Raw genomic sequence first — 57,671 nt, 5'->3', positions numbered from 1 at the left:
AAACGCTTGGCGAGGGTGCCGTCGATGATCGACTGCAGACTGCCCGAGGTCTGCGCGAGCTGGTGCCCGAGCAGGCTCACTGCCTGGCCGGCGTCCCACTGGCGGAGACGGGCGATCGCCAGCGCGGCTCCGATACCGCCGCTGACGACGCTGTAGTTCCAGCCCCGACTGCCCTTGGGTCCGCCGGCCCGGCCGACCCGCATTGCGCCGTCGAGGCCCACGACCAGCGCGGTCAGGAACTCCTGGCCGCCGCAGTCGGGCCGATTTTCCTCCAGGTCCGCGAGCAGGGCCGGCAGGACCACGCTGGCAGCGTGCAGCGGCACCGCGTCGTCGGTGTCGTCGTAGTCGAGTGCGTGCAGGGCACCTCCGTTGGCCACGGCGGCGAATGGCGCCGGCGCGGTGTCCGCGGTGCCCCAGATGGTGGCGTTACCGGTGCCCCAGGCGGACAGCGCGGTGCGTGCCTGGGGAACACCGGGGGAGTGCAGCCCGCCGAGTGCACAGGCCAGTGTGTCGAAGAGGACCTCGAGCGCCGCCTCGATCGTGGCCGCATCCAAATTGGGGTAGCTCTGGCGCACGGCGTGCTCGGCCAGCGGCTCCGCCAAGTCGGCGGTTGTCTCGGTCATCGGGCCTCCTCGGACTCGTCGATCTCGAAGTCGAACAGCCGAACCGGTTTCGTCTCGCGGACCTTCATCCTCACGCGCAGGTCCGGGCGCAGGGCCTCCCACGGCGCGAGGATCCTGCTCAAGCAGCGCACTCCCTCGTCAAGATCGACCAGACACAGGACATACGGGACCTCGTCGGCGAAAGTCGCCGGGGCTGCGGAGACCTCGGTGTAGCTGTACAGGGTTCCCCGGCCGCTCAAATCCACCCAGTCCACCTCGGACTTCCAGCACTCCGGGCAGACGGGCTTGGGTGGGAAGGTCATGTGGGAGCACTCCCGGCACCTGGTGGTCCGAAGGACTCCGTCGTTCAGGCCCTGCCAGAACGGTTCGGTGAACGGGGTGACCCGCGGCGGATAGGCCAGCGTTGTCCCCGTCGTTTGGATGGGCATCATTTTCGCTCCGTTCACGCGCCGTGGCCAGCGAGGATGTGCATCATCGTGGCGTTGTAGTCGCCGAGTTCGCCGGTGACGGAGCCGATTCCGGCTCCAGCAACCTGACGCTCTCCTGCCTCTCCGCGCAACTGCTGCACCGTCTCGTAGACGTTGTAGAGCGGGGTCACGTGCGGGGGATGGCCGCGGCTGGCGCAGCCACCGGAGGGTGAGATCGGCACCTGGCCGCCGATGGTGGTCGCCCCGCTGGCCGCGGCGGCGCCGCCGGTGCCCTTGGGGAACAGTCCGATGGACTCGCTCAGGATCAGCTCGACGATGGAGCAGGGGGCGTAGACCTCGGCGAAGTCGATGTCGTTGACCGAGATGCCGGCCTCGTCGTATGCCTTCGCGGAGGCGATTTCGGCCGACTCGAACCATGTCAGTGGACGGGGCCGGCTCGACACCTGGTGGATGCCCTCGTGGTGGAAGCCACGCGAGACCACGTCGACGTAGCGGGTGCCCAGGGAGCGGGCAAAATCTGGATCTGCGATCACGATGGCCACCGCACCGTCGGACCGTGGCGGCACGTCCAGCAGACCGAGCGGCTTGACGATGTCCCGGGCGCCGATGACGTCTTCGACGGTGATCGGCTTGCGCATCTGCGCGAGCGGGTTCATCGAGGCGTGAAACCGATTCTTCACCGGGATCGACGCGAGTTCCTCACGGGTGAGCCCGTATTCGTGCATGTAGCGCACCGCGTTGAACGCATACCAGGCGATGGGGGTGACGCCGAACGGGACGTGGAAGTCCACGTCGCCGACGGCCCGCATCGACCAGGTCATGTGCTCACCGGTGGGGACGTGCAGTTCCTTGTTGACCCCGAGCGCGACAGCGACCTTGGCCTTGCCCGAGGCGACGCGCTCGAGTGCGACGTCGAAGGCGATGGATCCGGTCAGCCCGTTGCCGAGGACCTCCATCAGGATGTCGCCCACCGCCATCTCGAGGTATCCGGCCATGAATGTGCCGAAGTACCGCTGGTCCGCATAGGGGCGCGGAGTGGAGAAGATCAGCGCATCGATGTCTTTCTTGGTCAGGCCTGCATCGGCGATCGCTGCGACCAACGCCTGGGCCATCATTTCGTGCTCGAGTTTGTCGAGGTGCTTGCCGACCGGCAGGGCCCCGATTCCCACCACGGACGCGATCGGCTTCATGATTCCGTCACCGTTGCCCTTCATTTACAAGTAGGAATTTGACTGACATTTAGTTGTATGTCTGACATTAGAGCGGTCTGTGAGGATGGTGTCAAGGGTCACCGGCGTTCGAACGCGCGGAACAGGGTCGTCACCGCATCGAGTGACTCGAGTTCGGGCAGCCGCGCGAGCAGCGAAACGAGGGCACCTGCCTGGTCGGGATCGAGGGCACGCAGGGTCAGGGCCTCAAACTTGGCCCGTATCTCCCCATCGCTCATCGGGTTCGCCGGATGACCGCGAGGCACATCGGCGGCCGCCGACAACATCGAACCGTCCGCCATCGTCAGGGTGAGTTCGGTCGGGCAACTGTCCCGGGTCGCTCGATCCGTCAGATCGGGACGTTCGACCACGCTGATGTGGTCGATGATCGAGAAAAGCCCGGGATCGGTCAGCCGCTCGCTCGTGAACGCCTCGTCCGACAGTTCACCGTCGACGAAGGCGGCCGCCATCAGGTACGGCATGCTGTGGTCTGCGGTTTCTCGGGTCGGTGGACGCCACTTCTCCGCGGCGTCGCCTCGGCCGCCCCCGATCGAGCGCCACGCGTTCATGCAGGTCGCCACGTCGATCGCAACGATGTCGGAGAGGACGGCACGGTCGCGCAGCTCGAGAACCAAGTCGACGGGGACCTGACCCCAGTAGCAGGCCGGATGCCGTTTGAGGCTGGCCCGTTCGATGGCCGACGGGTCCGCTGGTGTCAGCGTGAGATCAAAGGTGGGCCAGATGCGTTCGAGCAGCCCATCCTTGCCCTCGAACGGTTCGGAAGGCCCGCTCATCCCGGCCGCGGCCAGGCGGACGGCGAATGTCGCTGTCATGGCGGCGTGGCCGGTGGCCGCGGCCTTCCACTCCGACAGCTCGCCGAACCTGGTCACCCGCAACGGGATGCTGGGGACGACGGCGAGGGCGAGGGCGTGTCCAATCTGCTCGCGCGGCAGCCGGAGGAGCTTGGCCTGACCGGCCGCGATGCCGAGCGAGCAATACACCCCTTGATCCCAGCCGCCGTCAGGAGGCACCGCCTCGGCCAGGCGGGTCGCGACTTCGTAGGCGAGGGAGATCGCGGTGACGGCGTCGGCCCCCGTCCCTCCCACCGCCTCGGTCATCGCGAGCAGGGCGGGGATCATGTCACTCGGGTGTCCGGAGACCCCGAAGTCGTTGAAGTCGAGGTAGCGGTCGGCTGTGGCGTTGGCGAAGGCGACCTGGTCGACGAGGCATTTCTCCGATTCGCCATAGACCGACGCCACGAGGGGCCCACCGATACCGCGGGCGACCTCGCGGGCCATGCCTGCGGGCGCACTCGAGTACCCCCCAGCGCCGCATCCGACGGTGTCGATCGTGTGGCGTACGACGGCGCGGACGGCGCCGGACGTCAGGGTGTCGAAGTCGGTTGCCTGGATGAAGTCGACCAGTGAGGTCAGCAACTTGTCCATCGCGATCAGCCGAGCTGTCGGGTGAGGGCCGCGATGTCGGCGACGGACTCGAGCTGGTCGATGGTGGTAACGAGCTGCTTGATCTCGGTGTCCTCGAAGGGACGGGCGGCGTGTCCGGCGCAGTCCTCGAACTTCGTCACCAGCTGTGACCAGTTCAGGGGGTTGTGGGCAGCGCCGGGAGTCTCGTCGTGCTTGGCCTCGCCGTAGAGCTCGCGGCCGTCCGCGAGGACGAGTCGAACAGCCCCCGCGGGGAGTTCCTTGCCCCAGTTGTACTTGGGATCGTCCACGAACACGACCTTCGACGCGACTTCGTAGACGAGCGGATCCGCGCGGCGCTCCGGTGAGAAGTCACCCACTCGCACCGTCCCGTTCAGCAATGCGAGCGAGACCGTGAAGGGGATGCTGAATTTGGCGTCGTTCGAGGTCGGGGGCCGTCGGCGGAACTCTGTCGGCTCACTCAGCTGTTTCGCGAAATCGCCGCCGAAGACCTCGATCGTCTCGATCTCGTCGGTGCGGCCGGGCCCGCCCATCAGCCGGAGCGCGGTGTCGATGTAGGCGTGCGTGACACCGCAGCTCGGCCACAGCTTGTAGAGGATGCTCGCGCCGTGGAAATCGCTGCCGAGGTCGGCGACCATCGCGTCCCGGTCCCACTCGCCGAAGTAGACCGGCAGAAAGGCGGCGTTACCCTCCAGCGGGGTCGAGGTGGCTTTGACACCCTTCTCGGCCAGCAGGGCCGAGAGCACCGCGGCCTTCGCGGCGAACCCGCCGTACATCCCCCGCAGGTCACCACCGGTGCCGTAGGCGGTCTGCATCGTGCTGGCGGCCTGCGTGCAGGCGATACCGATCGCGTCCGCGACCTGCTTGGCGTCCAGACCGAGCAGCTTGGCACACGCCGCCGCGGAGGCGAGCGTCCCCACGACCGGGGTCATGAACCAGTCCTGCTTCCAGGTGACGTTCTTGCGGAGCCGCGCAAAGAGATCCTGGCCGACCGCCAGGGCGGTGATGAAGTCCTCGCCCGTCACGCCGCCCTTGCGTTCCGCCACGGCGAGCAATGCCGGTAGCACCGTGACGCTCGGATGGTGACCTTCCGGCAGATGGTCGTCGTAATCGAGGCCATGGCCCATGGAGCCGTTGACGAAAGCGGCGGAAACGGCGGGGAGCTTTCCGCCGAACCCGAACAGTGTGCTTTCCGGCTTACCGCCCCAGTCTCTGGTGAGCTCGACGACGGCCGGCATGACGTCCATGAGACCGCTCGCGCCCAGGATCACACCCAGCGTGTCGAGTGTGCTGTACTTCGCGGCTCGGATCGCCTCCTCCGGGAGGGATTGAAACGTCGCCTCCGCGACGTACCGACCGAAGACCGTTGCGAGATCCTCCTGCGCCACCATGTGCCACACCACCACCATTCACTTGAGGTAGATCATTGCCATATCGCTAATAGTCTGACATTGACGTGTTGGGTGTCACAACCCCCGGGGCTGATGGATTGGGCGCGCTGCGAATTTCGCTCGCCCCCGTGTCAGGGGGGCTTCACGAAGTGCCGCCGCGGGAGGGGCGGCGCCGGGGGTGGATCCGGAATCGGGTGACCGAGTGTTCGGATTCTCATCGCGTGCGAACGGGCGGACGCCACGGTAACGGGCTGTTAAATGTTTGACCTTGCGCTGCATGGTTAATGTCATCTACAGTCGGCATGGGCGGAAGAAGTGGTCCCCGACACAGCGACGCTCCACCCTCGGGCGCATTGGCGGGGATGGATCGCCTCGCAGGCCGAGCCGGCTACCGGTGGCGTGCGAGGATTCGCCTCCATCGCCTGCCGCCTCACGGGTACCTGCGACTTCGCGGTCCGCCGCTGCCGAGGAATCCGGCGGCGGACCGCGACTTCAATCACAAACTGTACGAACGAGTTCCGAAGAATCGCTAGCCATTTCGGCTACGACACCAAGGAGACTGATTGTGAAGGTCGACGCCCGCTTGGATGTGGACGATGTCGAGGCAATGGCTCAGACCGCGCGGCGATTGGAGTTGGAAGGCTACGCGGGCATCTGGACGTCGGAAACGGCCCATGATCCGTTCCTCCCCCTGATGGTCGCCGCCCAGCACACCCAACGGGTCCAACTCGGATGTGCTATCGCCGTAGCGTTCGCGCGTAACCCCATGACGATTGCGAACGTTGCCCACGACCTGCAGGCGTACTCGCGCGGACGATTCGCTCTCGGCTTGGGAACTCAGGTGAAATCGCATATCGAACGCCGTTTCTCCATGCAATGGTCTAACCCGATGGCTCGGCTCGAGGAGTTCATCGACGCAGTGAAGGCGATCTTGACGGCATGGGAAACGGGGGATCGACTGCACTTCGAGGGTTCCTACTACCGCCACACCCTTATGACGCCGATGTTTCGGCCCGAGCCGCATGGTCATGGACTTCCGCCGATCATCATGGCCGGTGTCGGGGCAAGCATGTTAGAGGCCGCCGGCCGGAGCGCGGACGGCGTCCTGGTGCACGCGTTTTCTACCCCGGACTACCTCCGTGACGTCGTTCTACCCGCTGTCGAACGGGGTCTGTCTTCCCGTACCCGCGCGCGTGACGGCTTCGAGGTGAGCTGTCGTGGGTTTCTCGCAACGGGCCGGGACGAGAAAGAACTCGAACACGCAAAGCAAGCGATCCGGGCGCGCATTGCGTTCTACGCAAGCACGCCTTCATACATGCCCGTCCTCGAGCGTCACGGCTGGGATGCCCTCGGTAGGCAGCTCAATATTCTGTCGCGATCGGGAGACGACGACCGATGGACCAAGATGGCAAGCCTTATCGACGACGAAGTGCTCGAAACGTTCGCTATTGTCGCCGAACCTGATCGCGCTGGTGCCGAGATCGCGAGACGCTACTCCGGAATCGCAGATCGCTACTGGTTCTACACCCCCTATCCGACTTCTCCCGAACTACTCTCGTCGATTTCTCTTGCCATCAGTACTGAGCAGTCAATCGGGTAAGGGTGCGACCGCATGTCGGAGTAGGCCGACGAGTTCGGAGACTTTTATGCGTATCGGATTTTGCGGAGTGGTCCGGACAGACACGGCACCAGGCATCATCCGCAGCCAACACCGAGAATCTGCTCGAAATACCGCGGACCCACCGGTGCATATGGTCGACGCTCCTCGCGCGTAGATCGAGTCGAGCTGTCTTCAGGCGGCGGTCGCGGCTGGCTGTCGCGGTTGCGGCGACGCGGAGCGACGCTGTTGCGGAATGCGCCGACGTGACCGGTATCGGACAGGCGCGCCCCGCGGTCGTTCACGCACCGGCTACGAGCCCAGGTCATGCTGCATCGCAGCGCTCGGTTGGTCGGATTCGCGGGTGCGTAGCGGCAGATCGGCTCGCCAACTGTGCAGGCACCCAGGCTGATCGACGTCCCCGATCTGGCTTCGACGATCGCACCCCACCAGCCATCCGATGACGCGAATATGTTGCACCGCAGTGCTGCTGGGCGCTGCGGTGCTGAGCTCGTTGAGCAAGTCCTCGCTGAGGTCGCTGCCCATAACGTCGTTCTGGAACTTCAGCGCTGCCCTTCACGCGTCGTCGATCGCCGGGGTTGGTGGCCACGATGGGATGCTCAGCTGGAACGCCAGCGGGTAGATTGTCGGCTCCACGTCGCCCATGAAACGGCTGGGCGATCTTCGCGGCCGCGTCGGGGTTCGCATGGATGTCCCCCGGGCGTGGGCGGCCGTGAAGCATTCAGCATGCCTGGTCTCTGCGCGATCGTTCGTTCCGAGGCTATCGCTGGAGGTTGTTCGCGAGCGGAGTGTAGTCGCCATTGGCGAGGTTGAACGGGTAGGTGTCTGCACCTTGCCGGATCGCAATACTCGTGGGCGGGGAGATGGCGATCGCGTCGCCCGATTGCTGGCTCAAACTCTAGCGACACTGGCGAAGCCAACCCGCGGAAATGCTAAATGTTTGACCTTGCGCGCAGTGTTTATTGTCATCTATGGTTGGCACTGTTCCAGAACGCGTCGCGCCACACGGAACGTTGCGCTCGCGACGTAAGCGAGGCCCTGACAGCCCGGCACGGGCGTCACGACCCGGATACCGCCGGCTACCGCCTCGCGGGACGGCGTGACCGAAGCTGCCGATAAAGGGCGGCGGCGGCTTGCACTCCAACTAACCACTGTACGAACGAGTTCGAAGGACGCCGATGACCACAAACGTCCAGACCGAGGGGCCGTTGCACGGCCTACGCGTGGTCGATATGACCACGTCCTACGCTGGTCCCACCGCGGCGATGTATCTCGCCGATCTCGGTGCCACAGTCGTCAAAGTCGAGCGGCCGGGCTACGGCGACGATGCCCGCAGCTGGGGACCGCCGTTCGTCGACGGGACCTCGGCCTGGTTCGCCTCGGCCAACCGGAACAAGAAGTCAGTGGTCGTCGATCTGGGCTCGGTATGCGGGCGGCAGGTGCTGCTGCGGCTGCTCGACACCGCAGATGTCTTTCTCCAGAACACGAACCCGGCCAAGCTTGTTCGCTTGGGAATCGACGGCGAAACCCTCCGTCAGCGCAACCCGCGGCTGATCTACTGCGCATTGTCCGGCTTCGGCCTGGACGGCCCGGACAGCGACCTGCCGGGATATGACCTCGTGGCTCAAGCACGCTCGGGACTGATGTCGGTCACCGGAGAAAAGGGCGGCAGCCCCCAACGTGTCTCGACCGCGCTGTCCGACGTGGTCACCGGAATGTGCGCGGCGATCGCGATCAACGCGGCCGCGGTCCGCCAGGCCCGCACCGGGGAAGGCGAGATCATCGACGTCTCCCTGCTCGACACCGACCTCGCGCTCATGGCGCCCCGCATCGCGGCGTACCACGCCGGAGAGCCCGAACCGACCCCCAGCGGCGGCACCGACTCCGTCCTCGCGGTCTACCAACCTTTCGACACCGCCGACCGAACCATCGTCATCGCGGTCGGCAACGATGCGATGTGGCAACGCTTCTGCGCCGCCGTCGACCTCCCCGAACTCGCCGCCGACCCGGCCCTCGCCGACAACGCCGGCCGCCGCGAGCACCGAGCACGGATCACCGCAATCATCGCAAAGCGGCTCGCCACCCGGACAGCCACCGACTGGCTCCGCATCCTCGGTGAGGTCGACGTGCCCGCGGCCTTGGTCCAGACGCTGTCGGAGGTCGTGAAGGACCCCCAGGTCGTGGCGCGAGGTGCCCTGATGCCGGTACCGGGCTCGGCGGGCGAACTGGTCACGGTGCACAGCCCCTTCCGGCTCGCGTCCGGACCGCCGCGCAACGAACGCTTCCCCGATCTCGGCGCCGACACCCGCGAGGTCCTGCTCGAGCTCGGATACAGCCACGACGAAGTAGCCGGTTTGCTCCTCAGTGGCGCGGTCACCGAGCCGTCGACCGCTGTACTTGAGGAAGAAGCGGTCTCATGAGTGTGGTCACGGTAGAGCAGGCAGGCTCGGTCACGACAGTGACGATCAACAGGCCCGAAGCCTTCAACGCCCTCAACACCGACGTGATCGCCGCTCTCCTGGACGCCGTCGCCTACGCGGCCGCCGAACCTGCAGTGCGCGCGGTCGTGCTCACCGGCAGCGGGGAGAAGGCGTTCAGCGCGGGAGCGGACCTGAAGGAACTCGCGGGAATGGGCCCGGACAGGGCCAGGGAAGTCATGGCCGCGGGCCAGCACATCTTCCGCACCATAGAACAGGCGCCGATCCCGATCATCGCTGCCGTCAACGGACTCGCACTCGGCGGCGGCTTCGAGCTGATTCTCACCTCGACCTTCCCCGTGCTCTCGACGAAAGCGTCACTGGGGCTACCCGAATCCGGATTGGGACTGATCCCCGGCTACGGCGGTACCCAGCGGTTGCCTCGGGCGGTGGGGCAGCGGGTCGCCGCGCATCTGATGCTCACCGGCAGCCGACTCGACGCCGACCGCGCCTACGCGCTCGGACTGACCCCTATCCCGCCGGTCGAGCCCGATCAGTTATTGGCCACTGCGACAGCCCTCGCCGAGAAGATCGCAGCACAGGGCCCGTTGGCGGTCCGCGCCATCCTCCATGCGCTCGAGGTCGGCCGCGACGCCCCCCTCGACGCCGGGCTCGGCGTCGAGACCGGACTGGCGGCACTGGCCGTCGCAGGTGACGAATCCACCGAGGGCATCGGCGCGTTCCTCGAGCGCCGGCCCGCGAAATTCGCGAACCCGGAGGCACACCGATGACTGTCGAGCCCCTCGAAATCGATACCGACCCGAAGGCATACCTGGCACTGCACGAGCTGCTCGACGAGCCGGCATCGGACGCAGCGCTCACCGACCGCGAACTGCAGGTGCGTGCACAGACCCGCGACATCGTGGCCCGCGAGGTCGCGCCCCGGGCGGCGCACCTCGACGCCACCCACGACTTCGCCCACGAGAGCGTCCAGGCGTTGGCCGCGGCGGGACTGTGTGGACTGATCTTCCCCGAACACGTCGGTGGCACAGCCGACACCAACATCGCCTACGCCGTGGCGATGGAGGAAATCACCGCCGGCTGCGCGGCAACAAGCCTGGTCTTCATGACGCAGATGCACGCGGCCTACCCGATCCTGCTCACCGGCACCGACGAGCTGCAGCGCCGCTACATTCCCGGCCTGCTCGACGGGTCACTCTACGGTTCGCTCGGGATCACCGAACCGGACGCCGGGTCGGACGTGTCGAGCCTGACGACCACCGCGACACCCACCGACGAGGGGTGGTCGCTCAGTGGTCAGAAGACCTTCATCACCACCGGTGACCGCGCCGACGTCATCATCTGCTTCGCCACCGTGGACCGCACCCGTGGCCGCGACGGAATCACCGCATTCGTCGTCGACGGCAGCTGGGACGGGGTCGGCCACGGCCAGCCGTTCCACAAGATGGGCATGCACGGCTCCAGCACCGCAGAACTCTTCTTCGACCACGTCGCGATCCCGCGAGCGAACCTTCTCGGTGAGCAGGGCCGGGGTTGGTCGGTCGTGATGAGTTCGGTGGTCAAGTCCCGCATCAGCGCCGCCGCACAGGGCGTCGGGCTCGCGCGCGCGGCGTACGCCCGCACGTTGGCCGCGCTGACCCGGCTGCACGGCAGCCGCCTCTCCGACGAGCACACCTTCGCCCTCGCCGACCTGCGCGGCCGGATCCTCCAAGGCAGGCTGCTGCTCCAAGCGGTCGCCCGTCAGGCCGACACCGATCCACACATCACCCCCGGCCAGATCGGGGTGATGAAGCAGACCTGCACCGACCTGGGCTTTTCGGCCTCGATCGAGGCCGCCCGCATCCTCGGGCCCTACGGCGACCTCGCCGATATCGGTGTCGAGCGGTGCCTGCGCGACGCCAAGGTCACGCAGATCTACGACGGCACCAACGAAATTCAGCGGCTGCTCATCGGCCGCGAGACCACCCGCGCAATGAAGGAACTGGCATGACATCACTGGAAGGCAAGGTCGCGATCGTCACCGGCGCCGGCCGTGGGCTGGGCCGATCGATGGCGCACGCGTTGGTCGAGGCCGGTGCTGCGGTCACCGTGGCCGCCCGCACGTCCACCGAACTCGACAGCTTCGTCGAGGAGGTGAAGGCGGCCGGTGGCCAGGCGTTGGCGTGTCCGACCGACATCACCGACGAGGCGTCGGTGGAGCGGATGGTCGAGGCCACCGTCGAGACCTTCGGCCGGGTGGACGTGCTGGTCAACAACTCCGGGATCGTCGCGTCCACCCCGCTCGTCGAGCAGTCCGCCGAGGAATGGGACCGGGTCGTCGCCACCAACCTGCGCGGCACCTATCTCGCAACCAAAGCTGTCGGGCGGCACCTGCTTGCGCAGAAATCGGGCAAGGTCGTCAACATCGCTTCCAACTTCGCCCTGCAGGGTGTTGCGAACCACGCGGCCTATTCCGCCTCCAAGGCCGGGGTCATCGCCTTCACGCGCTCGATGGCGATCGAGTGGGCGCGGTACGGCATCCAGGTCAATGCCATCGCACCCGGGTACTTCGCCACAGCCCTCAACGCCGAGATGCGTGAGGACGCCGACGCCTTGGCCAGCGTGGTGCGGGCCATCCCCGCGCGCCGGCTGGGTGAACCCGACGAACTCAAACCGTGGTTGCTGCTGCTTGCCGGTGGCGACTCGAACTTCATGACTGGCGAGGTCATCGTCATCGATGGCGGCCAGAGCGTCCGCTGAAACCGACCGGAGGACAACTAGTGAGTAACGACAGCAAGACCGTCGCCGTCCTCGGCGCCGGCACGATGGGCTCCGGGATCGCGACCGTGATGGCCCGGGCCGGCCACCAGACGATCCTCTTCGACATCAACGACACCAATCTGCAACGCGGTATCGACACCGTGCACGGCTTCTTCGACAAGAGCGTCAAGCTCGGCAAGCTCGACGCCGAGGCCGGCCGGTCCGCCAAGAACAGCCTGGTCGGCACCACCGACCTCACCGACCTCGCACCGTGCGACGTGATCGTCGAGGCCGTCTTCGAGGACCTCGCATTGAAGAAGGACACCTTCGGCCGGCTCGACGAGATCGTCTCGGAATCGACTCTGTTCCACACCAACACCTCGACGCTGTCGGTCACCGGCATCGCCTCCGGTTCCCGGCTGCCCGAGCGGGTCGTGGGTACCCACTACTGCAACCCGGCGCCCTTGATGAAGCTCGTCGAGGTCGCCGACGGTCGGCACACCGCCGACTGGGCCCACAAGGCGACCATCGAATTCCTCGGCTCGCTGGGCAAGACCAGCGTGGTCACCAAGGACCGGCCCGGGTTCATCGTCAACCGGTTCCTCATCCCGTGGGAGAACTCCTGCATCCGCGCCCTCGAGGCCGGCGTGGGCACCAAGGAGTCGATCGACGCAGCCGTGCTGGGTTCCCTCGGCCACCCGATGGGACCATTCCGGCTCCTCGACATCGTCGGCATGGACATTCACCAGCAGGTCGCCACCCGCCTCTACGAGCAATTGCGCGACCCGAAGTTCTTCCCGCCACCGATGGTCGAGCGAATGGTCGCCGCGGGCGATCTGGGCCGCAAGACCGGCCGCGGTTTCTACGACTACGACGACACCCGACTCTTCGGGTCCTGAGGAGTAACCATGAGCGAGTCCACCACCGACTTCTCGACGATCGGTCTGCTCGGGTTCGGCACCATGGGCGCCGGCATCGCCCACGTGCTGGCCACCTCCGGGCGCAAGGTGATCGTCCTCGACACAGACCAGGACCGTCTGGAAGCGGGCTGTGCCTCTGTCGCCGCGTTCCTCGACGACAGCATCGCCCGCGGCACCGTCACCGACGAGAACAAGACCGCGGTTCTGACCCGCATCATCACCACCACGCACGTGGCCGACCTCGCCGGTGTCGACGCCGTGATCGAGTCGGTTACCGAGAACGCAGAGGTGAAGACGGTCCTGTTGCGCGAAGTGGCCGCCGTGGTGGGGGAGCAAGTTCCCCTCCTGACCAACACTTCTGCGCTCTCGGTCACCGATCTCGCTGCCGCGCTGCCCAACCCGGCGCGTGTGGCCGGGTTGCACTTCTTCAACCCAGCACCGGTACAGCGCACCGTCGAGGTGGTGCCCGCTCTGCAGACCGACGGGGACCTGATCGAGCGGCTCGTCGCGCTTGTCGACACCCTCGCCGAGAAAGTCGCGGTCGTGGTCAAGGATCTGCCCGGGTTCCTGGTCAATTCCCTACTGCTGCCCTATCTCAACGACGTCGTCGCAGAGTACGACGACGGTCTGGCCACCGCGGAGGACATCGACGTCGCCCTCGAGCTCGGCCTCGGCTACAAGACCGGGCCCCTGAAGATGCTCGACAGGATCGGCCTCGACGCCCACCTCCACGCGTCCGACGCGGCATACGCCGCCACGCTGGACTCGCGGTACGCGCCGCCACCCCTGCTGCGTCGGATGGTCGCCGCCGGCCGGCTCGGCGACAAGAACGGCCACGGATTTCGCACCGGACAGCCCACCGAGGAGAACAACTGACATGGCATACGACGACATCCTGACCAGCATCGACGGCCCGGTCCTCACCATCACGATCAACCGGCCCGATGCAGGAAACAAGTTCCGCTACCAGAGCTGCCTGGAACTGTTCGACGCGCTGCAGAAGTTCCGGCTCGACCCGCAGCTGCGTGCCGCGGTGCTGACCGGTGCCGGTGAGAAGTTCTTCTGCATCGGCGGCGAGCACGATCCGGTCACCTCCCTCGACCAGTCCCAGGTGCTGCCGATCATCGACGTCTACCAGGCGATCGACACCATCGCGAAGCCGATCATCGCCGCCGTCAACGGCTTCGCGGTCGGCGGCGGCAACGTGCTGCACACTGTCTGCGACCTGACCATCGCCTCGGAGAACGCGGTCTTCCGGCAGGTCGGCCCGATGGTGGGCAGCTTCGACGCCGGATACGGCAGCTGGTACCTCGAGGACACGATCGGCCGTAAGCGCGCCAAGGAGATGTGGTACCTCAACAAGAAATACACCGCCGAGCAGGCCCGCGAGATGGGCCTGGTCAACGAGGTCGTCGCCTTCTCCGAACTCCAGGCTCGCGCCGCCGAGGTGGCCCGTGAGATCACGACCCGAAGCCCGCTGGCGATCGGCGGGATGAAGGGCGCCTTCTCCGCCCGCCACAACGGTGTCTCCGGCCAGGCACGGATGGCCCACGACCAGCAGCTGACTCTCTACCTCCAGACCAAGGAGGCGCACGAAGTCAGTGCGGCGTTCGGCGAGCGCCGTCAGCCCAAGACCGAGAGCTTCTGGTCGTGAGCTGGTCATCGGGGTGGTGGGGTCCCGCCCTCACCAGTGATCAGAGTGATCTGCGCGCCATGCTGGACGCGTTTTACGCCGCGCACGACCCTGTGCTCGACGACGACCCGGATGCAGTGGCCGCACTGGTCACCGAACTAGCCGAGCTCGGGGTCTGGACCCTCGGCACAGCCGAATCCGCGGGTGGAGGGGGCGCGGAGCGGGAACTGACCGCGCTCGCCCTCGAACGGCTCGGCCGTGCCTGGCCCGCGCTCGGCTGGGCTGCCGCGCAGGCACACGCCGCCATCGACGTCCTCGCCGGCGACAACCGATTCACCGACCTCGTCGCCCAGATCCATACCGGGCAGGCGTCCGTCGCGGTCGTCGACACCGTCTCGGCGCACGTCCGGCTAACATTCACCGGCAACGCGCTCACCGGCTCGATCGACCGAGTCGACGCCGCCGCTCTGAGGCCACACCTGCTGGTGCTCGACGGTAGCGACAGAGCACTGTTGGTGTCCTCCGCCGCGGTCACGTTCACCGCGCTGCGCCGCACCGGGCTCGGCGGCGCACTCACCCGAGCCGCGGATGTCGAGGCCACCACCGACACAATCGACGAACTGACCGGAATCGACGCCACCTCCGCCCGAAACCGACTGCGGCTCGGCGCGGCCGCTGTGGCGGCCGGTATCGCCGGTGCCGCTGCCGACGCGGCCGCGGACTACGCCGCCGACCGCCACCAGTTCGGCGACACCCTCACCGCAATTCCCACGGTGCGCCAGTCCCTGCTCGGTCAAGCCGCCCGCTCGATTACCATCCTGGGCGCCGCTCTGACCGCCGAGAACCCGGTGCAGGCGCTCGCCGCCGCGCAGCAGGCCTGCGACAGCGCGATCCAGGTCGCCGCCGACGCCCTGCAATCGCACGGCGGCTACGGCTACCTCACGGAATACAGCGCCGAATGTCGACTGCGCGACGCGGTGTCACTCCGCGCCGCGGTCGACACCCAAGGTGCCGCGATCGCCACCGCCCGCGCTCTCGTGAGCCTTCCGCCCGCGCCCACCGCCCTCTGGAAGGACGCGTCATGACCTCGACCTACCGGCCACTGGCCGACGTCCTCGACGGCCAGGCCACACCGATCGACGACGAGACCGCCGCCGCCTGGCGAGCCGAGGGCTGGTGGGAGAACCGGTCGATCCGGTCGCTGCTGACTGACATCGCCGAGACCGACCCAGACCGAGTCGCTCTGATCGGCCGGCGCAGCGAGGGTGACCGGATCACCCGTACCTACCGGCAGTTCGACCAGAACGCGCACCACGCCGCCAGCGTCTTCGCCTCGCTCGGGGTCGGTGTCGGTGACGCGGTCGTGCTGATGCTGCCGAACTGGGTGGAATACCCCGAGATGGTGTTCGGGATCAACGAGATCGGCGCGATCTACGCCGGCATCCCGGTCGCCTACGGTGAGAAGCAGGCTGCGGCGATCCTGCGGCGGAGCAAGGCCAAGGTACTCGTCATCCCGCGCCGCTGGCGCAGCAACGACCACCTCGAACTCTCCCGCACGCTCCGTGCACAAATTCCCACCCTCGAGCACGTGATCGTCATCGACGAGGACGATTCAGACCTGCTGGACGGCGAGTCGCTGTGGTCCAGCCATGCCGCCGTGCCCACCCGCCAGTTCCCGGACCCGGAGCCCAGCCGGGTCTGCTACCTCGGCTTCACCTCCGGCACCACCGGCGAGCCGAAGGGGGCGATGCACAGCCACAACACTCTGATCTACTCGGCCCGGCAACAGGCGACACACGTGGGTCCGACCGCCTACGGGGATCCGATGGTCCAACTGGTGGCATCCCCGGTCGGCCACCACACGGGCTTCGTATGGGGCATCCTCTTCACGGTCGTGCTGGGCGCAACAGGCGTGCACGTCGATCGCTGGGACCCCGAGTGGGGTATCGAAGTGATCCGCCAGGAAGGGGTGACCACGTTCTTCGGAGCCCCCGCCTTCCTGCAAGACATGGTTCGCACCGACCTGGCCGGGGACCCGTCCTGCCCTTTGAAATGCCTTGTCATCGCGGGTTCGTCAGTGCCGCGGGGCCTGCCGGCGCAGGCGCAAGAGGCACTCGGCGCCTACATCTGCCCGGCCTGGGGCATGACCGAGTGCAGCATCATCGTCTCGTGTACACCGAAGGAACCCAACACCATCCAGAGCACCGACGGCTCGGTCTTCGCCGGCTCGGAGGCGCGGGTCGTCGACGAGAACGGCGAGGACGTCGCGGTGGGCGAGGTCGGTGATCTACTCGTCCGCGGTCCGTCGGTGATCTACGGATACTACGATCGGCCGGACGCGACCGCCGATGCCTTCGCACCAGGTTTGTGGTTCAAGACCGGCGATCGGGCCAGCCTCGACGACCACGGCTGGCTGTCCCTGCGGGGACGAACCAAAGACATCATCATCCGCGGTGGCGAGAACATCCCGGTCACCGACGTCGAGTCGATCATCTTCGACCATCCCGACGTGCTGAACGCCGCCGTCGTCGGCATGCCCGACGACCGGCTCGGTGAGCGGGTGTGCGCCGTCCTCGTCGTCAAGGCCGGCAGCCCCGAGCCGACCGTGGCAACACTGGGGGATTACCTACTGTCCCAAGGCCTCTCCAAGCACTACCTACCGGAGCGGGTCGTCGCACTCCCGGAGCTGCCGATGACTCCCAGTGGCAAGATCCAGAAGTTCAAGCTCCGGGAGATGATCGTGTGAGCGCGAGGGTAGCCGCCGCCGAAGCCGAGGTGGACCACGCTGAACCGCCCCGCCCGCGGAATCGATGCACACTGCAAGGCTGATTAATACCGAGCCGACAGCTCGTCTTCGACCCGGGCCCAGGGCCGGGAACTTCGAGGAATCTGCCCAACGCCACCGGGCCTCCGGCTCGCGGTTGTACCCGAGTTCGGTGATGGAGCCGTTCCGCCCCAAGTCAGCCTCGGCTTCCGCGCGATGAACGCCAGCGCACCCCGTCTCATCCACTGCTAACTCACCCCGAAAGGAGCCCGCCATGCGTGCGGCACTAGTCACTGAGTTCGGACCTCCGTCCAGCCTGGTGATCGAGGATGTCCCCGATCTAGTTCCCGGCCCCGGCGAGGTGGTAATCGAGGTCGGTGCGGTCAGCATCAACTTCCCCGACATCCTCGTCGTCGAAGGCACCTATCAAACCCTCCCACCGCGGCCGTTCGTCCCCGGAAAGGAGGCCGCGGGCCGCGTCATCGCGGTCGGTGAGGACGTTGACCGCATCACCGTCGGGCAGCGAGTCCTGACACTGGTCGAGCTCGGCGGCTACGCCGAGCAAGTCGTGGTGCCCGAGGCGTTGGCGGTCGAACTCCCGGACAGCATGAGCTACGAGGAGGCCGCGGCCTTCGGGCTCGTAGCGTCTACTGCGCATCTCGGCCTGTTCCGCCGAGCCCACGTGCAACCGGGCGAGACGGTCCTCGTCACCGGCGCGGGCGGCGGAGTCGGCTCGGCCGCAGTGCAGTTGGCGAAGGCACGCGGTGCGCGTGTCATCGCTCTCGCCCAAGACGGCATCAAGGGTGAGCTCGCACGGCGGCAGGGCGCCGACCTCGTGCTCACCTCCACTGCGGAGACACTGCGCGATGACCTCCTCGCCGCCACCGACGGCAACGGCGTCGACGTCGTACTCGACATGCTCGGCGGCGACTTCCTGACCCAGATCATCCGCGCGACCGCCTGGGAAGGCCGAATCGTGATCGTAGGGTTCGCCTCCGGCAGTCAAAGCCCCATCAAACCCGGCCATCTCCTGGTGAAGAACATCAGCGTGGTGGGTCTTCAGAGCAGTGACTACCACGACCGCAACCCCGAATTGATGCGGTCGACACTCGCCGAGATCTTCGGGCTGTTCGACCAAGGAAGAATCAATGCCGCCGTAGACACCACGTTTCCACTCGACAAGGTGGCCGACGCCCTGCAATACGTCAAAGACGGCAAGGTCAAAGGCAAGGTAGTCGTCACCACCGGACTCGGCTGATGCCCACATTGCTCGACGCCCCACCAGGCGACGTTCAGAGAGCTCTCCGTCGCACGCGGCCACCGAGGGCGCTGGGCTCGCCGGCGCCCCCGCCTCGTTGCACGCCGCAGAACATCCCAAACCGTCTCGGACCGGTACGCACATTACCCACCCGCCCGATCGACCCAACCTTTACGTATAACTCGCTGTCTCCGCGAGTGGCCGAACTCGATAACTCGATGATCGCGTACCTCGGCATCCGGGACCGGCATTTCTCGAATCCGAACCATACGATCCCGGTGGACGACCAGGGCGGCGAAATGCAGCCTCCGGTAACAGCCGCAATGCGATGCAGCGCAGTCCAATTCCACCATCCGATATCGAATGCCCACGTCACCGCACCCCAGCGGGGCGTGGGATACCAACCCGTCGCAAAGGAAATTCAATGACCGGGGCATACCTCTTCGCCGCCGCCCGCACTCCATTCGGGCGTTTCGGTGGAGCACTGGCCGATACCCGTCCCGACGATCTGGCAGCGGCGGTCATGTCAGGGGTGCTGTCGAAAACGCCCACCTTGGATCCGTCAGAGATCGGCGACATCGTCTGGGGCAACGCCAACGGTGCCGGTGAAGAGAACCGCAACGTCGGCCGAATGGCGGCGTTGCTCGCCGGATTGCCGACCAGTGTGCCGGCGACCACGGTGAACCGGTTGTGCGGGTCGTCACTGGACGCAGCGATGATCGCGTCACGCACGGTCGAATCAGGGGACGCGGACATCGTGCTGGCCGGCGGCGTCGAGTCGATGACTCGGGCCCCGTGGGTGATGCCGAAGCCATCTCGTGCCTTCCCCGCCGGTGACACCGCCGCGGTCTCGACCACCCTCGGATGGCGCCTGGTCAACCCGAAGATGCCGGCCGAATGGACGGTGTCATTGGGGGAATGCAACGAGCAGCTAGCCGACAAATTCGCGATTTCCCGGAACCGGCAGGACGAGTTCGCAGTCCGTTCACACATTCTCGCCGACACTGCCTGGAAATCGGGGTGGTACGACGACCTCGTAGTCGCTGTTCCGGGCGTCCACCTGGCCCAAGACGAGAGCATCCGGCCGGACTCCACCCCGGAGAAACTGGCGGGACTGAAGCCGTCATTCCGGCAAGCCGGAACGATCACAGCGGGCAACGCAAGCCCGCTCAACGACGGCGCATCCGCGTTATTGGTGGGATCGGCCGAGGCATCCGATCGGATCGGGTCGGCACCGCTAGCCCGGATCGCCGGGCGGGGAGCATACGCGCTCGATCCGCAGAACTTCGGATTCGCGCCGGTCGAGGCCGCCAACCTGGCCCTTACCCGGGCCGGAATTTCCTGGGATGAGGTGGGGGCCGTCGAACTCAACGAGGCCTTCGCAGTGCAATCGCTGGCCTGCATCGACGCATGGAAGATCGACCCCGCGATCGTCAATACCTGGGGTGGAGCGATCGCCATCGGCCACCCGCTGGGTGCCTCCGGTGCCCGAATCCTCGGCACTCTGACTCACCGCCTGGTCCGGGACCGGCAGAGGTGGGGAGTGGCGGCCATCTGTATCGGCGTCGGCCAAGCATTGGCTGTTGTCCTTGAAAACGTTTCGTCCGGATCGGAGAACTAATGAGTTTGCCAACGAATGTCGGTGTGTACGGCGGAGGCCGAATGGGAGCGGGTATCGCGCATGCATTCCTGTCGGCCGGCGCCTCGGTGACGGTGATCGAGGCTGACGACACGGCTGTCTCAGCTGCCGAAGAACGAATCGGCGCCAACCTGGCGAAAGCGGCCGAGCGAGGCGCACTCGCAGAATCGGTCGATCAAGTGCGAAGCCGGTTGACGGTCGCGCCAGACCCGGTGGCACTGGCTGGATGCGGGTTGGTGGTAGAAGCGGTGCCGGAGGTCGTCGAACTCAAGACCCGGGTGCTGACCCGGATCGAGGAGTTCGCCTCAGAGGCGGTGCTGGCCACCAACACCAGTTCCTTGTCGGTCGATCAGCTGGCGACCGGGTTGGCTCGACCCGAGCGGTTCCTGGGACTGCACTTCTTCAACCCGGTACCCGCAAGCGAGTTGGTGGAGATCGTGGTGGGTGCGAAGACCGCCGCAGACTTGGTGACCGAAGCACAGGGATGGGTTGCCGCACTGAGCAAGACCGCCATCACCGTCACAGACTCTCCCGGGTTCGCGTCGTCGCGGCTAGGTGTGGCGATCGCGCTCGAGGCGATGCGGATGCTCGAGGACGGAGTGGCGTCGGCAGAGGACATCGACACCGCGATGACATTGGGTTACAAGCACCCCATGGGCCCTCTGCGGACCACGGACGTCGTAGGCCTGGACGTGCGGTTAGCAATCGCCGAACACCTCTCCCGCGAAGTCGGTGCGCGATTCGAGCCGCCCGCGATTCTGCGGGAGAAGATTGCTGCCGGACACCTCGGCCGCAAGACGGGTCAGGGCTTCTACACCTGGTGAGCCACCCGGCGAGCACAGTTCGGTGATGAGAACAGCCGTGTGGCGCGAGAATTCGTGCAAGTCGTCGACGTCGGCGGCGAGATTCGAACACGTCCCGGGGAAGCGCCAAGAAGATGTTGGTCCAGCCCGCCTAGCAGGCGCGACAGGTCAGCACTCCTGAGGTTTCTGAGCACTGAGCTGTGTTGACCATCATCGCGACCGAAGTGGTAGGTGGTCGGCAAGGACTGCCCCCACTTCGGTTGAGGCGTGAGGTTAAGTGGTTGGGCCCGCGATCGGGCTTATCGGGGTAGAGCGTTTGCGCGGCCGATTCGCGCCGGTTCGGCGCCAGCCAGTGAACGGGGTGTCCCCTGCAAGCACTGAGTTGCACTCCTCGATGAGGCGAGTTCGAGGCAGCGGAGTACGCCGACGGCGTCCACGTCTCGATGCCCCAGCAGTGCATCGGCTTCGAATAGAAAGGGGTGACTCCGACAGCGCTGCACTGAGTTGCGGTTACCGTTGATCCGGAGTCCCGCCGACTGATTTCCTGCTTCAGTCGGGTGTCACGCACATCGTTGACGTCCTGGGTCTTGGTGTTGAAGACGCTGCAGGAGTTCGCTTCTTATGCGAATGATGGGTCGGTCCTCCACGAGACGGCATATCCGCTGCGACATCGGATCAAACCTTGAGACGGCCATCAAGGCCCTCGTCGTCCCCGTCGCGTCTTCGCGTGGAAAGTCCGCCAACGACCGGTGCCATCTGCTTGTCGAGAAGCCGGGGCAGCACCTGGTGGCCGAGCAGTTCCAGGGATTCATGGACGAAGGGCTCAGGGGTGCCGGGCAGGCCGACCTGGAAGATGATCTCGTTGAAGCCAAGCCGCTGGTACTCCGCGATTTGCTTCATAACAGTCTCGGGGCTGCCCACGATGGCACGTCCGGGAGGGAGTGGACTGTCCGAGTTTTGGATCGAGTGACGTTCTCCTACGACTTCTTTGAAGATTCCCCAGTCGCCCAATGCCCGATAGTAGGCCTCGAAGGCGTTGACGAACCTCTCCGTGGCCAACTCGTCGGTCTCTGCGACCATGCAGTGCCTCAACAGGGGGCGGCGTTGGATAACCCGGCCCTCTGCGGCCAAAGCTTCGTCGAAGCGCGCCGAGAATGATGCCAAGTCTTCAATCGGCGTGTGGCTACTTCCCAACCATGCGTCGCCGAGCTGCGCCGCGCGCCGTACGCCTACCAAGGAGCTGGCCCCTATCCAAATGGGGATTCCCCCCGGACGCTCAGACTGAGAAACCATCTTGACTTGGTCAAATGAGTAATACTTCCCGTTGAAGTTCAGCGGCTGGTCACTGGACCACAGATGCCGCATCACCGTGATGATTTCTTCAAACCGTTTTGCTCGTTCACGGATTGGGACACCGATGGCAGCGAACTCGCGCGGAGCCCAGCCCAACGCGGCGCACAGGTTGAGCCTGCCACCGGAGATGTTGTCCAGACTCATCAACGACTCTGCCAGACGGATAGGATGCGCGAGGGGCAACAGGTAAACGCCGCCGATCTCCAGCGTCTCTGTGGCCCCCGAAATTCGGCCCAGGAACACACTCGTGTCGAGAACCGGCCAAGGATCACCGAGCAGGTGCTGGCCCACCCAGACGGACATGAAACCTGCCTGCTCGGCTGCCACGATGCGTCCCAGCAGAGTGTCGGTCAAAGCCTTGGTGCTGGGCGCTCCCGGGTCGAGCCACCCCGATAGAAACAGTCCCATGCGGAACGCTGGACCCTCCAAATTGAATGCCGCCGTAGTCCGTGACTCGGTCACTCGCAACCTCCTCGTGTTTGCGTCCCGACCGCGACCGATGACGCTGCAGGCGCGTGACACGGACGGAGATACTTACAACCAGATATTTATCTGACAATACCCTTTTGGGAGCGTTAAGACATGGAAGTTGACAGAACGCTTCGCGTGCATCACTGGGTAGTGTGATAAATGTTTGACCGAATATGGATCCGGCGCGGTTCGGTGCGTTCAATGGCAAGCGTTAAGACTGAGGACTCCGTCCTGCGGGCGGGCTTGGCTGATGTTTCCGCGAAATCGGATGTGTCCGTCCGGTATCGGGCGGACGACGGTGGATACGTCGATACGACGTTGCCGCGTCTGCCGGTGGCGGATCACCTTCAACCCGAGAATCTGGCGGTCGAACAGGTCCTGCGCGACGGTCAGCTGGGCACGAACCCACCGGCAGGTCAACGGTTCCATCGCGAAAACATACAGATCCTGGGTATCGAGGAGACGTACTCGCCCGGCCGTGTAGCACGTAACCGCCCGTGAACACCCTTCGGGCCCGCCGCGATCGACCGTCGTGCCTTCGCCGAACCGCTCACCGCGTTCGTGCCCTTCGTCAGCTCCGCCAACCGGCGGTAGGCGGTGGCCTGCGACCCCGGGCAGCTCCTGAATCGCCCGATAACCGGGATGGGCACGCAACTCGGTGGCGATCTAGTCTCAGTCGGCGTTACGTAGATCGGGTCCTACGACGCTTATGGGGCCGGTGCGGTGCGGTGCGGTGTGCTCGTACTCGGTAGCGAATGGGTCCGGCAGGTAGCAGCAGGGAAGAGCTCGCCGGTGTGCCAGGCGCCGGCTACCTTGTTGACCGCAAGGCGGACTACTCCTGTCCCCACCGGCCCGGGGTGGTGATCCGAACTCCGTGTTCCGCGCTATCTGTGCCTGCCGCGAGCAACGTTGAAGTCAGCGGCCGATCCCGTTGCGGACGAGGTCTTGCGCGTTTCGGATCACGGCCTGGAGGTTCTGTCGTTCGGGGTCCCACCATTCGTTGGCCCAGCTCAGTGCTCCGATGATCAGTCCTTGTGCCGCATACAGATTCAGGTCGGGTTGGAGCTGTCCGGCTTCGGCCGCCTCGGTAAGGTGTTGTCGCCAGATCGCGCCGTATTCTCGGCGCAGCTCTTGCTGGCGTTCCCGGATATCGTCGGGCATTTGGCTCATGTTGCGGGTCGAGGCGGCCGCGTAGTGCGAGATCGTCAGGGCTACTTCCAGGTGTCCCGCGACGGCCGCGAGGATCCGATCGAGCGGTGTCGCGGTGGGTGGTAGGGCGTCGATGACAGAGGTCACGTGTTCGATGAATCGTCGGTGTCCGACGGTCATCACCTCGTCGACGAGGTCGTCTCGGGAGGGGAAGTGCCGGTAGATTGCGGGTGCTCGGATTCCGGCGATCTCGGCGATGTCGGCGAGCTTGGTTCCCGCGTATCCGTCCCGGAACATGACCTCTGCGGCGGCATCGAGGATCAGCTGGCGGGTGTGTTTGCCGCTGCGCGTGGCGGCGGCGCCGCGCTGTCTTGTGCTCGAAGCGTCCTTTGTCACCGTTCTACGGTAATGGACCGGAGGCATCACGCCGTCACCGCGGTTGCGGGTGATCACCGCTCGCGTACCTCGTCGAGGCATCGCGCGATGGCCTCGGGGAGGCGTCCCTGCGAGGCGGGTTCCGCGACGGCGAAGGTGAGTGGGCACGAAGCGTGAACAGCGGCGAGAGCCTCGATGATCTCGCTGTCGGGCCGCGCCGACATTGCTCTGATCGGACCACCCAGCGACTTGGGGAATGCGAACCCTTCGGTCATGGCCACATCGATGTCGGATGCGCGCTCGGCGATTCCGGACTCCACCAGGACTGCGGCGGCGCACAGCATCGCCGCGAGTACCCTGTCCCGGATTTCCGAATCGTCGATGTGGCGGGGCTCGACTCCTGTGATCGCACGTTCGGCCGCGATGATCGCCTCGACCTCGGGATCGGGTTCTCCGCGTCGCGAACCGTCGGGGTAGGTGAACCACCCCGCGCCGGTCTTTTGCCCGAGTCGGCCTGCCTCGCACAACCGGTCCGCGATTGCGACATAGCGTTGCCGTGAATCACGCGTGGCTGCCAGCCGCTTGCGGCGCGCCCAGGCGATGACCAGACCGGACATGTCGGCGACAGCGAAGGGGCCGATCGGCATGCCGAGTCCGCGCATCGCACGGTCGACGTCCGACGGTGAGGCGCCTTCCTCGACCAGGAATTCGACCTGCGTGCGGTAATCGGCGTAGACGCGGTTGGCGACGAACCCCTCACCGAGTCCGGCGGGAACACCGACCTTGTCCATGGTGGAGACGATCCGGGACAGGGTGGCGGCGGTTACATCGTCGGTAGCCGGAGTGCGGATCACCTCGACGAGGGGGTTGCGATGTGGCGGGTTGAAGAAGTGCAGCCCCGCGAATCGGTTGCGGTACTCGAGCGCACGCGACATCTCAGAGAGATCGAGATAGGAGGTGTTGCTCGCGATGACCGCGTCGCCTCGAAGTACGGGTTCGAGGTTTTCGAGCAGGTCGGTCTTGACTCCCATGTCCTCGAACACGGCGTCGATGACGAGATCGGAGTCGGCCAGACCGGTGATGTCGGTGGCAATACGGATCCCGTTGACCTGCGCGGCGAGACGTTCCACCGTGGCCGGATCCCGGTCGTAGACGATGACCGCGAACCCGTGATCGGTGAAGGTGCGGGCGAGGGAGGCACCCATTGTTCCCGCGCCGGCGATGCCCACCGTGCGGACCGGCAGTGGGTTTGCAGGTGAGCGCAGCGCTTTCGCGGCCGCACGGCGCGCGAAGAACAGGTAGCGCAGGTTGCTCGCCTCGCCGGAAAGCCTGAGCCGGTTGAACACCTTCCGTTCGGCATCGAGGGCCTCATTAACGTCGATGTCGCCGTCGCCCGCGCGGCGAACCAGGTCGATCGCCTCGAGGACGTTGGGGCGAGCCCGCCGGCTCACCCGCGTGACCGCCGCTTCGATGTCTTCCTCGGGAGCGGGCGGCACCTGCCGGTCGATCAGTCGGGACTTGCCGCTGGCGGACCTCGCGAGCTCGACCGCGCGATCGACGAGTTCGTCGGCCGGAACGATGTCGTCGAGAATCCCGACGCGGAGTGCCTCGTCGGCACCGATTCGCCGCGCGGACGCCACCAGGTCGATGGCGGTGGGGACACCGGTGAGGCGGGGCGTGCGGACCGTTCCTCCGGCACCGGGCACCATCCCGAGCGTCACCTCGGGGAATCCGACTTGGACCGTGGGATCTCCGATCCGACGGTCGCAGCCGAGAGCGAATTCGAGACCGCCGCCCAGGGCGAGCCCGGTGAGGGCGGCGACCACGGGCACGTCCAGCTGTTCGACGGCGGCGATGACGGAGGGCAATTGCGGTTCCCGAAGCTCACCAGCGAACTCGGTAAGGTCCGAGCCGGCGTAGAAGTGCGTCAGCGCGGAGGCGATCACCACCCCCTCGACCGAAGGGTCCGTCGCAAGGTTCCGCAGGGACCGGGCGAGGTCGGCACGCAGGGTCGCGTTGCCCATGTTCACCGGGGGATTGTTCAGGAGGAGTACGGCGATCGTTCCGCGAAGGCTGGTGGTGACCGTGGACATGATGAGGCCTTTCTTCGTCGCACATCGTGATCGTTCGGAAATTGGGTGTCGCCGAGTGGAGGACGGGGAGTCGCCCACAGCGTGGAGACCGGCGCAGGCGGTGAGCCTGCGCCGGTCTCCACGCGGGATGCCGAGACTATTTCTCGATGCGTTCGGCGGTGGGGGCGACGAACTCGGCGTTGGAATTCTCGTTGACGCCCTTGAACCCGAACCACGCGACGATTGCCGCGATGGCGGAGATGAGGGACAGGTAGTACCCGGGCGCCAGCTCGACGTCGGTGTTCCCCAGCCAGGTGGCCACATAGGGTGCGGTGCCACCGAAGACGGCGATGGAGATCTGATAGGGCACGGCGCCGGCGGAGAAGCGGATGCGGGCGGGGAAGAGGTCGACCATGGAGACGGCCACGATGGAGGTTACACCGGCGGCGAAGAACCCGATCCCCATCAAGGCGAGCAGCGATGCGGCGAACGTCTGCTTGTGGAGCAGGGAGAACGCCAGCGGCGCGAACACGGCCATACCCAGTGCCGCGAACACCGCGACCTGGCGGCGGCCGATCTTGTCCACGCACAGCCCGTAGACGGGGGACACGGCGGTGTAGAAGAGCAGCGCGATGGCCAGTGCGCTGAGCGACGCGGTGTAGCTGAGCGCGGCCACCTTCATCATGTAGGCCACCGTGAAGCCGGTGAGCATGTAGAAGGCGACACCGTTGAGCATGTTCCACCCGAAGACGGTGGCCATCGACTTCTTCGCCACACGGATGCCCTCGGCGAGCGGCGCCGACTCGACTTGGCCGGACTCGCGCACCGCCTTGAATTCCGGTGTCTCCTCGATACGCATCCGCAGGAAGATGGCGACGATGCCCATCGGCCCGGCCAGCAGGAACGGGATCCGCCAGCCCCACGAGGTGAGGTCGGCCTCGGAGACCGACGAGGTCACGATGAGGGAGACGAGCGCTGCGGTGGCGGTTCCGATGCCGACCGCGGCGGGAGAGAGCGAACCGTATCGCCCGCGCCATCCCCGGGGCGCGTGCTCGACCACGTAGATCGTGGCGCCGGCATACTCGCCGCCGGCCGAGAGCCCCTGGAACACCCGCAGGACGACGAGCAGGACGGTGGCCCAGACGCCGAGGCCCGCGTGCGTCGGCAACACGCCGAGCAGGACGGTCGACAGGCTCATGAGGATCACGGCGGTCAGGAGGGCGGCCCGACGGCCGATGCGGTCACCGATCCAACCGAACACGAAGGCGCCGAGGGGGCGGACGAAGAATCCCAGCGCGAACACCGCGAAGGTGGACAGGAGCGCAGCGCTCGGGTCGGACGAGGGGAAGAACAGCGCCGAGATGGTGACTGCGAAGAAGCCGTAGAGGCCGAAGTCGTACCACTCGATGAAGTTGCCGATGGCGCCGGCGTAGATGGCGCGGCGGCGCGCCGCGGATTCGGTGACTTGTCTCGGTGGCGAGGACACGTGGGATGCGGACATGGCAATCCTTCCGGAGGGCCGGGGAGGGGAGAACTGTGGTGGGGGAGAGCGGATCCGGTCGGGGATGGTTCAGACGAGGGCGAGGGCGTCGGCGAGCGCGATGACGCCCTCCGCGGTCTTGGCGTGGGCGAGGTCGATGTGCTGACCCTCGAAGTCGACTGCACCATGTCCCTGGGCTTCGGCGTCGCGGAAGGCCTGGACCATGCGTCGGTAGAAGTCGACCTTGTCGGGGGAGGGGGTGAAGACCTCGTTGGCGATCTCGACGTGGGAGGGGTGGATGAGGGTCATGCCCCGGTACCCGAGGCGGCGGTTGTCCTCACAGAAGGTGCGGAATCCGTCCAGGTCTGCGATGTCCTGCCACACGCCGCCGATCGGGTGGTGCAGCCCGTTGGCCCGGGACGCGAGCACGATGCGGCTGCGCAGGTACAGGGTTTCGAGACCCTCCGGGGTAAATTCGAATCCGAGTTCCCGCCCGACATCGGCGTTGGGTCCCGTGGCGCCGAGGAGGGCCGCAACCCGCGGGGTGGCCGCGGCCATCGCCTCGCAGTTCGCCATCGACGACGCTGTTTCGAGGCTCAGCAGGAAACCGATCTCACCGGCCGGGAGACCCCGGGTCTCCTCGAGATGGGAAACGACCGCGTCGATCTGAATAATCTCTCTGGCGTCGAAGGTCTTCGGGAGGAGCAGTCCCGCGACGCCGGGTACGACGACGGCGTCGAGATCGGCGCCCATGAGTCCGGTGTCGCGGCTGTTGGGCCGAACCCACACATCCGCGCGGATTCCCTGATCGCGCAGGCGGCCGATGGTGGCGACGACGGTGTCGCGCGCCGCTACCTTGTCCGCGGCGGGAACGGAATCCTCCAGGTCGAGAATGATCGCGTCGGTGCCCGACGCCACGGCCTTGTCGGCCCACGCGCCCTTGTGTCCCGGCACGAAGAGCATGGACCGATACGGTCGAATTGTGGTCATGGAGGATGTCTCCTTCGAGGTGATGGTCGTTTCGAGTTCGATCGACGGCGCTGGCCCGGGGCAGGCGGTCACTGGAATCAGGTTCCACAACAAGGGAATTGGAGTGACGTGCAGTGGCCGGCATGGATGGGACAGCCGGTTCCGCAGCGCCCCGGTGTGTGAATCGATCGTAGATTAACGTGATGTGGATGACAATAGCCCGGACCCGGGTCGCGCTGTGGGGTCGTGGCGGCCGTGGCACCGTCCACCGTCGGCAGGTGCGCCCGGCGCCCTGGTTCGCGCAGGTAGGGCCTGCTTTTCTTAGGAGCGGGGCTCGAGGAACAGCGGTGAGGCCGCGTGCGGGGAGCGGTTCTCCAGTCCGCGGCGAACAATGGTTTGCGCGGTCGCGATCACGGTTTCCACCGGGACCCTGTCCTGGCGCCACCATTCCACAGCCCAGTTCAAGGCGCCCATGATCAGCATGCGCGTGAGGTAGGGGTCGGCGTCGGGTCTGATCCGGCCGGCCGTGTGGGCGGCATTCATCAGGTCACGCCAGACGGTGCCGTATTCCTCCTCGGCGACGCGGATCGCGTCGCGCATGGACTCGGGGAGCTGGCGAGAGTTGCGGACCGCGGCAATGGTGTAGTCCGACATCCCGAGCGTCACGCGCAGATGGGCCTCGACGGCGACCGCGATGCGCTCCAGCGGGTCCGTGTCCGGCGGCAAGTCCGCCAGAGCATGCCGAACATGGGTGTTGACCTGCGTCGTTCCCTCCCGGATGACCGCTTCGATGAGCTCTTCCAGGGAGGCGAAATGGTAGTAGATCGTCGCAGTTTGAAGACCCGCCTCCGCGGCGACCTGGAACAGTCGAGTGCCGGCGTAGCCGCGTCGTCCGACCACCCGGGCAGTCGCATCCATGATGCGCTGACGGGTTCGCGCGGCTTTGGTTCCGGCGGGCGAGTTCGACTCGGTTCCGCGTCTCGTGTTCGTCATCGACTGCAAATTAGCACAGAAGGTGTTGTTGACTCCTACGTTAATCGACAGTAGATTAACGTGCCAGATGGGGCGCACACCCCATGTCACCGACTCCGATCCCGCACTGCGCGGACGTGAGGTCACTTCCTATTCCTGGCCGATCTGCCAGGCGTTCGTCACGCGACACACAAGTGAAAGGCAGGGCGCCGATATGCCCGGTTTGTATTTCGAGGAGTTCGAATCCGGTCTCGTGATCGACCATCCCACGAGGCGGACGGTCTCCGAGTACGACAACGTACTGTTCAGTTCGCTGACGCTGAACCTCGCGCCGCTGCACCTGGATGCGGAGTACAGCAAGAACACCGAGTTCGGTCAGCGTCTGGTCAACAGCCTCTACATCCTCGGGCTGGTCTGCGGTGTCCCCGTGCCCGAGACCACCCTCGGCACGACGGTCGCCAATCTCGGGTTCGAGGAGATCACCTTCCCCAAGCCCGTGTTCCACGGCGACACCATCCATGTCCGCACCGAGATCATCGGCAAGCGAGAGTCCAAGAGCCGCAACGACGCCGGGATCGTCTTCTTCCGCCACCTCGGCCTCAACCAGCGTGACGAGGTGGTGTGCAACGCGCGCCGCAACGGGCTCATGCTCAAGCGCCCGAGCTGACCGCCACCCGATCACACAAGAAGGACGTGCACATGTTGGGGCAATGCGTCTTCGGAACCTCCTCCTCGCCCGCCTGGATCCCGACCGGGGAAATCATTTCCCGGAACCGGCTGCTCGCGGCGATGAAGCGGTGGGGATACGAGTCGGTCGAGGAACTACACGCAGCATCGATCAACGATCCCGAGTGGTTCTGGCGGGCGGTGATCGACGACCTCGACATCGAGTTCACCCGGCCGTTCACCGCGGTGCTCGACGACTCGGCCGGCAAGCCGCTGCCGAAGTGGTTCGTCGGAGGGGGGATCAATCTGGCGCACCTGTGTTCGCACCGCCACGCGTCGGGGGATCTCGCCGACCGTGACGCCATCGTCTACGAGGCCGACAACGGCGCCCGCCGGGCGCTGACCTTCGCCGAACTCGACCTGCAGGTGCGCCGCTTCGCGGCGAACCTGCATGGCCTCGGGGTCGGCAAGGGCGACCGGATCGTGCTGTTCACCCCGGTGGTCCCCGAGACCGCGGTGGCGTTCCTGGCCGCCGCCATGATCGGCGCGGTCGTGGTCCCGGCGTTCTCCGGCTACGGCGCCGAGGCCGTTGCCTCGCGCATCCGCAGCTCAGACGCGGTCGTGCTGATCACGGCGGACGCGACGACGCGCCGCGGCAAGCGGGTTCCCCTCAAGGAGACCGCGGACGAGGCACTCGCGGAGACGACCTCGATCCGCACGGTCATCGTCGTGCGCAACCTCGGCGACGGGGCTCCGATGACCGACGGCCGCGACGTCTACTGGGACGAACTCGAGGCCGACCCCGCGCCGGCCCCGACCGTGGACACCGACCCCAACGACCCGGTGGTCATCGCCTACACCTCCGGTACCACCGGCGCACCGAAGGGCATCGTCCACTCGCACGGCGGTCTGGCCGTCAAGTGCGGTGTCGACGCGGCATACGGTTTCGACGTCCACCGGGGTGATGTCGTCGCCTGGATCGCCGACATCGGCTGGATGCTGTACGGCGTTCTGCTCATTGGAGTTCTCCAGCACGGCGCCACCCTGGTGCTGACGGAAGGCGTGCCGACGTACCCGAGCCGGAACCGGCTGTGGGAGATCGTCGAACGCAACGGTGTCACCCTGCAGGGCATTGCCCCGACGGCGGCGCGGGCCGTCATGGCGGCCACACAGGACGAGGAGATCGCACAGGACCTGTCGACCCTCGTTTCCTTCGCCTCCACCGGTGAGGCATGGGACGAGCCCACCTGGCGATGGTTGTTCGACCACGTCGGCACGGGCACCCGCCCCGTCATCAACTACAGCGGCGGAACCGAGGTTCCCGGCGGAATCATCGTCTGCTATCCGTTCCTCGCCGCGGACGCGGCGTCGTTCAACGGCCCCATGCTGGGTATGGACGCCGCCGTCCTCGACGCAGCGGGCACGCCGGTCTTCGACGAGATCGGGGAACTGGCCGTGATGAACACCTGGCCCGGAATGACCCACTCGTTCTGGCGCGACACCGACCGCTACCTGAAGACCTACTGGGACACCTGGCCCGACGTCTGGGTTCACGGTGACCTGGCAAGCGTGTCACCGTCCGGGAGCTGGAAGATCCACGGCCGGTCGGACGACACGATGAAGGTCTCCGGCCGACGAATCGGGCCCGCGGAGCTCGAGGCCGCGCTGCTCAAGGATCCTCGTATCGTCGAGGTCGCGGTGATCGGGGTGCCCGACGAACAACGCGGCCAGAAGGTCGTCGCCTTCGTCGTTGTGCGGGACGAGTGGATCGACGAGGACGACCTCGTCGCCACGGCCGTCCACAACGTCGGACGGTCATTCGCCCCCCACGTCCACCTCGTGTCGGCTCTGCCGAAGACCAAGAACGGCAAGATCATGCGCCGCGTCATCCGCGCACAGCATCTCGGAGAACCAACGGGGGATCTCGCCGCACTCGACTCCGTCGACAGTCTCGCCGCCATTCCCTCTCTGCAGAATTAGGAGAAACACCATGACCATCACCACCGAGGAGACCACAGTCGACGTCGTCAGAAAGGCGACACGCGAACTGGCCCGCAGCTTCGATCTCGAATACTGGCGGCAGAAGGACAAGAAGGCCGAATATCCGCGCGAGTTCGTCCAGGCCTTCGCCGACGGCGGCTGGCTGGGCCTGATCATCCCCGAGGAGTACGGCGGACTCGGGCTCGGGATGACCGAGGCGGCGGTGATGCTCTACGAGATCTCCGCCTCCGGTGCCGCGAACAGTGGTTCCTCGGCTATCCACTTCTCGATCTTCCCCCCGGCGCCGATCATCAACTTCGGCTCCGAGGAAATGAAGAAGCAGTGGCTGCCGAAGATCGCCAGCGGCGAAATCCTCATGTGCTTCGGCGTCACCGAACCGACCGCCGGCGTCGACACCTCCCGCATCCGCACCATGGCCAAGAAGGTCGACGGAGGCTGGGTCGTCAACGGTCAGAAGGTCTGGATCAGTAACGCCCAGAACGCCGACAAGATCCTGCTGCTCGCCCGTACCTCACCGCGTGATGACGCCAACCCGCTCGACGGCATGACGATCTTCTTCACCGATCTCAACCGCGACCACGTCACCATCCGGGAGATCGAGAAGTGCGGCCGCTCGGCACTCGACTCGAACGAGCTGTTCATCGACGACCTCCCGGTCCGCGACGACGAGGTCGTCGGCGAGGTCGGCAAGGGGTTTCAATACCTCATCGACGGACTCAACCCCGAGCGCATCGTCGTCGCCATGGAACAGATCGGAATCGGCCGTGCCGCAATGGATATCGCGGTTCAGTACGCCAAGGACCGGGTCGTGTTCGATCGTCCCATCGGCAAGAACCAGGCCGTTGCTCATCCTTTGGCCGACTCGTGGATCCGCCTCGAGTCAGCCGAGCGGATGGCCATGCATGCGGCGAACCTGTTCGACACGGGGCAGAAATGCGGCAAGGAAGCCGCCGCAGCGAAGTTCCTCGGCGCCGAGGCCGGGTTCGAAGCCTGCAACCGCGCGATGTCGACCCTGGGCGGCTACGCGTACTCGAAGGAATACCACGTGGAGCGTCTGTGGCGGGAATGCCGCCTCCAGTTGAACGCGCCGTTCTCGCAGGAGATGGTGCTCAACTTCGTCTCGCACAACGTCCTCAAGATGCCGAGGTCGTACTGATGTCCGCGCGGAGCGGTGCCCTCACCGGAACACGAGTTGTCGTTCTGGAGGGACTCGGGCCCACCCCGTTCATCTCGATGCTGCTCTCCGACATGGGAGCCGACGTCGTCCGCGTCGCGCGCCCGCGGCACCGCTCCGCGCGCGAGATCGGACAGACCAAGGGACTCGCCCCGGACCGGGACGTGGTCAACCGGGGGACCACCTCGGTGGAGGTCGACCTCAAGGATCCCGCGGGAATCGAATCCGTACTCGCACTGATCGACTCGGCGGACATCTTCATCGAGGGCTACCGTCCCGGCGTCGTCGAGCGGCTCGGTCTCGGCCCGGACGTCGTCCTCGACCGTAACCCGGCGATCGTGTTCGCACGGATCACCGGCTACGGCCAGACCGGCCGGCTGGCGAAGTCCGTCGGACACGACATCAACTACGTCGCCCAGTCCGGAGTCCTGCACACCCTCGGGCATCCCGGGCAGCGCCCGCGTCCGGCGGTGAACTACCTCGGCGACTACGCCGGTGGAGGGGCTTTGGGAGCCTACGGAATCGTCTGTGCCCTCTACGAATCCGCCCGGTCGGGCCAGGGGCAGGTCGTCGACGTGTCCATGGTCGACGGAGCGGCCGTGCTCACCGCACGAATGCAGGGCCTGCGCGCCGCCGGACTGTTTGCCGACGAACCCGGAACCAACCACGTCGACAACGGGGCACCGTTCTACGACACCTACCGCTGCGCCGACGGCCGGTACGTGGCCGTGGGCGCCCTCGAAGAGGACTTCTACCGGTCCTTCCTCGCCGGCCTGGGCTCCGGCACCGACGCGTGGCCGGACCGGGACGACGAAATGAACTGGCCGACGCTGCGGACCCTGATCGCGGACCGGATCGGTACCAGACCGATGACCGAGTGGGCCGACATCTACGCCGGCACCGATGCCTGTGTCACGCCGGTACTGAACTTCCCCGAGGCGGCACGCGACCCGCACAACGCCGAACGCGCCGTGTTCGTGGACGTCGACGGCGTCCTGCACCCGGCACCGTCCCCCCGCCTCGACCGCACTCCCGCACGCCACCCCGGGCCCTCCGCTCGGGAAGGCGCGGACATCGGCGACGTCATCGCCGACTGGGCTGCGGGCTACGTCCGAGTCCACTCGATCCACTGACCCCCCGAAGGGACAAACCCACAGTGTCCACGTATGAGCAGTTCTCCAGCCTGAAGTTCGAGACCAACCACCCCGGCGTGCTCGAGCTCGTCTTCGACGGGCCCAATCTCAACGCCGTGACCGAAGACCAGCACCGCGAACTGGCGCTCATCTGGCAGGTCATCGACCGGGACCCGGCCGTCCGGGTGGTCCTCGTCCGCGGCGTCGGCAGAGCGTTCTCCGCCGGCGGCAGCTTCGACATGGTGGAGGCCCAGATCGCCGACCACCGGGTCAACATGCGCGTCATGCAGGAGGCCCGAGACCTCTACTACAACATCGTCGGCTGCTCGAAGCCCATCGTCTCGGCCATCCACGGACCCGCCGTCGGAGCCGGGCTCGTCATCGCGCTGATGGCCGACATCTCGGTCGCCGCCAAAGACGCCCGCATCATCGACGGCCACACCCGACTCGGTGTCGCCGCCGGTGACCACGCCGCCGCCGTCTGGCCGCTCCTGTGCGGCATCGCGAAATCGAAGTACCTCCTGATGACCTGCCGGGAAGTCTCCGGCGAAGACGCCGAACGCGCGGGACTGGTCTCCCTCACCGTCGACAAAGAGGAGCTGCTCGACACCGCCACGGCCATCGCCAAAGACCTCGCGGACGGTGCGCAGGACGCCATCCGATGGACCAAACAGGCGATCAACGGCTGGTACCGCCAGGCCGGCCCGATCTTCGACGCCTCCCTCGGCCTCGAGTTCCTCGCCTTCAACGGCCCCGACGTCGCCGAAGGCGTTGCCTCCCATCGCGAACGCCGTGCGCCGAACTTCACCCCGAATGCATCCCATGAACTCGCCTGAGGCGGTATTGCCCGACGTCCTGACCGCCGTCGTCGGCGGAAAGTGGACGGCGGCGGCAGCCGACGCGACGATCCACGACGTACACGACCCGGCCACCGAACAGGTCATCGCACGGTTCGCGCAGACCACGCCGGATCAGGTCGACGAGGCCGTCCGCAACGCCCACGACGCGTGGCGAGGCTGGGCCGCGACCGCGCCCGTCGAACGTGGACGCGTGCTCGCTCGACTCGCCGAAACCGTCCGCGCCCATGCGGACACGCTGGCCACCCTCGAATCCGCCGACACCGGAAAGCCCATCTCCCAGGCGCGCGGCGACATCGCCGTCACCGCGCGCTACCTCGAGTACTACGCCGGCGCCTGTGACAAATTCGGCGGCGACACCATCCCGCAGGCGACGGACACCTTCGCCTACACCGTCCGCGAGCCGTACGGCGTCGTCGCGCACATCACCCCCTGGAACGCCCCGCTCAGTCAGATGATGCGCGGTGTCGCACCGTGCCTGGCCGCCGGAAACACGGTGGTCGTCAAGCCGTCCGAGCTGACACCGCTGACGACCGGTCTCGTCGCGATCCTCATGGTCGCGGCGGGTCTTCCGGCCGGGGTGTGCAACATCGTCCTCGGCGACGGACCCACCGTCGGCGGCGCCCTGGTCGGACACGAACTGGTCCGGCACATCGCGTTCACCGGATCGGTGGCATCGGGGCAGAGCGTGGGACGTGTGGCGGCCGAACGAATCGTCGGCGCTCACCTCGAACTCGGTGGAAAATCGCCGACGATCGTCTGCGCCGATGCCGACCTCGGACGTGCGGCGCAGGCCGGAGCCCTTGCCGTCATTCGGAACTCGGGCCAATCCTGTTTCGCCACCACCCGGCTGTTCGTCCATCGCACGGTCCACGACGAGTTCGTCGAACGGGTCGCCGCGAAGATGCACGGGTTGTCCGTCGGCCGAGGTGCCGACGACCCGGATCTCGGACCGCTCGTGTCGGCCGCGCAACGCGACAGGGTTATCGGGATGGTCGAACAGGCGCGGGCGGACGGCGCGCAGGTAATTACCGGCGGCCACCCTCCCGCCGACCGGGACACGGGATTCTTCGTGATGCCGACCCTCGTCGCGTCCGTGACGAACGACATGGCCATCGCCCGGCAGGAAGTGTTCGGCCCGGTGCAGTCCGTCATCGCGTTCGACGATCTCGACGAGGCGATCGCGCAGGCGAACGACACACCGTACGGCCTGTCGGCGGGTGTCTTCACGTCCGACATCGGCCGGGCACATCGAGTGGCCCGGGAACTGCAGGCCGGCCAGGTGCAGATCAACCGCTATGCCGGGGCGGGCGTCGAGATCCCGTTCGGCGGATACAAAGCCAGCGGCATCGGCCGGGAGAAGGGCGCCGAGGCACTGCTCGGCTACACGCAGGTCAAGAGCGTGATCGTCGCGCTCGACTGAGCGGCGAGACGCGACGAAAAGATCGTAGGAAGGAAAACCCACATGAGCAGCAAGCGCACTCTCGGATTCGTCGGACTCGGCGTCATGGGAGGCCCGATGAGCATCAACTTGGTGACCCGATCAGGCCACGAGATGATCGCCTTCGATCTGAGCACCGAGTCGCTGGACCGAGTGGTCGACGCCGGCGCCAAGCGGGGTGCGAGCGTGGTCGACGTCGCGGAACAGGCCGACGTCGTCTTCCTCTCGCTCCCCAGCATCGTCCAGGTGGAGGCGGTCGCGGCAGAGCTCGTGTCCGCGACCAACCCGCCGAAGATCATCGTCGACATGAGCACGAGCGATGTGACCCGGACGCGTGCGCTCGGGGCGCTTCTGGCCAAGAACGGTGTCGAACTGGTCGACGCGCCGGTGGCGCGGTTGCGGCAGGCCGCCAAGGACGGCACCCTGCTCATCACCGTCGGTGCCACACCCGAGCGGTTCACCGACCTGCAACCGTTGTTGTCCTGCATGGGATCCGACATCGTCCACGCGGGCGCGCTCGGTAGCGGTCAGGTCATCAAGATCCTCAACAACATGGTGGTCTTCCAGACCATCAACGCGCTGGCGGAGGCCCGTGCCATCGGCACCGCGGCGGGAGTGGACCCGAAGTTGCTGTTCGAGACCCTCACCCTCGGATCCGCGGACAGCTTCGTCCTGCGCAAGTCGGCACTTGCGACGCTCGCCGTCGACGAATTCCCGGTCAAGACGTTCCCGACCGTGTACGCCATCAAGGACTTGAATCTGGCGCTCCAGCTCGCCCGCGACGAGGGCGTCCCCACCGCGTCGGCGGATCAGACCATGACACTGCTCGAGGCCACCCGCGACGCCGGCTACAGCGACGAGTACTACCCCGTGATGGTCAAACTCATCGAAGGTGGCACCCGGAAATGAGTCCGATCTTCGACGTCTTTGCGATCCGGCTCGGGCATGTCGACCGGGTCGCCCGGGACAACTTCCTCGGCGACCCGCACCTCTCGGGCGCGATGCGCCTCGACTTCGACATCTGGGTCGTCCGAAACCGGGATCGAATCATCGTGGTGGACACCGGGTTCAGCCCGCAAGCCGGTGAACGCCGCGGACGAGTGTTGGAACGTCGCCCGGCGGACGCGCTGCGCGAGTTGGGAATCGAACCCGGCGAGGTCACCGACATCGTCGTCACACACCTGCACTACGACCACGCCGGCAATCTCGGAGACTTCCCCGACGCTCACATCTGGATCCAAAGCGCCGAGGTCGCGTACGCGACCGGCAACAGCATGCGGCACCGGCAATTATCTCACTTCTTCGACGTGGACGACGTATGCGACATCGTGCGCCGCACCTTCGACGGCCGAGTCCGGCAAATCGACGGCCGCCACGTCCTGGCCGACGGAGTCGAACTGCACCCGGTCGGCGGACACACCCCCGGACTGCAGGTGGTCCGGGTGCGCACCGAACGCGGGTGGGTCGTGCTCGCCTCCGACGCGCTTCACTACTACGCCAACCTCGACCTGAGAAACCCGTTCCCGGCGATCGTGGACGTACCGGCGATGCTCGACGCCTTCGACACCGTCCTGGAACTCGCCGACGGACCAGATCATGTGGTGCCGGGCCACGACCCTGTCGTCATGGAACGGTTCGGCGCGGTCTCCGGCGATCTTCCCGACGGGATGGTCGCCCTGCATCGGCAGCCCGCACCCCGCCCCGCACTCGTACACCACTGACTTACGAACAACACAGGAGATTTCGCCGTGGACTTCCGCCTTCCCGATGACATCGAGGACTTCCGCGCCTCCGTCTCGGCGTTTGCAGCCAAGACGCTCGCGCCGGGTGCCCTCGCCAGGGCGCACGCTCCCGAATTTCCCTGGGACGTGGCCGAACAGATGGGGCAGCAAGGGCTGCTCGGACTGACGATCCCCGAGGACAAGGGCGGACAGGGCGCTTCGCTGCTCGCCGCGGTCGTCGCCATCCAAGCTGTCGCAGCGCACTGCCCGCGATCGGCGGACGTGATCCAGGCCGGCAACTTCGGCGCGATCAGGACCTTCGCCGAGTACGCGACTCCAGAGCATCGTGAAAAGTACCTGCCGAATCTGCTGGCCGGAAGGTCGGTCATCGGACTGAGCATGACCGAGCCCGAGGCAGGCTCCGCGGTGACGGACCTGCAGACAACCGCAGTCCGTAAGGACGACGGGTTCGTCATCAACGGCACCAAGGTGTTCGGAACCCACAGCGCCGAGGCTTCGGTGTACCTGGTGTACGTGCGATTCGGCCCGGGCGTGGGGGGCATCGGCTCGGTGCTCGTCGACGCCGGCACTCCCGGTCTGACCGTGGGAGAGCCGTCCATGTTCATGAACGGTGAGCACTGGTGCCAGCTGTACTTCGAGGACTGCTTCGTGCCGGACTCTCAGGTCCTTCTCGGCGAGGGCGGCTTCAAACGGCAGATCACCGGATTCAACGTCGAGCGGCTCGGGAACGCCTCCCGATCGCTGGCTGTCGGACGCTATGCCTTCGATGCCGCCGTGCGGCATGTCACCGAACGCGAACAGTTCGGGCGCCGGCTCGCAGAGTTTCAGGGACTGCAGTGGATGTTCGCCGAGCGCGCTGTCGCGCTCGAGTCCGCCCAACTGCTCCTGCACCGTGCCGCCGCCGTCGGCGATGGTGAACTTCCGACCGCCTACGACACCGCTGTCGCGAAGTACGCGGCCAACGAGGCCGGATTCGGTGCCGCAGACCTCGCCGTTCAGGCCATGGGTGGTATCGGGTTCAGCGAAGAATCGCTGGTCGAGTACTGCTTCCGGCGTACCCGTGGCTGGAAGATCGCCGGCGGTTCCACCGAGATCCTCAAGAACCGTATCGCCGAGACCGTCTTCGATCGCCGGTTCAGCCAGAGGGCGGGCACGCGATGAGTCCCGACGGCGGCGAACGCCTCTACCGCGCACTGATGCGGCCGCAGACCGTCGCGATCGTCGGAGCCTCGGACGATCCGGCCAAGACCACCTCGCGCCCCCTCCGCAATCTCGCCGACAACAACTGGCCAGGGACCGTGTACGTCGTCAACCCGAACCGCGACACCGTCGGGGGTCGCAGGGCGTACGACAGCCTGGCCGATCTGCCCGCCGTCCCGGACCACGTCTTCGTTCTCACCGGCGCGGATCCGGCGATCGAGGCCGCGCGTGAGTGCTCCCGGATCGGCGTTCCGGTGGTGACGATCATGGCCGACGGTTTCGTGGGTGGTTCGGCGGATGCCCGCCGACGGATGACGTCACTCGAACAGGTCGCTGCGGCCGGGCGGACCCGTGTCCTGGGCCCCAGCAGTCTCGGCGTGGTCAGCACCTCCCAGCGACTCGTCCTGACCGCGAATGCCGCCTTCTCCGAGCCGTTGCCGAGGGATGGGGGCATCTTCGTGGCGTCCCAGTCGGGTAGTGCCATCGGTGCGTTGGCCTCACGCGGCAAGGACGCGGGAATAGCCTTCCACTCCATGGTCTCCACCGGCTCCGAAATCGACCTGTCGTTGGGCGAAGTGTGCCTCGCTGCGGTCGACGACCCCGAGGTGACGAGCTACATCCTCTTCCTCGAGAACCTCAGCCATGCGGGCGATCTCGCCGCGTTCGCGCGGGCGGCCGCCGACCGCGGGAAACCGGTGCTGGCCTACAAGCTCGGGCGCTCGGACGCGGCCGCCGAACTGGCTGTCTCCCACACCGGCGCCCTCGCGGGAGACGATGCCATTGCCGATGCGGCGCTCCGCGATCTCGGCATCACCCGCGTCCACACTTTCGACGCGCTCCTCGAGGCACACCCCCTGGCTCGCCGCGCCCGGACCCTCGGAGCTGCGCGCCCGGCTCCGCGGGTGGCCGTCGTCTCCACCACTGGCGGCGGCGGGGCGATGATGGTCGACTGCCTGGCGATGGCCGGCGCCGAACCGACCCGGCCGAGCGATCAGACCCGAGCCCGGCTCGCCGACGCCGGCATCGAGACAGGTGGTGGCACCCTCGTCGACCTCACATTGGCGGGAACCCGATACGAGGTAATGAAGTCCGCGCTCGACATCCTGCTCACCGCCCCCGAGTTCGATGCCGTCGTGGCGGTCCCGGGTTCGTCTGCCCGCTTCCATCCGGAGCATGCCGTCAAGCCGATCGTCGACGCTGCAGGAGGCGACAAAGCCCTCGTGGCATTCGTCGTACCCTCCGCGCCGGATGCACTTCGCATGCTTCGCGGCGGCGGGATCAGCGCCTTCCGGTCCCCGGAGTCCTGTGCCGACGCGATTGTCTCGGTATTCGCTTCCCGGGCACCCCGGCTGGAGGCATTCTCGCCCCTTCGGGTATCTACGACGACCAGCGTCCTCGATGAGCAATCCTCGTACAGGGTGTTCGCCGACTTGGGAATCCCACACGCTCCGTTCGCGGTGCTCGGCACGGCCGGACCCTTCGGCGAGATCCCGGTGACCACACCGGCCGCGGTGAAGATTCATGCGGCGGGACTGGCTCACAAATCGGACCTCGGTGGTGTCGTTCTCGGAGTCGAGGACACCGCCGGGTTGACGTCCGCCGTCGACACCATCGTCTCGTCGGTGCGGCGGACCGACCCCACCGTGCCGACCGACCAGATTCTCGTGCAGCAGATGGTCCGAGGCCTCGGCGAGGCCCTCATCGGATTCCGGGTCGACCCGGATGTCGGCCCGATCGTGCTTCTCGCCGCGGGAGGAGTGCTGGCCGAACTCCACAAGGACCGCAGCGTTCGTCTCGCTCCCGTCGATCCGGCCACAGCCCAGGAGATGATCGACGAGGTGACCGCGTTTCGTGCACTCGCCGGGTTCCGGGGGCTCCCCAAGGGCGACCTCACGGCGCTGCGTGACGCCGTGGTCGCCGTGTCGCGGGCCGCCGATCTGGTCGACTCAGGCGTGGTCGAACTCGAAGCGAACCCGGTGATGGTGTGTGCCGAAGGACAGGGTGTGTTCGCGGTCGATGCTGTTGTCCGGATCGCACAAACTGATCGTTGCGATTCCACTCGCTCGACCCCCGCCGTCGTTGTGACCGCCGGTACCGTAGGACCGTAGGAGTTCTAATGGACGTCAACCACATCGTGGATTCACCGTTCCGGGCGCTGCCGCGGGGCGACAAGAGCGCCCCCGCGGTGTCGATCGACGGAACACAATGGTGGACCTACGCCGATCTCCGCGCCCGCCGCGATTGCTACGTGACAGTGCTCAGGGAAGCCGGAGTCGTCAAGGGCGACCGGGTCGGAATGATCCTGCTCAACTCCCTCGACTACGTCGCCCTCTACTTCGCGATCGCCCGCATCGGCGCGATCGCGGTCCGCCTGAATTTCCGGCTCGCTCCCGCGGAACTGTCCTTCCTCATCGAGGACTCGGGAAGTGAAGTGGTCTTTTTTCACTCCAGCCGCAGTGACCAGTTGGATCCGGTTCGCGGTGACCTCTCGGTCCGGACCTGGTTCTGCCTCGAGGACGACGACACTCCGGTACCCGACTGGGCAGCAGAGCCCGACCTGACCTCCTCCGATCGCGGTGTCGACGAGCTTCCGCGACCGTCCGGAAGTGATCCGGTCATGATCATGTACACCTCCGGAACGACCGGCAGACCGAAGGGTTCGGTGTGGACACATGACAATGTCATGTGGTTCGCCACCATCCAGGCCATGCAGTGGGGCTTCACCTCCGAGACCGTGACAATGACGACCGGTCCGCTCTATCACGCCGGTGCCTTCGAGTGCTTCACCCTGCCTGCGCTCATGGTTTACGGGAAGGCCGTGATCATGTCCAGCGGAGGGATGTCCGCCGAGCGGATCGCGGGCACGATCGAAACGGCCCAGGTGACCGACGCGCTGCTCTACCCGTTCCTCATCTACGACCTGCTCGCCCTGGGAGCCGAGGGACTCCGCAAGCTGGACACCCTCGGGCTCATCATGTCCGGCGGTGATCCGTTGCAGGCGTGGGCGATCGACGCACTGAGCGAACACCTGCCACACGTGGTCCTCAACAAGGGTTTCGGCCTCACCGAGGGCGGCGGACAGTCCGCAGTCCTCGTGCAGGAGTTCAACCGAAGCCACGCCCATACCGTCGGCCGGCCGCTGCCCCTCACCGAGATCCGGGTGGTGGCTCTCGACGGCACGGACGTCGCTCCCGGCGACGTGGGGGAGATCTGGGTCAGGTCGCCTGCCATTTCCGGGTTGTACTGGAATCGCCCGGAAGCCACCAAGGAGACATTCGTGGACGGCTGGTGCCGTACCGGTGACCTCGGGCAGATCACCGAGGACGGCTTCCTGCTGGTCAGCGGACGCAGCAAGGACATGATCCGCAGCGGCGGTGAGAACATCTATCCCGCGGAGATCGAGGCAGTGCTCGCCCGTCATCCGGGCGTGGCTGCGGTCGCCGTGGTGGGTGTCCCCGACAGCAAGTACCTGGAGGTCGGCTGCGCGGTCATCGTCCCCACCGCGGACTCCGGCCCGGCGGACGAACTCGAGTCATCCATCCGGGACATGGTCGCCGCGCACCTGGCCAAATACAAGTGCCCCCGTCACTACGCGTTCGTCGACGCACTACCCGTCAGCCCCGCCGGAAAGATCCTCAAGCGCGAACTGCGCGACACCTACGCATCCATCGCGGTCTCGGCTTCCTGACATCAGTCCGTTTCACGGAACGTTGCCGGATCTACTGTGCAAGAAAGGTTTTGAAATGCACTTCGGAGACATTGAAGTCCTGCCCGTTCTCGACGGGATAGGCCGGGAGGATCCGAACCACATCCTCACCAGGCCGGGCGTCGACGACCCCTGGTCGACCAAGGCGGAAGCCCTCGATGAGCAGGGTATTCTCGACTTCGACATCGGCGGCTTCCTCATCCGAACCGCCGATCGCATCGTTGTCGTCGACACCGGTGTGGGCACCATCGATGACAAGTTGCTCGGGCACGGAGGCAGGTACACCGGCGGCAAGTTCCTCGACTCGCTGCGCGCTCACGGTGTGGCGCCGGAAGAGGTGACGGACGTGCTGCTCACGCACCTGCACTTCGATCACGTGGGGTGGACGACCCAGAAGGGGAAGGTCGTCTTCCCCGGCGCCACCTACCGTGCGCATCGCCTCGACTGGGAGCACTTCGTCGACGCTCCGGATGCCAGCCCCGGTGCCGTGCGCAAACTCTCGCCCATCACCGAGCAACTCGAGCTGTTCGACGGGGACGTCACCGTGGTCCCCGGGGTGGACGCCCTGCACAGTCCCGGGCACACTCCCGGGTCGACCGTGTTCGTCGTCTCGGGTGAAGGCCGGCGGGGGTATCTGCTGGGCGACGTCGTACATTCGACCGTCGAGCTCGAGGAACCGGACTGGCGGGCCATCTTCGACGAGGACCCCGAGCTCGCCTCGCAGACCCGTAACCGGCTCGCCGACGAGCTCGCTGCCAGCGACGACCTGGTCGCCGGAGCACACTTCCCCGGCCTCAATTTCGGGCGCATGGTGCTGACCGACGGTCAGCGCCGATTCTGCGCCCTCTGAGGGCTCGATGTCATGATCTTCAGAAAGCGTTGAAAGGACCACGATGGTCACCTATGGGGAGCAACTCACCATCGGGCAGATCCCACACCTGCACGCCCAGTCGCACCTGCTCCGCCACAAGATCGCGATCGTCGAAGGCGACACCCGTCTCACCTGGGTGGACGTGAGCGAGCGTACGGCAAGACTGGCCAACGGGTTGGCGAGATTGGGCGTACACAAGGGAACCAAGGTTGCCGTGATCCTCACCAATCGTGCGCAGTACGTGGAGATCGTCTATGCGGTTGCCGGACTGGGCGCAGCGGTCGTACCGATCAGCTATCGGTTCACGCCGGGGGAGATCGAGTACGCGATCCACCACAGTGACGCCGAGGTGGTCATCGTGGACGGACACCTCACCGGCACGTTCGCCGCAGCCCACGAGACTCTGCCGCACATTCCCGCCGATCACGTGCTCGTCGTGGCCGGCGAGGACGAGTCATCCGGTTACCTCGACTACGAGACAGTGCTCACCGATTCGTCGACGGATGTCGAATACCTGAACATGGACGAATGGGACGTTTATCACCTGGCATTCACCGGAGGCACCAGCGGTGCTCCCAAGGTCTGTGAGATCCCGCAGCGGATCGCACGGCAGGGGTGGTACGACATCACCGTCGAGGTCGGCAACCGCGCGAACGACGTCACCGTCCTCGCCGGTCCCTTCTACCACGGCCTCGGGTTCACCTGGGGGCTCCAGCAACTGATGGTCGGCGGAACCGTGGTGATGCTCCGGGAATTCGACGCACGCGAAATCCTGCAGACCATCGAACGTGAACGGGTGTCGTTCATCCCCATGGTCCCGACGATGTTCGAGATGCTCCTCGAGGTGCCCGACAAGGCCTCGTACGACATCGGGTCGGTACACCGGCTGATGTCGGCCGGATCGCCGCTGCTCACCGCGACCAAGGAGCGACTGCTGGAGTACTTCCCCGCCGCGGGACTCTACGAGCTCTACGGCTCGACGGAGGCGGGCTTCTTCAGCATCCTCAAGCCGGAAGACCAGCTCCGCAAGGAGCGCTCGGCGGGCCTACCCTATTTCGGATGCGAACTACGGATCCTCGATCCCAACGGTGAGGACGTCCCCGTGGGAACCGTCGGGCAGATCTACAAGCGGGGACCCGGCCTGGGAGTGCGGTACTACAAGAACCCCGAGGCCACCGAGGACCAGTTCCACGGGGACTGGATCTCGAGCGGGGACCTCGGCCGATTCGACGAGGAGGGCTACCTCTACGTGGTCGACCGGGCCAAGGACATGATCATCTCGGGCGGAGTGAACATCTTTCCCACCGAGATCGAGGATGTCCTCGTCAAGCATCCGGACGTCGTCGAAGCCGCCGTCATCGGTCGCCCCGACCCCAAGTGGGGCGAGATCGTCACCGCGTATGTGGTGACCAGAGACCAGCTTCCGATCCCGAAACACGAACTCGATGACCTGTGCCGGGAGAAGCTGGCCGGCTACAAGAGACCGCGCTCGTATCTCGCACTCGACGAACTGCCCAAGAACGCTTCCGGCAAGCTCCTCAAGCGTGTGCTCAAATCGCAGGGGGACACCAGTGAGACGTGATGACGTGCCGGCGGCCGTGGGTGTATCCGGGTACTTCCGTCGATGCCCCGGTGCGGGATTCGAGGAACTGACGCCCTTGCCGGTGGCACTGAGCGGGTGGGGTAGCGAGCACATGCGGGGCAGTGCCGTCACCGGCGCCCTGGCCCGATCGGCGGAAGGCGCCGGCGGGGCGCGTCCGGACCTCCGCCCGGTCAGGTTCACCGCCGATCTTCAGCGGGCGGCGACGATGGCGCCCGTGTCGACGAGATCGACCGTCGTCCGCGAGGGCCGTCGCCTGTTGCTGGTGGACAGCGAATTTCTCCAGAGCGGCCACATCATGGCGCGCGCTCGCACACTGTTCCTGCCTGCGGAACACCGGGAGGTCGCCGATCCGCCCTGGTCGCCGGGCCGGTCCCCAAGCATGCCTCCGACCGACCAGCGGCCGGCCACCGACGAGGGACGTCTGTTCTTCAGTGAGGGTGAGGGATGGAACGCCGATGCGGCCGCTCACCGTAACTCCGCACGAAAACAGCTTTGGTGCCAGCCCATCTCGGTCGTGGAGAGCGAGAGCGTATCGCCGTTCCAGGCCGCCGCCACCGTCGCGGACCTGACCAATCTGGTCACCCACTGGGGTACCGGCGGTGTCCGCCACATCAACGCCGACGTCACGCTCACCCTGGCCAGGTTCCCCGATGGACAGGCCCTGGGCGTATCGGCGACCGGTCGAGTCGGGGCGGGCGCTATTTCGGTAGGTACGGCCGAAATGTACGACCACAGAGGGGTATTCGGTCACACGGTGGTGTCCACGATCCTGCAATCCAGCCGTCCGGTGGAAACCATCACCCAGCTCATGCGGGGCAGCCGGACCGAGGAGTGCGCATGATCGCGTCGAGACGATCGGACATTGCGGGCCTGCAGGTCCACCGCTACAACGAGACCCCGATAATCGCAGTGGACGAGATTCCCTCTCCGACATGTGGTCCTCACGATGTGGTGTTGGCCCCCCGAGCGGCGGCCCTCCATGTCGCTGACCTGCTGATGATGAAGGGTGAATACCAGGTTCGGCCCGAACTTCCCTTCGTCCCGGGAATGGAGGCAGCTGGACTGGTGATCGAGGTGGGCGACCAGGTCAGCCATGTCGCCCGCGGGGACAGGGTGCTCGCCGTGATGACTCACGGAGCGATTGCCGGCGCCGTAGTCGTGCCGGGGGCGCAGGTCGCCAGGATCCCGAATTCGATGACCTACTCCGCGGCCGCGACGTTCGGGATCGCTTACTTCACCGCATACGCAGCGTTGCATTTTCGAGCTGGCTTACGCGCAGGTGAGACGGTTCTGGTCACCGGTGCCCTCGGCGGCGTGGGGCGTGCTGTAGCGCAGCTCGCCAAGGCAACAGGAGCGACCGTCCTGGTTGCCTCCCGTGACCTCGAGGGAGCACGCTCGGAACTGCGCGAGCACATCGACGAGGTGGTCGACGCGGACCCCGACTCCATCGCCCGGGTCGTAAAGAGCAGAACGGGCGGGCGCGGCGCAGACGTGGTGGTCGACGTCGTCGGTGGTCCACTTCTCGGTCAGCTGGTTCGTGCCACGGCATGGGAGGGCCGACTTGTGATCGTCGGCTTCGCCGCCGGCACGCCGGCGCCCATCAAGCCCGGGCACCTGCTCGTAAAGAACATCTCGGTGTCGGGCCTCCAATCGACCGACTACTGGTCCCGGTGTCCCGACAGGGTTCAGGCAGCACTGGTCCGGCTGTTGTCACTGGTGGATGCCGGTGCCCTGCCCGTGCCGGAACCCCACGAGTTCCGCCTCGACGAGATCGACGCTGCGATGCGTGCGGTGACGGAGAGTTCTCGCCGAGGTGTCGTGATCCTGATCGATCAGGACGAGCGAACCAAAGCCGAGTAGACCAAGGCCGAGCAGAGACCGCATTCCCGTCCTGTCGGCCGCACCGCATCGAAAACGACCTCCCCGAATTCCAGCCCGCACCCGGACGCTGAGTCGTCGGCCTACGGCTGTCGGTACGCCGTCGTGGGCGTGTGCCTTGTTCATGTTCAGTACGCGGACTTCATCGGTTCCCAGTGTCCGAGCCGGAGGAGCGCGGTCAGAAGGGCAGGGGAGACGGGATCAGCTCGGATCTGCATCCTTGACGGTAGCAGCGGCGAACCGGGTTCGGCTCCGAAACCGGTCGTCGACCGTCAGATCCTTTATGGGCGATGAAATTCTGGCTATGGCCGTGAATTGTGCACTGTCAGAATATTTCTCGCATCCGTCGAGCGGCGCGATCGTTGCCGTCAGGGCAGGAGGCGGCGTGGGGGACCGAACCGCTGCAGACCCCCGGATGGCGACCAAGAATGAAGCCTTCGTGTTCGCGGCTCACAGGTGCGTGAGCATGGGGAACAGGGCGATCGCGGAGACGGTGGTCCCCGCGGCGCTGGCAACGACGCCCAGCAGGGCCCGCAACGATGCCGCCGCGTGCCACAGGCACGGCGTCTTCGGTATTGCGGAGTTCCTCGAGATCAAGAGTATGCAGCTGTGACAGTAGCCGCCGACTCCATCGGGCAGACGAACATCACGCGCATGGCCGGGACGTGGCTTCTCGTAGATTTCGCCAGGATCGTTGGCCGGGAAGTGGTCACACGCCCACTCGGACACCGTCCCACAGGTCAGTTGACATACCAACCGAATGGTCGAATGTCTGCGCTACTGATGCGAGCCAAACGCCCCTGGCACCAATCCCGCACGTTCTTCGAGGCGAGTGACAATGACCGCAGTGCCGCGGCCCTGGGCTTCACTGGCTACGGCGGCACCTACGACGTCAACGGATCGGTCGTCACCCATCACGTCCAGGTGTCGCTCTACCCAGACCATGTAGGAACCGATCTAGTGCGGTCCATATCCTGGGTCGATGACCGGCTGGTTCTCCGCACTACATCGCAACGCACCCGCTCTGGCCGACAATTTCACGACCACCTCGAATGGCGGCCGGCGTGAAAGCGACCACCTTGGCGGTGTCCTCGGGAAAAACGGATCTCCTGCCCATGGTGCTGAGCCGCAAGGACAGGGTGGCCTCGGGGGTCGTTCAGCTGACACTGACAGACCCCCGAGACGGGCAGGTTCCCGAGTGGTCGCCCGGCGCGCACATCGACCTCGTACTACCGGGCGACTTGATCCGTCAGTACTCACTGTGCGGAGACCCGGCGGACAGGTCAGAGCTCGTCGTCGCCGTGCTCCGCGAGCCCCGTAGCCGCGGTGGGTCGGCGTTCGTCCACGACAGACTGCGCGAAGGTGACGTGATCCCGGTAAGAGGGCCACGAAATGCCTTTCCAACGGTGGGATCCGAACGCTATCTCTTCATCGCCGGCGGAATCGGGATCACCCCAATCGTCCCGATGGCTGTCCGGGCAGCAGAGAAGGGCGCTGACTGGCGGCTTCTGCACGGTGGCCGGAAGCGAGCATCGATGGCCTTCAGCGCTGACCTAGCGGCACGATACCCGGGGCTTGTAGAGATCCGGCCTCAAGACGAGTCAGGTTTGCTGGACCTTCCTGGGCTGTTCGCTGGGCCCGATGAGTCCGCCGCGATCTACTGCTGCGGACCCGAACCACTCATTGCAGCGGTCGAAGAACACGCTGCGTTGTGGCCGGCCTCAACACTTCACGTGGAGCGATTCGCGGGCCGGTCGTGGGTGGGTGAGGACAGACCGTTTGAGCTCCGGCTCGCCCGATCCGGTCGCACAGTCTTGGTCCCGGCCGCAATGAGTGCGCTAGACGCGTTAGCCGGGGCAGGCATCGAGGTTCCAACGTCCTGCCGAGAAGGGGTGTGTGGAACCTGCGAGACAGTCGTTCTCGAAGGTGCACCTGAGCACCGCGATGCTCTCCTCACGGAGGAGGAGCGGGCAGAAGACGTAGTCTTCTTTCCCTGCGTTTCCAGGGCAAAGGGACCCTGTCTCATCGTCGACCTCTAGATCACTCGGAAGTGCCACGTGCCTGCGCTACCGTCGGTCCGCGGTCGGCGCTGATCGATTCACAGCGGCTTGGGTTCGTTCACGATTCCACTGCTTCCCTGAATCCATTTTAGTCTGGCCGTCCAATTCGACTGCAAAGGAAAGTTCACAATGGCAAGCAAGGGCAAGGGAACGGCAGGCCTGACGATTGCGCAACTGCTGTTGCGCACAGCGGTTGGCGGAACGCTTGTTGCCCACGGCATCAAACACGGCCGCACACTCGAGGGAACGGGAAATTGGTTCCGCTCTGTCGGCTTCCAGTCTCCCAAACTACAGGCAAGAGCAAGCTCGCTGATCGAAATTGGTTCCGGCGTCGCGATCGCCGCCGGCGCAGTCGTGCCAGTCGGTGCCGCCGCAGTAGTCGGCACGATGGGAGTGGCAGCTCGATCCGTTCATCTCCCCAATGGCTTTTTCATTACGTCCGAGGGTTGGGAGTACGTAATGAATCTCTCTGTCGCGACAGTCGCACTCGCCGCTCTTGGGGCAGGACCATGCAGTGTCGACCGCCTATTAGGTGTCGATCGCAAACTTACCGGGGTGAAGGCCGCCGGGGTGGCGGCTGGCCTGGGGCTCGTCGGTGCCGCAGCACACCTTGCAGTCTTCTATCGCCGTCCGGCGCCTTCGAGCCCGAAGACATCCCAATGATCGAGCCGAAGCGGGTTGGGCGGTCACCGGCTCGGAAATCGGCCGCCCAATATCCCGGATTTCTTGCGGGGATCTCAATCAAGCGCAGATTGCACTCAGCCCATAGGTGCGTTCGGGAGAGATGATGCATTCCTGAAGTCGGGCCGACTGGAACCTCATAGCGCCTCGGAGCCGGTGCTGGTACCTCCTGTTATCGATTGGGAAGGGGGCAGCGTTTCCGACGCGTGCCCTTCGCGCGACTCCTGGAGAAGCGCAAAGTCGAGAATGTCAGTCTCGTTATGGCTGTTCCACATTTATTCCCTGCCGAAGTCTGCTCACGCTGATTTCTTTCGCAAGTTCTTTGGGACTCGGACCGTCAGCGGCCTGGGCCGCCGATTCGGCGATGGTGCGGTATGCGCTCGCTAAAATGCGTATCTCGTCTTGGGTACAGTTCGATTCAGGGATGACCTGCCACAATCGCTCGATGAACCGGCGCGTTGTCATTCCGAAGCGCACAAGGATTTCCTCCTCGGTAGCGCCACCGAATGGTGCCCACATGATGGCGAACTCGATGAGGCGCTCCACCTCGGTGTCGGGATGGTTGCGTTTTCGGTTGGCTTCGATCCAAGCGGCGTGACGCCTCTGGCGCCATTGGCGATACTCACGAGAGTTCATGGAAATTCACATATCTAGTCGGGACTGGCGGAAGCTTTGGAAGTTTGGGAGCCCGCCGCAGCGGGGAAATACGCGGGGCGCCAGTCGCTCTCGTGCTGACCGTCAAATTCGCCGCGCCACGGCGCACTAGGCGGTGAACCGGCAGTGTCCTCAGCGAGGGCCCCGACGAGGCACGCATCCAGTTCCTGCTGCCGGGCATTGTCACACCGGAGGCAGCGGTCGCCGCCGGACTCTAGAAACAGGTGTGGGGAACCTCCGGCCGATCAGACCGTTCGCAGGTTTCCCGGCATCCTGTAGGCGAGCTACTTCTTACTTGAACTCAGCGGCGATGTCGCGGCCGATGATCTCCTTCATGATCTCGGTGGTGCCCCCGTAGATGGTCTGGATGCGCGAGTCCATGTACGCACGGCCGATTGGGTACTCCATCATGTAGCCGTAGCCGCCGTGCAACTGCACACCACGATCGACCACGCGTTTCTGCAGCTCGCTCGCCCACCACTTGGCCTTGGATGCGTCGACCGCGGTCAGCTCGCCTGCATTGAGCGCGAGCACACAGCGATCGAGGTGGGACTCGGTGATCTCGATCTCGGTGAGCATCTCCGCGAGCACGAAGCGGGTGTTCTGTAGATCGCCGATCGGCTTGCCGAACGCCTTCCGCTCGGATACGTAGCTCTTCGTCCATTCGTAGGCGGCACGGGCCGACGTGATCGCGTTGACGGCGATTCCGATCCGCTCGAGTGGCAGGTTCTCCATGAGGTGGATGAACCCGCGTCCCTCGGTGCCGAGCAGGTTCTCGGCCGGTACACGCGCATCCTCGAACACCAGCTCGGCGGTGTCCTGGGCGGCGAGCCCGACCTTGTGCAGCTTGCGGCCGCGGCTGAAGCCCGGGGTGTCGCGCTCGACGACGATCAGCGAGAAGCCCTTCGAACCGGCATTCGGGTCGGTGCGTACGACGACGATAACGAGGTCGGACAGGATTCCGTTGGTGATGAACGTCTTCTGGCCGTTGATCACCCACTCGTCGCCGTCGCGGACCGCTGTGGCCCTGACACCCTGCAGGTCGGACCCGGCACCCGGCTCGGTCATCGCGATTGCGCCGATCAGCTCGCCGGTGGCCATCCTCGGAAGCCACCGCGACTTCTGCTTGTCGGTGCCCAGATGCATGATGTACGGGATCGTGATGTCGTCCTGGATGCTCAGGCCGGCGCCGTACGACGTGGTGCCGGTGCGAGCGATCTCCTCGGCAACGATGTGCCGGAACCGGTAGTCGGTCACCCCGGATCCGCCGAACTCCTCCGGTACCCCGAGTCCGATGATTCCGGACTCGCCGGCCGCGAGCCACGCCGATCGGTCGATGAGCCGTTCGGCCTCCCACCGTTCGTAATGCGGTTCGATCTCGCGGGCGAGGAACTCGCGCACGGTCTCCCGGTACGCCTCGTGGTCGCTGTCGAAATGGGTGCGCTTCATGACTTCTCCTGAAAGAGGTGTATATCAGACGTTCACGCGTGACATCATGCCCGTGAGCCGCTCGGAGATGAGGGCCTCGGCCTCGGTGACGATGCGCTCGACGAGGTCGCCCGCGGTGGGGATGTCGTGGATGATGCCCTGGACGGTGCCGACGGTCCAGATGGCGGCCTCGGGATCGCCGTTCTCGAACACCGTGCGCCCGCGGGTGCCGGCGACGAGTTCTTGGACGTCCGGGAACTTGCCGCCGCGGTTCAGAATCTCGACGACCTCCCGGCTGACCGTGTTGCTGGCGACGCGTGCGGTGTTGCGCAGCGGCCGGAAGATCAGCTCGGTATCGGTTTCCTTGGCTGCGACGATCGCTTCCTTGATGTTCTGGTGGATTGGTGATTCGGCGGTGCACATGAAGCGGGTGCCCATGTTGATGCCATCGGCGCCGAGGGCGAGCGCCGCGACCAGACCGCGCCCGTCGCCGAAGCCGCCCGACGCGACCATCGGGATGGTGATCTGTTCGGCGGCGGCCGCGATAAGCACCAGCCCGGGGATGTCGTCCTCGCCGGGATGGCCGGCGCATTCGAAGCCGTCGATGCTGATGCCGTCGACACCTGCATCCTGGGCCTTGATCGCGTGCCGGACGCTGGTGCACTTGTGCAGCACCTTCACGCCCGCGGCGTGGAAGTCCGGCAGGTGCGGGGCGGGGTTGGAGCCGGCGGTCTCGACGATCTTGACTCCGGATTCGATGATGACCTGTCGGTACTCTTCGTACGGCGGCGGCGTGATCGCCGGCAGGATCGTCAGGTTCACCCCGAACGGCTGGTCGGTGAGCTCGCGGGTGCGGGCGATCTCCTTGGCGAGGTCCTCCGGGGTGGGCTGGGTCAGTGCGGTCAGCAGGCCGAGCGCACCGGCGTTGGCGACGGCGGCGACGAGTTCGGCGCGGCCGACCCACTGCATGCCGCCTTGAACGATGGGGTGGCGGACGCCGAACGTCTGGGTGAAGGCGGTGGACAGCACGAAAGTCTCCTCGCAGTGTGTGTTTCAGTCAGTGGGTCGGTATCCGAGGATCCGTAGCGCGATGGTTGTGTACCGGGCGGCGACCTGGTCGGGGGACAGCGGTCCGTCGATCTGGTACCACCGGGCGATGGACTGACCCATGCCGAGGAGCGCGCGCACGCTCTCCTCGATGTCCTCTGCCACGAACACTCCGTTCTCGACGCCGTCGCGAACCAGGTCGGATGCCATGAGCTCGAGGCGCTTGCGGCTGGTCGCATAGTTGCGCCGATTCTGCGGCGAGACGTGCCGCAGTTCGGAGTCGAGTGCGGACTGCCGAGCACGGTGGGTCATGTTCAACACCACGGCCTCGACGAAATTGGTGAAGCGGATGACGGGATCGTCGCCGCCGTCCGCGACTGCAGCAAGTGACCGGTCGATGAGATCCCGCACCGCGGTGTCCATCAGCGTGACGAGGACGGCTTCCTTGTTCTCGTGGTGGTAGTACAGGGCGGGGACGGTCACCCCGACACGACGGGCGATCTGCCGTACCGTCGTGCCGTGGTAACCGTTCTCGTTGAACAGGTCCAGTGCCTGCTCGAGGATGGGCGTCAGGGGCAGGGCTTCGAACTTCCGCCAGTCGGTATACACCGAGTCCGTCATGGTCGGCCCGTCCTCGCGCAGAGTCACAGGTCGCCGATCAGCGCGGTGCCATGCGGATGGCGCCGTCGAGACGGATGGTCTCGCCGTTGAGCATCGGGTTGCTGACGATGTGCGCGGCGAGCGCGCCGTACTCGGACGGGTCGCCGAGACGCGAGGGGTGCGGGACCTGAGCGCCGAGCGACTGCTGCGCTGCCTCCGGGAGGGAGCCGAGTAGCGGCGTCTTGAACAGGCCGGGTGCGATGGTGTTGACGCGGATCAGCAGCGACGCGAGGTCGCGGGCGATCGGCAGGGTCATGCCGACGACGCCGCCCTTGGACGCGGAGTACGCGGCCTGCCCGATCTGGCCGTCGTATGCGGCGACGGAGGCGGTGTTGATGATGACGCCGCGCTCGCCGTCGATCGGCTCGTTCTTCGAGATGCGCTCGGCGGCAAGACGGATCACGTTGAACGTGCCGATCAGGTTGACGGTGATGATCTTGGTGAAGTCGGCGAGCGGGAAAGCGCCGTTCTTGTTGACGGTCTTGATGGCGTTGCCGATGCCGGCGCAGTTCACGGCGACACGCAGCGGTCCGAGGGACTCCGCGACATCGAGTGCGGCGGACACGTCGGCCTCGTTGGTGACGTCGCCGGCGGCGAAGCGCACGCGGTCGCCGAGTTCCTTGGCGACGGTCTCACCGTCGGACGAGGGCAGGTCGATGATGACGACGCTGGCGCCGTCGGCGAGCAGGGCCTTGGTGGTGGCCAGGCCGAGGCCCGACGCACCGCCGGTGACTACCGCGACGCCGTCGTTGATCTGCATGGATGTTCCTTTCGAAAGGCAAGGAGTGTCAGAGGCGTTCGATGATGGTGGCGTTGGCCATGCCCGCGCCCTCACACATGGTCTGCAGGCCGTAGCGACCGCCGGTGGCCTCGAGGTTGTTGACCAGGGTGGACAGCAGGCGGGTGCCCGAGGAACCGAGCGCGTGGCCGAGCGCGATGGCGCCGCCCCACGGGTTGAGCTTGGCGGGATCGGCATTGAGCTCGTGCGCCCACGCCAGCGGGACCGGCGCGAACGCCTCGTTGACCTCGTAGGCGTCGATGTCGTCGATGCTCATGCCGACGCGGGCGAGGGCCTTCCTGGTCGCCGGGATCGGGGCGGTGAGCATGAAGACCGGGTCGTCGCCCATCACGGAGAACGACGCGAAGCGCGCGCGGGGGGTCAGCCCCAGCTTCGAGGCCATCTCCTCGCTCATGATCAGCGTCGCGGACGCGCCGTCGGTCAGCGGGGACGAGTTGCCGGGGGTGATGTGCCACTGTGCCTCGGGGAACCGGGCCGCGTACTTCTCGGAGTAGAACGACGGCTTCAGGCCGGACAGTCCCTCGGCCGTGGTGGAGGCGCGTACGGTCTCGTCGACGGTGTGCGTCACCGTTTCCCCGGCGGCGTTGGTGACGGTGATCGGGACGATCTCCTTGGCGAACAACCCCTTCGACAGGGCGTCGGCGGCACGCTGGTGTGACTGTGCGGAGAATGCGTCGAGGGTGTCGCGGTCGAGCTTCCACTTGGCGGAGATCAGTTCGGCGGAGATGCCCTGATTGACAAGCCCTTCGGGGTAGCGGGTGGCGATGCCCGGGCCGGCTGCGTCTTGCCCGATGGTGGCCGTGCCCATCGGGATGCGGCTCATCGATTCGACGCCGCAGGCGATCACCATGTCGTAGGCGCCGGCGATGACGCCCTGGGCGGCGAAGTGCGCGGCCTGCTGGCTCGAGCCGCACTGGCGGTCGATGGTGGTGGCCGGAACCGAATCCGGGAATCCGGCCGACAGCAGCGCGGTGCGGGAGATGTTGAGGGCCTGCTCGCCGACCTGTTGGACGCAGCCGCCGATGACGTCGTCGACCTGGGCGGGGTCGATGCCGGTGCGCTCGATGAGGGAGCGGAGGACGTGGGCGAGGAGTTCGACGGGATGGGTGCCGGACAGGGCGCCGCCGGGCTTGCCCTTGCCGGACGCGGTGCGGACGACGTCGACGATGACAGCGTTGGTCATGATGAGTTCCTTCGTGAGAGATGTTGGTGCGGCCCGGCGTCCTGGTGGAGTCGCAGAACGCCGGGCCGTGATCGTGGGTGGGGTCAGCGACCCTGCCAGACCGGCTGTCGCTTCTCGGCGAACGCAGTGGGGCCTTCCTTGGCGTCGTCGCTGGTGAAGACGACCTTAATGGCGGCGGTGTTGGCTTCCCACACGCCGGGCTCCCAGTCGGTGCCGGTCGCGGTGCTGTGGATCATCGACTTCGTTTCGCGTACCGACAGTGGTGCATTCGCTGCGATCGTCTCGGCGAGTTCGAGCGCCACGTCGAGTGCAGTGCCGGCCGGGGCGACCCGGTTGACCAGGCCCAGTTCCTTGCCCTGCGCTGCGGTGATCGGTTCGCCGGTGAGCGCGATCTCCAGCGCGACCTTCTTCGGGATCTGCTGCTGCAGGCGGATCACCCCGCCCGCGGCGGCGAACAGTCCACGCTTGACCTCGGGCAGCCCGAGCTTCGCTTCTTCGTCCACGACCGCCAGGTCACTGGCGAGCACCAGTTCGGTGCCGCCGCCGAGCGCGAAGCCGTTGACGGCCGCGATGGTCGGCTTGCTGATCCAGTGCTGGACATATCCGGCGAATCCCCATTCGGGATGCCCGTCCGCGGAGGTGTACTCCCCGGCGGCGAGGGCTTTGAGGTCGGCGCCTGCGCAGAATGCGCGGCCTGCACCGGTGAGCACTACCACGCGTACCTCATTGTCGTTCTCCGCCTGCTCGAGCAGGGTGCCGACAGCGGTGGACAGTGCCGCGTTGACGGCGTTGAGCGAGCGCGGGCGGTTGAGCGTGATGATCGCAACTCCGCCGCGGCGCTCGTACAGTGCGGCGGGCTCTGCGGTCGCCGGTGCGTCGGCCATGTGTACTCCCTTGTCGAGCTCGAACTGCTGCTTAGCTAGCGCTAAATATCTATCATAATTAGGTTTATTCGGTCAATGGTCGACGTGGCCTACCCAGCACCCGGCGGGCTCCGGCTCGGGGACGTGCCCGAACCCGAGGGGCTGCTCCGCGTGCTGTTCTCGCGGTGGCGGTCGGACAGGCCAGTGGAGCAGTAGTGTGGGAACGAAGAATTGTCCCAGCGTGTCGCGGATGGTGCTGTTGTTGTCCGACGTGCGCGA

51 protein-coding genes (1 of these 51 cut by a window edge) are annotated in these 57,671 nt (G+C 66.0%); 32 read left to right on the top strand and 19 right to left on the bottom strand.

Annotated elements, in window-relative coordinates:
* From CJ179_RS01090 to CJ179_RS01070, 5 genes are all read right to left on the bottom strand, one after another.
* Positions 1-623, bottom strand: the start of a protein-coding gene (locus tag CJ179_RS01090; protein WP_095860456.1) for an MmgE/PrpD family protein. 778 nt of this gene lie to the left of the window's left edge; 623 of the gene's 1,401 nt are visible here — the first part of the coding sequence; the start codon lies at positions 621-623; the stop codon falls past the left edge of the window.
* A complete protein-coding gene (locus CJ179_RS01085) occupies positions 620-1,054 on the bottom strand; it encodes a Zn-ribbon domain-containing OB-fold protein (protein WP_143548859.1) in 435 nt (144 codons plus the stop codon). Before CJ179_RS01085 ends, CJ179_RS01090 begins: the two co-directional genes overlap by 4 nt.
* Before the next feature lie 11 nt (positions 1,055-1,065).
* On the bottom strand, positions 1,066-2,265 hold the full coding sequence (locus CJ179_RS01080; protein ID WP_257015225.1) for a thiolase family protein: 1,200 nt from the start codon (positions 2,263-2,265) through the stop codon (positions 1,066-1,068).
* 74 nt (positions 2,266-2,339) lie between these two features.
* Positions 2,340-3,704 carry an MmgE/PrpD family protein gene (locus CJ179_RS01075; RefSeq protein ID WP_095860454.1) on the bottom strand — a complete coding sequence of 455 codons (1,365 nt, stop codon included), beginning with the start codon at positions 3,702-3,704 and terminating at the stop codon, positions 2,340-2,342.
* Positions 3,705-3,709: 5 nt separating this feature from the next.
* Entirely contained in the window at positions 3,710-5,092 is a 1,383-nt protein-coding gene (locus tag CJ179_RS01070; RefSeq protein ID WP_179377483.1) for an MmgE/PrpD family protein, read from the bottom strand.
* Between the two features lie 565 nt (positions 5,093-5,657).
* Here CJ179_RS01070 and CJ179_RS01065 point away from each other — a divergent pair.
* The 13 genes from CJ179_RS01065 to CJ179_RS00995 all read left to right on the top strand — a co-directional run bounded on the left by CJ179_RS01065 (position 5,658) and on the right by CJ179_RS00995 (position 20,925).
* Positions 5,658-6,692: a TIGR03617 family F420-dependent LLM class oxidoreductase gene (locus tag CJ179_RS01065; RefSeq protein ID WP_095860452.1), complete on the top strand. Its 1,035-nt coding sequence runs from the start codon at positions 5,658-5,660 to the stop codon at positions 6,690-6,692.
* A 1,196-nt stretch (positions 6,693-7,888) separates the two neighbouring features.
* Complete coding sequence (locus CJ179_RS01055; protein ID WP_095860450.1) at positions 7,889-9,130, top strand: CaiB/BaiF CoA-transferase family protein; 1,242 nt, start codon at positions 7,889-7,891, stop codon at positions 9,128-9,130.
* A complete protein-coding gene (locus CJ179_RS01050) occupies positions 9,127-9,918 on the top strand; it encodes an enoyl-CoA hydratase/isomerase family protein (RefSeq protein ID WP_095860449.1) in 792 nt (263 codons plus the stop codon). Before CJ179_RS01055 ends, CJ179_RS01050 begins: the two co-directional genes overlap by 4 nt.
* Positions 9,915-11,138 carry an acyl-CoA dehydrogenase family protein gene (locus CJ179_RS01045; protein WP_095860448.1) on the top strand — a complete coding sequence of 408 codons (1,224 nt, stop codon included), beginning with the start codon at positions 9,915-9,917 and terminating at the stop codon, positions 11,136-11,138. Before CJ179_RS01050 ends, CJ179_RS01045 begins: the two co-directional genes overlap by 4 nt.
* Entirely contained in the window at positions 11,135-11,887 is a 753-nt protein-coding gene (locus CJ179_RS01040; protein ID WP_095860447.1) for an SDR family NAD(P)-dependent oxidoreductase, read from the top strand. The genes CJ179_RS01045 and CJ179_RS01040 overlap by 4 nt, the downstream gene beginning before the upstream one ends.
* 20 nt (positions 11,888-11,907) lie before the next feature.
* Complete coding sequence (locus CJ179_RS01035) at positions 11,908-12,786, top strand: 3-hydroxyacyl-CoA dehydrogenase family protein (protein ID WP_095860446.1); 879 nt, start codon at positions 11,908-11,910, stop codon at positions 12,784-12,786.
* A 9-nt stretch (positions 12,787-12,795) separates the two neighbouring features.
* On the top strand, positions 12,796-13,683 hold the full coding sequence (locus CJ179_RS01030) for a 3-hydroxyacyl-CoA dehydrogenase family protein (protein WP_095860445.1): 888 nt from the start codon (positions 12,796-12,798) through the stop codon (positions 13,681-13,683).
* 1 nt (position 13,684) lies between these two features.
* Positions 13,685-14,461, top strand: a complete 777-nt coding sequence (locus CJ179_RS01025) for an enoyl-CoA hydratase-related protein (protein WP_095860444.1) — start codon at positions 13,685-13,687, stop codon at positions 14,459-14,461.
* Entirely contained in the window at positions 14,458-15,525 is a 1,068-nt protein-coding gene (locus tag CJ179_RS01020) for an acyl-CoA dehydrogenase family protein (RefSeq protein ID WP_095860443.1), read from the top strand. Before CJ179_RS01025 ends, CJ179_RS01020 begins: the two co-directional genes overlap by 4 nt.
* A complete protein-coding gene (locus CJ179_RS01015; protein ID WP_095860442.1) occupies positions 15,522-17,186 on the top strand; it encodes an AMP-binding protein in 1,665 nt (554 codons plus the stop codon). The genes CJ179_RS01020 and CJ179_RS01015 overlap by 4 nt, the downstream gene beginning before the upstream one ends.
* A gap of 292 nt (positions 17,187-17,478) precedes the next feature.
* Positions 17,479-18,462 carry an NADPH:quinone oxidoreductase family protein gene (locus CJ179_RS01010; RefSeq protein ID WP_095860441.1) on the top strand — a complete coding sequence of 328 codons (984 nt, stop codon included), beginning with the start codon at positions 17,479-17,481 and terminating at the stop codon, positions 18,460-18,462.
* A gap of 424 nt (positions 18,463-18,886) precedes the next feature.
* A complete protein-coding gene (locus tag CJ179_RS01000; RefSeq protein ID WP_095860439.1) occupies positions 18,887-20,083 on the top strand; it encodes a thiolase family protein in 1,197 nt (398 codons plus the stop codon).
* Positions 20,083-20,925: a 3-hydroxyacyl-CoA dehydrogenase family protein gene (locus CJ179_RS00995; RefSeq protein ID WP_095860438.1), complete on the top strand. Its 843-nt coding sequence runs from the start codon at positions 20,083-20,085 to the stop codon at positions 20,923-20,925. The genes CJ179_RS01000 and CJ179_RS00995 overlap by 1 nt, the downstream gene beginning before the upstream one ends.
* Positions 20,926-21,579: 654 nt before the next feature.
* Here CJ179_RS00995 and CJ179_RS00990 read toward each other — a convergent pair.
* The 7 genes from CJ179_RS00990 to CJ179_RS00960 all read right to left on the bottom strand — a co-directional run bounded on the left by CJ179_RS00990 (position 21,580) and on the right by CJ179_RS00960 (position 29,766).
* A complete protein-coding gene (locus tag CJ179_RS00990) occupies positions 21,580-22,719 on the bottom strand; it encodes an LLM class flavin-dependent oxidoreductase (RefSeq protein WP_143548858.1) in 1,140 nt (379 codons plus the stop codon).
* Between the two features lie 207 nt (positions 22,720-22,926).
* On the bottom strand, positions 22,927-23,157 hold the full coding sequence (locus CJ179_RS53730; protein ID WP_306454230.1) for a hypothetical protein: 231 nt from the start codon (positions 23,155-23,157) through the stop codon (positions 22,927-22,929).
* A gap of 486 nt (positions 23,158-23,643) precedes the next feature.
* Entirely contained in the window at positions 23,644-24,273 is a 630-nt protein-coding gene (locus tag CJ179_RS00980; RefSeq protein WP_257015222.1) for a TetR/AcrR family transcriptional regulator, read from the bottom strand.
* 53 nt (positions 24,274-24,326) lie between these two features.
* The gene (locus tag CJ179_RS00975; RefSeq protein ID WP_095860436.1) at positions 24,327-26,345 is read right to left on the bottom strand and encodes a 3-hydroxyacyl-CoA dehydrogenase NAD-binding domain-containing protein; all 2,019 of its coding nucleotides are present in this window, start codon (positions 26,343-26,345) and stop codon (positions 24,327-24,329) included.
* 136 nt (positions 26,346-26,481) lie between these two features.
* A complete protein-coding gene (locus tag CJ179_RS00970) occupies positions 26,482-27,825 on the bottom strand; it encodes an MFS transporter (protein WP_095860435.1) in 1,344 nt (447 codons plus the stop codon).
* Positions 27,826-27,894: 69 nt separating this feature from the next.
* A complete protein-coding gene (locus CJ179_RS00965; protein WP_095861020.1) occupies positions 27,895-28,785 on the bottom strand; it encodes a CoA ester lyase in 891 nt (296 codons plus the stop codon).
* Between the two features lie 309 nt (positions 28,786-29,094).
* Positions 29,095-29,766, bottom strand: a complete 672-nt coding sequence (locus CJ179_RS00960) for a TetR/AcrR family transcriptional regulator (protein ID WP_095860434.1) — start codon at positions 29,764-29,766, stop codon at positions 29,095-29,097.
* A 142-nt stretch (positions 29,767-29,908) separates the two neighbouring features.
* Between CJ179_RS00960 and CJ179_RS00955 the strand changes: the two genes are divergently transcribed.
* From CJ179_RS00955 to CJ179_RS00870, 19 genes are all read left to right on the top strand, one after another.
* Positions 29,909-30,412 carry a MaoC family dehydratase gene (locus CJ179_RS00955; RefSeq protein WP_373560129.1) on the top strand — a complete coding sequence of 168 codons (504 nt, stop codon included), beginning with the start codon at positions 29,909-29,911 and terminating at the stop codon, positions 30,410-30,412.
* Between the two features lie 32 nt (positions 30,413-30,444).
* Positions 30,445-32,391, top strand: coding sequence for an AMP-binding protein (locus CJ179_RS00950; RefSeq protein ID WP_095860433.1), 1,947 nt, complete (start codon positions 30,445-30,447; stop codon positions 32,389-32,391).
* Between the two features lie 10 nt (positions 32,392-32,401).
* Entirely contained in the window at positions 32,402-33,568 is a 1,167-nt protein-coding gene (locus tag CJ179_RS00945; protein ID WP_095860432.1) for an acyl-CoA dehydrogenase family protein, read from the top strand.
* Positions 33,568-34,719: a CaiB/BaiF CoA-transferase family protein gene (locus tag CJ179_RS00940; RefSeq protein WP_095860431.1), complete on the top strand. Its 1,152-nt coding sequence runs from the start codon at positions 33,568-33,570 to the stop codon at positions 34,717-34,719. The genes CJ179_RS00945 and CJ179_RS00940 overlap by 1 nt, the downstream gene beginning before the upstream one ends.
* A gap of 23 nt (positions 34,720-34,742) precedes the next feature.
* Positions 34,743-35,555, top strand: a complete 813-nt coding sequence (locus tag CJ179_RS00935) for an enoyl-CoA hydratase/isomerase family protein (protein ID WP_095860430.1) — start codon at positions 34,743-34,745, stop codon at positions 35,553-35,555.
* Complete coding sequence (locus CJ179_RS00930) at positions 35,542-36,999, top strand: aldehyde dehydrogenase (protein ID WP_095860429.1); 1,458 nt, start codon at positions 35,542-35,544, stop codon at positions 36,997-36,999. Before CJ179_RS00935 ends, CJ179_RS00930 begins: the two co-directional genes overlap by 14 nt.
* A gap of 42 nt (positions 37,000-37,041) precedes the next feature.
* Positions 37,042-37,926, top strand: a complete 885-nt coding sequence (locus tag CJ179_RS00925) for an NAD(P)-dependent oxidoreductase (RefSeq protein WP_095860428.1) — start codon at positions 37,042-37,044, stop codon at positions 37,924-37,926.
* The gene (locus CJ179_RS00920; RefSeq protein WP_095860427.1) at positions 37,923-38,738 is read left to right on the top strand and encodes an N-acyl homoserine lactonase family protein; all 816 of its coding nucleotides are present in this window, start codon (positions 37,923-37,925) and stop codon (positions 38,736-38,738) included. Before CJ179_RS00925 ends, CJ179_RS00920 begins: the two co-directional genes overlap by 4 nt.
* A 27-nt stretch (positions 38,739-38,765) precedes the next feature.
* Positions 38,766-39,920, top strand: coding sequence for an acyl-CoA dehydrogenase family protein (locus CJ179_RS00915; RefSeq protein ID WP_095860426.1), 1,155 nt, complete (start codon positions 38,766-38,768; stop codon positions 39,918-39,920).
* Entirely contained in the window at positions 39,917-42,067 is a 2,151-nt protein-coding gene (locus CJ179_RS00910; RefSeq protein ID WP_143548857.1) for an acetate--CoA ligase family protein, read from the top strand. The genes CJ179_RS00915 and CJ179_RS00910 overlap by 4 nt, the downstream gene beginning before the upstream one ends.
* Before the next feature lie 8 nt (positions 42,068-42,075).
* Complete coding sequence (locus CJ179_RS00905) at positions 42,076-43,647, top strand: class I adenylate-forming enzyme family protein (protein WP_095860425.1); 1,572 nt, start codon at positions 42,076-42,078, stop codon at positions 43,645-43,647.
* Positions 43,648-43,702: 55 nt separating this feature from the next.
* A complete protein-coding gene (locus CJ179_RS00900) occupies positions 43,703-44,515 on the top strand; it encodes an MBL fold metallo-hydrolase (RefSeq protein ID WP_095860424.1) in 813 nt (270 codons plus the stop codon).
* Between the two features lie 43 nt (positions 44,516-44,558).
* Entirely contained in the window at positions 44,559-46,118 is a 1,560-nt protein-coding gene (locus CJ179_RS00895) for a class I adenylate-forming enzyme family protein (protein ID WP_095860423.1), read from the top strand.
* A complete protein-coding gene (locus tag CJ179_RS00890; protein ID WP_179377482.1) occupies positions 46,108-46,980 on the top strand; it encodes an acyl-CoA thioesterase domain-containing protein in 873 nt (290 codons plus the stop codon). The genes CJ179_RS00895 and CJ179_RS00890 overlap by 11 nt, the downstream gene beginning before the upstream one ends.
* Positions 46,977-47,999, top strand: coding sequence for an NADPH:quinone oxidoreductase family protein (locus CJ179_RS00885; protein ID WP_095860421.1), 1,023 nt, complete (start codon positions 46,977-46,979; stop codon positions 47,997-47,999). The genes CJ179_RS00890 and CJ179_RS00885 overlap by 4 nt, the downstream gene beginning before the upstream one ends.
* A gap of 484 nt (positions 48,000-48,483) precedes the next feature.
* A complete protein-coding gene (locus tag CJ179_RS51220) occupies positions 48,484-48,630 on the top strand; it encodes a hypothetical protein (protein WP_179377481.1) in 147 nt (48 codons plus the stop codon).
* A gap of 41 nt (positions 48,631-48,671) precedes the next feature.
* Positions 48,672-49,085, top strand: a complete 414-nt coding sequence (locus CJ179_RS53935; protein WP_373560128.1) for a lipocalin-like domain-containing protein — start codon at positions 48,672-48,674, stop codon at positions 49,083-49,085.
* 47 nt (positions 49,086-49,132) lie between these two features.
* Positions 49,133-50,056, top strand: a complete 924-nt coding sequence (locus CJ179_RS00875) for a PDR/VanB family oxidoreductase (protein ID WP_218834802.1) — start codon at positions 49,133-49,135, stop codon at positions 50,054-50,056.
* Positions 50,057-50,206: 150 nt separating this feature from the next.
* Entirely contained in the window at positions 50,207-50,740 is a 534-nt protein-coding gene (locus CJ179_RS00870; protein ID WP_095860419.1) for a DoxX family protein, read from the top strand.
* A gap of 276 nt (positions 50,741-51,016) precedes the next feature.
* On the opposite strand, the gene CJ179_RS00865 is transcribed toward CJ179_RS00870, so the two are convergent.
* The 7 genes from CJ179_RS00865 to CJ179_RS00835 form a co-directional block, all read right to left on the bottom strand.
* Positions 51,017-51,394, bottom strand: a complete 378-nt coding sequence (locus CJ179_RS00865; protein ID WP_257015217.1) for a hypothetical protein — start codon at positions 51,392-51,394, stop codon at positions 51,017-51,019.
* Between the two features lie 309 nt (positions 51,395-51,703).
* A complete protein-coding gene (locus CJ179_RS00860) occupies positions 51,704-52,861 on the bottom strand; it encodes an acyl-CoA dehydrogenase family protein (RefSeq protein ID WP_095860418.1) in 1,158 nt (385 codons plus the stop codon).
* A 24-nt stretch (positions 52,862-52,885) separates the two neighbouring features.
* Complete coding sequence (locus CJ179_RS00855; protein ID WP_095860417.1) at positions 52,886-53,869, bottom strand: nitronate monooxygenase family protein; 984 nt, start codon at positions 53,867-53,869, stop codon at positions 52,886-52,888.
* Between the two features lie 24 nt (positions 53,870-53,893).
* Positions 53,894-54,508, bottom strand: a complete 615-nt coding sequence (locus CJ179_RS00850) for a TetR/AcrR family transcriptional regulator (RefSeq protein ID WP_095861016.1) — start codon at positions 54,506-54,508, stop codon at positions 53,894-53,896.
* A 37-nt stretch (positions 54,509-54,545) separates the two neighbouring features.
* Positions 54,546-55,307, bottom strand: a complete 762-nt coding sequence (locus tag CJ179_RS00845; protein ID WP_095860416.1) for a 3-hydroxyacyl-CoA dehydrogenase — start codon at positions 55,305-55,307, stop codon at positions 54,546-54,548.
* 28 nt (positions 55,308-55,335) lie between these two features.
* Entirely contained in the window at positions 55,336-56,529 is a 1,194-nt protein-coding gene (locus CJ179_RS00840) for an acetyl-CoA C-acyltransferase (RefSeq protein WP_095860415.1), read from the bottom strand.
* 83 nt (positions 56,530-56,612) lie between these two features.
* Positions 56,613-57,413, bottom strand: coding sequence for a crotonase/enoyl-CoA hydratase family protein (locus CJ179_RS00835; RefSeq protein WP_095860414.1), 801 nt, complete (start codon positions 57,411-57,413; stop codon positions 56,613-56,615).
* Positions 57,414-57,671: the final 258 nt, after the last annotated feature.

Origin of the sequence: Rhodococcus sp. ACS1 (genome assembly GCF_002300155.1) — a bacterium.
Classification (GTDB): Bacteria; Actinomycetota; Actinomycetes; order Mycobacteriales; family Mycobacteriaceae; genus Rhodococcus_F; species Rhodococcus_F koreensis.
The sequence above is the reverse complement of the archived record's forward strand: the minus strand, read 5'-3'. Positions and strand labels throughout refer to the sequence as shown.

Bases quoted from the DNA above. Each gene is read 5' to 3' on its own strand.
- CJ179_RS01075 (WP_095860454.1), bottom strand. From the start codon at position 3,704: ATGGACAAGTTGCTGACCTCACTGGTCGACTTCATCCAGGCAACCGAC.
- CJ179_RS01040 (WP_095860447.1), top strand. From the start codon at position 11,135: ATGACATCACTGGAAGGCAAGGTCGCGATCGTCACCGGCGCCGGCCGT.
- CJ179_RS01055 (WP_095860450.1), top strand. From the start codon at position 7,889: ATGACCACAAACGTCCAGACCGAGGGGCCGTTGCACGGCCTACGCGTG.
- CJ179_RS00940 (WP_095860431.1), top strand. From the start codon at position 33,568: ATGTCCGCGCGGAGCGGTGCCCTCACCGGAACACGAGTTGTCGTTCTG.
- CJ179_RS01085 (WP_143548859.1), bottom strand. From the start codon at position 1,054: ATGATGCCCATCCAAACGACGGGGACAACGCTGGCCTATCCGCCGCGG.
- CJ179_RS00875 (WP_218834802.1), top strand. From the start codon at position 49,133: ATGGTGCTGAGCCGCAAGGACAGGGTGGCCTCGGGGGTCGTTCAGCTG.
- CJ179_RS00920 (WP_095860427.1), top strand. From the start codon at position 37,923: ATGAGTCCGATCTTCGACGTCTTTGCGATCCGGCTCGGGCATGTCGAC.
- CJ179_RS00975 (WP_095860436.1), bottom strand. From the start codon at position 26,345: ATGTCCACGGTCACCACCAGCCTTCGCGGAACGATCGCCGTACTCCTC.
- CJ179_RS53935 (WP_373560128.1), top strand. From the start codon at position 48,672: ATGGCCGGGACGTGGCTTCTCGTAGATTTCGCCAGGATCGTTGGCCGG.
- CJ179_RS00970 (WP_095860435.1), bottom strand. From the start codon at position 27,825: ATGTCCGCATCCCACGTGTCCTCGCCACCGAGACAAGTCACCGAATCC.
- CJ179_RS00870 (WP_095860419.1), top strand. From the start codon at position 50,207: ATGGCAAGCAAGGGCAAGGGAACGGCAGGCCTGACGATTGCGCAACTG.
- CJ179_RS00995 (WP_095860438.1), top strand. From the start codon at position 20,083: ATGAGTTTGCCAACGAATGTCGGTGTGTACGGCGGAGGCCGAATGGGA.
- CJ179_RS01010 (WP_095860441.1), top strand. From the start codon at position 17,479: ATGCGTGCGGCACTAGTCACTGAGTTCGGACCTCCGTCCAGCCTGGTG.
- CJ179_RS00845 (WP_095860416.1), bottom strand. From the start codon at position 55,307: ATGCAGATCAACGACGGCGTCGCGGTAGTCACCGGCGGTGCGTCGGGC.
- CJ179_RS01025 (WP_095860444.1), top strand. From the start codon at position 13,685: ATGGCATACGACGACATCCTGACCAGCATCGACGGCCCGGTCCTCACC.
- CJ179_RS00865 (WP_257015217.1), bottom strand. From the start codon at position 51,394: ATGAACTCTCGTGAGTATCGCCAATGGCGCCAGAGGCGTCACGCCGCT.
- CJ179_RS01080 (WP_257015225.1), bottom strand. From the start codon at position 2,265: ATGAAGGGCAACGGTGACGGAATCATGAAGCCGATCGCGTCCGTGGTG.
- CJ179_RS00905 (WP_095860425.1), top strand. From the start codon at position 42,076: ATGGACGTCAACCACATCGTGGATTCACCGTTCCGGGCGCTGCCGCGG.
- CJ179_RS01030 (WP_095860445.1), top strand. From the start codon at position 12,796: ATGAGCGAGTCCACCACCGACTTCTCGACGATCGGTCTGCTCGGGTTC.
- CJ179_RS00885 (WP_095860421.1), top strand. From the start codon at position 46,977: ATGATCGCGTCGAGACGATCGGACATTGCGGGCCTGCAGGTCCACCGC.
- CJ179_RS01050 (WP_095860449.1), top strand. From the start codon at position 9,127: ATGAGTGTGGTCACGGTAGAGCAGGCAGGCTCGGTCACGACAGTGACG.
- CJ179_RS00835 (WP_095860414.1), bottom strand. From the start codon at position 57,413: ATGGCCGACGCACCGGCGACCGCAGAGCCCGCCGCACTGTACGAGCGC.
- CJ179_RS51220 (WP_179377481.1), top strand. From the start codon at position 48,484: ATGGGGAACAGGGCGATCGCGGAGACGGTGGTCCCCGCGGCGCTGGCA.
- CJ179_RS00930 (WP_095860429.1), top strand. From the start codon at position 35,542: ATGAACTCGCCTGAGGCGGTATTGCCCGACGTCCTGACCGCCGTCGTC.
- CJ179_RS01015 (WP_095860442.1), top strand. From the start codon at position 15,522: ATGACCTCGACCTACCGGCCACTGGCCGACGTCCTCGACGGCCAGGCC.
- CJ179_RS01045 (WP_095860448.1), top strand. From the start codon at position 9,915: ATGACTGTCGAGCCCCTCGAAATCGATACCGACCCGAAGGCATACCTG.
- CJ179_RS00910 (WP_143548857.1), top strand. From the start codon at position 39,917: ATGAGTCCCGACGGCGGCGAACGCCTCTACCGCGCACTGATGCGGCCG.
- CJ179_RS00950 (WP_095860433.1), top strand. From the start codon at position 30,445: ATGTTGGGGCAATGCGTCTTCGGAACCTCCTCCTCGCCCGCCTGGATC.
- CJ179_RS00860 (WP_095860418.1), bottom strand. From the start codon at position 52,861: ATGAAGCGCACCCATTTCGACAGCGACCACGAGGCGTACCGGGAGACC.
- CJ179_RS53730 (WP_306454230.1), bottom strand. From the start codon at position 23,157: ATGGAACCGTTGACCTGCCGGTGGGTTCGTGCCCAGCTGACCGTCGCG.
- CJ179_RS00960 (WP_095860434.1), bottom strand. From the start codon at position 29,766: ATGACGAACACGAGACGCGGAACCGAGTCGAACTCGCCCGCCGGAACC.
- CJ179_RS01000 (WP_095860439.1), top strand. From the start codon at position 18,887: ATGACCGGGGCATACCTCTTCGCCGCCGCCCGCACTCCATTCGGGCGT.
- CJ179_RS00895 (WP_095860423.1), top strand. From the start codon at position 44,559: ATGGTCACCTATGGGGAGCAACTCACCATCGGGCAGATCCCACACCTG.
- CJ179_RS00945 (WP_095860432.1), top strand. From the start codon at position 32,402: ATGACCATCACCACCGAGGAGACCACAGTCGACGTCGTCAGAAAGGCG.
- CJ179_RS01070 (WP_179377483.1), bottom strand. From the start codon at position 5,092: ATGGTGGCGCAGGAGGATCTCGCAACGGTCTTCGGTCGGTACGTCGCG.
- CJ179_RS00850 (WP_095861016.1), bottom strand. From the start codon at position 54,508: ATGACGGACTCGGTGTATACCGACTGGCGGAAGTTCGAAGCCCTGCCC.
- CJ179_RS00900 (WP_095860424.1), top strand. From the start codon at position 43,703: ATGCACTTCGGAGACATTGAAGTCCTGCCCGTTCTCGACGGGATAGGC.
- CJ179_RS00840 (WP_095860415.1), bottom strand. From the start codon at position 56,529: ATGACCAACGCTGTCATCGTCGACGTCGTCCGCACCGCGTCCGGCAAG.
- CJ179_RS00925 (WP_095860428.1), top strand. From the start codon at position 37,042: ATGAGCAGCAAGCGCACTCTCGGATTCGTCGGACTCGGCGTCATGGGA.